Origin of the sequence: Leifsonia sp. ZF2019 (assembly GCF_019924635.1) — a bacterium.
Classification (GTDB): Bacteria; Actinomycetota; Actinomycetes; order Actinomycetales; family Microbacteriaceae; genus Leifsonia.
On record NZ_CP065037.1, the window covers coordinates 2144222 to 2200932 of the forward strand.

The window sequence follows — 56711 nt, forward strand, 5'->3', positions numbered from 1 at the left end:
GCCGCAGGGAGGCTCAAGCCGTCCGCCGTGGGGGAGAAGACCATCCAGCGTCATCTCTACCTGCCCGACATGCCGGATGTCGACCTGTTCGTGCGGAGCTCGGGGGAGCAGCGCACGAGCAACTTCCTCCTCTGGCAGAGCGCGTACGCCGAGATGGTGTTCCTCGATACGCTGTGGCCGGACTTCAGCCGCACCGATCTCTGGGAGGCCGTCGGACTCTACGCGGGACGCAACCGGCGGTTCGGCGGAGCGATCGACACGCCCACCGCCGGGGCCGCCGATGGCGCGCGTTCCTCCGCCTCGGCGGGTTCGGAATAGCTGCAGCCGTGCGGGATGTTGGAACCAGTGTGAGCGAACCCATCAAGATCGACATCTGGTCCGACATCGCGTGCCCGTGGTGCTATATCGGCAAGCGCAAGTTCGAAGCGGGCAGCGGCCTCTTCGCCGGCGCGGGAGACGGACGCGACGTGGAGGTCGAGTACCACTCCTTCGAGCTTTCGCCGGACACCCCCGTCGACTTCGACGGCAGCGAGGTCGACTTCCTCTCCGGGCACAAGGGCCTTCCCGCCGATCAGGTCGAGCAGATGCTCGAGCGCGTCACAGGCATCGCCTCGTCCGTCGGACTCGACTACGACTTCGAGCACCTCAAGCACACCAACACGGTCAAGGCGCATGAGCTCCTCCACTTCGCCAAGGCCCACGGCAAGCAGCTCGAGCTCGCAGAGCGCCTGTTCCAGGCCTATTTCGTCGAGGGCGGCCACGTGGGCCGCATCGAGGACCTGGCCGATCTCGCCGCCTCCGTCGGTCTCGACCGCGCCGAGGCCATCACCGCCCTCGAGTCGGAGCAGTACCTCCCGGCCGTCCGTGAGGACCAGCGCACCGCCGGTGAGTTCGGTATCAACGGCGTGCCATTCTTCGTCATAGACGGCAAATACGGCGTCTCCGGCGCGCAGGACGCCGCCACCTTCGCCCAGGTGCTGGAGCAGGTCTGGAACGAGCGCGCGGCGGTGACCGCGTGACCGGCGCTGCTGATTCGGCCGCGGTCGCCGCGGCCGCGACGCCGCCGGTCACCCTCATCCCCCTCGGCGACGCCTCCGCCGCCTCCTGCGACGGCGACTCCTGCGCCCTCCCCGGCTGAGGTCCACTCCCGCCTGAGCAGCGGGGTCGCATGCTGTCGGACTGGCGCGTCCATCACGGCAGTACGCGACCCCGCTGTTGCGCGAGAACGCGACGCACGCGGTCGACGGCCGGCCGGGAGCCGCGCGCGACATGGGAGCGATTGATGCGAACCACGCGCCATCCGGCCTGCTCGAGCGCCCAGAGGCGATCGACGTCCCGCTCGTACTGCACCGGATCGGTGCGGTGATGGTCGCCGTCGTACTCGACGACCACCCGCTCGACCGGATAGACGAGATCGCCGTGCAGCACGAGGCCGCCGGCGGTGAAGACGGGCAGATTGACCGCGGGCTCGGGGAGCCCGGCGTCGACGAGCATGAGACGCAGCAGGGACTCCATCGGCGAATCCGTCCCCGGCCGCAGTAGCTCGACGGCCTGACGCAACCGGCGGACTCCCGGCCGGGTCCTGGCATCCTCGACCGCGCCACGCAACGCATCGACCGAGCTGAGGGGCGAACGCCTGCGAAGGCACGCGTCGCCCGCCAGCACGAGCTCGGTCACCGACAGCTCCGCCGCGAGCTCCACCCAGGTCTCCTCGACGGAGGGCACGCGCAGGCCGTGGACCAGGGTCACCTCATCCGCGGTGATCCGCAGTTTGTGCCCGACGATCCCGACGCCGCGCGGCGCGCGGCCTCCACGGAGCGTCGCGACGTGCAGCGGCCCACCCGCCCGGAGCCGACCGGGCAGCGACAGGCCGTGCAGAGCCGCAGCGGTGGAGTGACTGAAGCACTGCGTGGCCGGCATGGCCGCGCGGTACGCTCGGCAGGCACCCTCGAGACTCCCGTCACGGTCGGCGTGCGGCACGCGTACGCCGTGGTGCGGCCGGGCAAGGTCGCCGCGTCGGAGTCGACCGTCGTTCACCCCGGCGGAGCGGGCGGTCGCGGTCGAGAAGGCCGGGGAGCGGAGGATCGGGGGCAACGGTTCTGGTCTGCGCATGCCCACACGCTGTCACCCCGACGCTGGCCGTTCGGGGTTATCCACAGGCGCCCGGATCACGGGGGTCTCGAACTGCCGGAAAGCGGAGCGCGAAGCGGCTGTTTGGGACCCCTGTGTCATGCGCCGGTGTCAGTCGCCGGGGTCTGGCGGGCTACTCGGGGTCGGTGATGTCGGCGACGGTGGCGGAATAGGCGCGGATCACCTCGTCGGCGTCGACGAAGAGGGAGAGGCCGTGCTCACCGGCGCCCATGGAGACACGGCGGCCGACGATGCAGGCGTCGGCGATGACGGGCCACGCGGTGGTGCTGCCGAAGGGCGTGATGGTTCCCCGCTCGTAGCCGGTCGCGGCGAGGGCGACGGAGGCGTCGGGGAGCTGAAGCTTGTTGACCTGCAGGAGGCCGCGCAGCTTGGGCCACGAGATCTTGCGGCCGCCGGGGACGAGCGCGAAGACGAAGGTGTCGTCGCTGCGCTTGACCACGAGAGTCTTGACGATGTCGCCGGGGCCGATCCCGAGGAGGGTCGCCGCCTCCTCGAGGCTGCGTGCCGCGGGGCGCTCGACGATGTCGATGGGGACACCGCGGGCCGCCGCGTCGGCCTCCACGCGGGCGCGACCGCCATCCACAGGCGCGCCGGACGCGCTGTTCTCCACTGTTTCCGGGCTCTCGGCCATGGTTCAGCACGCTTTCTGGGAGAATCGGATCAGATGTCTACCACTGCCACCCTAAGCCACGCGCCCCAGCTGACCATCGGTCCGCTGGCCCTCGACGTCCCCGTCGTGCTCGCGCCGATGGCCGGGATCACGAACACCGCCTTCCGTCGCCTCTGCCGCGAGTACGGAGCCGGTCTCTACGTGAGCGAGATGATCACGTCCCGCGCGCTCGTCGAGCGCACCCCGGAATCGCTGCGCCTCATCACCCACCACGAGTCGGAGACCCCGCGATCCATCCAGCTCTACGGCGTGGATCCGAAGACCGTCCGTGAAGCGGTCACCATGCTCGTCGCGGAAGACCGTGCCGATCACATCGACCTGAACTTCGGCTGCCCGGTTCCCAAAGTCACCCGCAAAGGGGGCGGCGCTGCGCTGCCGTGGAAGCTGGGGCTGTTTCGCGAGATCGTCGAGGGTGCGGTGAAGGCCGCCGGCGACATCCCGCTCACCGTCAAGATGCGCAAGGGCATCGACAGCGACCACCTGACGTATCTCGAGGCGGGGCGGGCGGCGGAGGGTGCCGGCGTCGCGTCGATCGCGCTGCACGCCCGCACGGCTGCGGAGTTCTACTCGGGCCATGCCGACTGGTCGGCCATCGCGACGCTCAAGCAGACCATCACGTCGACTCCGGTGCTCGGCAACGGCGACATCTGGGCGGCCGCCGACGCCATCCGCATGGTCGACGAGACCGGCTGCGACGGCGTCGTGGTCGGTCGGGGCTGTCTGGGCCGCCCCTGGCTGTTCGGCGACCTCGCGGCCGCCTTCCACGCGAAGGCAGGACGGATCTCGGCCGCTGAGGCCGAGCGGGCGCTCGCGCACCCGACGCTGGGCGAGGTGGCCGCGGCGTTCCGGCGGCACGCCGAGCTGCTCGTCGAGTTCTTCGACAGCGAGGAGCGCGGCTGCCGCGACATCCGCAAGCACGTGGCGTGGTACTTCAAGGGGTACCCGGTGGGAGGCGACCTGCGCGCGAGCCTCGCCACCGTCGACACGCTCGCGCACCTGGACGACCTGCTCGCGACCCTCGACGGCGAACAGGAATACCCGGGCGAGGCGGCGGAGGGCCAGCGCGGCCGCGCCGGATCGCCCAAACGTCCGGCCCTGCCGGAGCGCTGGCTCGAGAGCCGCGAGGTGGACGGCGCCCAGCGCGCGGAGGTCGCCGAGGCGGAGGTGCACAACAGTGGTGGATAGCGTGATCACGTCGGCGCCACACGGGGGAGCCCCGGCGGACGAGCTGGGCTACACCGACCGCGACCGCGACCGATGGCTGCCCGAGCACCACTCGAATCGCCGCAGCGACTTCGCCCGTGACCGCGCCCGCCTCCTGCACTCCAGCGCGCTGCGACGGCTCGCGGCGAAGACCCAGGTGCTGAGCCCGACCGCCGGCCTCGACTTCGCCCGCAACCGGCTGACGCACTCCCTGGAGGTGGCGCAGGTTGGCCGCGAGTTGGCGGCCAGTCTCGGTCTCGACCCCGATGTCGTCGACACGGCCTGTCTCGCCCACGACATCGGCCACCCGCCCTTCGGCCACAATGGCGAGCGTGCGCTGAGCGCATGGTCGGCGGATATCGGCGGCTTCGAGGGAAACGCCCAGACCCTCCGCCTGCTGTCGCGCCTCGAGCCGAAGGTGTTCGGGCGCGACGGACGGCCGTACGGGCTCAACCTCACGCGCGCGAGCCTCGACGCCAGCTGCAAGTACCCGTGGCCGTCGACCTCGTCGGTGGCGGATCCGAGCGGGCGCGCGAAATTCGGCTTCTACGCCGACGACGAGCCGGTCTTCGCCTGGCTGCGGGAGGGGGCTCCCGAACGGCAGCAGTGCATCGAAGCGCAGGTGATGGACCTCTCCGACGACATCGCGTACTCCGTCCACGACTTCGAGGACGCGATCGTCAACGGCTACATCGACGTCGCCGCCCTCGGCAGCCGCGTCGATCACGACGACCTGGTCACCTCGATGCACGAGTGGGTGGGAGGCGAGATCGGACACGACGACCTCATCGCCGCGTTCGACCGGCTCGACGGCCTCGACATCTGGCTGGAGAGCTGGGACGGGAGCCGGCGCGCGCAGGCCCACCTCAAGAACCTGACCAGCCAGCTCATCGGCCGGTTCGCCCACGCGGCGGTCCACGCGACCAAGGCGGCCTCCGGCAGCACCGGGCTCATCCGCTTCGGCGCCGACGTCGTCGTCCCCGACGAGATCCGAGCGGAGATCGCGGTGCTGAAGGGGATCGTCGCGACCTTCGTGATGTCCCGCAACACCCGGCAGCCCATCTACGCGCAGCAGCGCGAGATCCTCACCTCGCTCGCCGACACGCTGTACGAGCGCGGCCCGGCGGCTCTCGACCCGGGATTCGCGGAGGACTGGAGGCTTGCGGGCGGCGACGCGGAGCGCAAGCGCGTGATCGTCGATCAGGTCGCCAGCCTGACCGACCAGTCGGCGCTCAGCTGGTTCGAACGACTCGTTCAGCACTGACACGGCGCGCGGGCTTGAATACCCGCCGTACGTGCAGAATGCTGGAGGTCACGCCATCGGAAGGACACCCATGAGCACGCCACAGCCCCCGTCGGACGACGACCGGACGGACGCGGCCGCGCCGGTGGAGCCGTCGACGGAGAGCCGCGCGACGGGCGAGGGTGCCCCCGCTGGGTCCGCGGACACTGCCGCCGACACGCCCGCGAAGAAGGTCCCGGCCCGCAAGCCCGCCGTTCGCAAGCCCGCGGCCCGCAAGACGAGCAAGAGCGCGGCCGGAACGTCGTCGACGCCGCGCAAGCGCGTGCCGAAGCCTCCCGCGCCCTCGCCGGTCGGCGAGGCGCCGGACATCATGGACGCCACCCTCGGGACCTCGACGCCGCTGGCGGGCGCGGACGTGGGGGGCACGGAGTCCGAGACGCCGGCCGCACCCGCCGAACCCACACTGCCCTCGGCGACCGAGATCTTCGCGTCGGTGAAGCCTGTCCGCGGTGCGACAGCGCGTACGCGGGAGAGCACGACCGCCGCGTCCTCCTCCACGCCGACGGCGGACCCTGCACAGCCGACCGGGACGACCGAGCCGGCCGCCTCGTCGGGGGCCTCAGCGGCGACCGAGGTCCTCACGCCCGCGGCGTCGGCCGAGCCGGCGTCGGTCCCTCCTGCGGCGTCCGTCGCACCGTCCCCATCCGCCGCGGCACCGGAGACCGGCGCACCGGGAGAGGACGCAGCACCGGCAGGGCACGCACGCGCGGCCGGACCCGCGGATCCCGGCGAGCCCGTCGACTCCGGCCTGCCCGCCCCGGACGGCGCGGATCAGCCCGACCCCGCCGACCCCACCGCGACCGACGCCCGCGGCCGTCGCAGCGTTGTCGAGCTCGCCGACCGCCTCGACGATTCCCGGTTCTTCTCCGCGCTGTTCGACTTCACGTTCACGAGCTATGTGACGCGGCGGCTCGCCGGCCCGGTCTACGTGGTCGGCCTGGTGCTGATCGCGCTCGGCATCCTCGTCGGGTTCTCGCAGAGTCTGGCGATCGCGGTGTCGACACAGTCTCCGGCCGGCGCGTTCGCGTTCCTGCTCGGCGTGCTGGTGACGCTCGTGGCCGCGATCCTGGCGGTGCTGCTGCTGCGGGTCGGCATCGAGGTGTTCGTGGCGATCATCGAGATCGCGCAGAACACGCGCGGCCGGCGGCGCCCTCCGCGCGACTGAGCGCACCGGTCCGCGACCCGCTCGTCGGTGCGGCTCACTAGAATCGAAGCATGGCAGGCCGGATTCGACAGAGCGACATCGATGAGGTCAAGTCCCGAACCAACATCGCCGACATCATCGGCGACTACGTCAGCCTCAAGACCGGCGGTGTCGGAGCCCTCAAGGGCCTCTGCCCGTTCCACGACGAGAAGAGCCCCAGCTTCTACGTGCGCCCCGGTGTCGGTCGCTACCACTGCTTCGGCTGCGGCGAAGGCGGCGATGTCTACGAGTTCCTGCTCAAGATGGACCACGTCTCGTTCACCGATGCCGTCGAGCGTCTCGCAGGCCGCATCGGCTACCAGCTGCACTACGAGGAAGGCGGCGGCCCGACCGAGGGTTCGGGCGCCAACCGCGCCCGCCTGCTCGCCGCCAACAGTGCCGCGGAGGAGTTCTTCCGCGACCGCCTGACGGCACCGGACGCCGAACCCGGTCGCCGGTTCCTCGGGGAGCGGGGGTTCGGCGCCGAGGCCGCCGCGCAGTTCGGCGTCGGGTTTGCGCCGAAGAGCTGGGACGAGCTCACCACCCACCTGCGTGGGAAGGGGTTCACGCAGGACGAGCTGGTGGCGGCGGGTCTCGTCTCCCAGGGCGACCGCGGCGTGTACGACCGCTTCCGCGGGCGGCTGGTGTGGCCGATCCGGGATGTGACGGGTCAGACGATCGGCTTCGGCGCGCGGCGGCTGCTCGACGACGACAAGGGACCCAAGTACCTCAACACCCCGGAGACCGCCGTCTACAAGAAAGCTCAGGTGCTCTACGGCCTCGACCTCGCGAAGCGCGACATCTCGCGCAACGACCAGGTCGTCGTCGTGGAGGGGTACACCGACGTGATGGCGTGCCACCTCGCGGGGATCACCACGGCGGTCGCGACCTGTGGGACATCGTTCGGCGTCGACCACATCAAGGTGATCCGGCGGGTGATGGGGGACGACACGAGCCAGGGCTCGGTGATCTTCACGTTCGACCCCGACGCCGCCGGTCAGAAGGCCGCCGCGCGCGCTTTCGGCGAGGAGCAGCGGTTCTCGGCGCAGACGTACGTGGCGGTCGGTCCGGACGGACTCGACCCGTGCGATCTGCGCCTGGCGAGAGGCGATGACGCCGTCCGCCGCATGATCGACGCCAAGAAGCCGATGTTCGAGTTCATGATCCGCCAGGTCGTGGAGCGGTTCGACCTCGACAGCGTGGAGGGACGTGCGGGTGCTCTGCGCGCCGGCGCCCCGATCGTGGCGACGATCCGCGATCCCGCCTCGCAGAACGGCTACACGCGCGAGCTCGCCCGCCTCTCCGGCGCCGACCTGCAGGATGCCCTGCGTGCGGTCCGCTCCGCACAGCACGGCTCACGCGGCTCCCGCAGCGACGACGGGCGCGGCGGACCCTCCGGTCGGTCCGCCGACGGCGGCCGGTCCGAAGGCCCGGCCACCGAGGGGGCGGTCGCGCCCATCCGAGCCGCGGACCTCACCGATCCGACGCAGCGGACCGAGCGCGAATGCCTGATGGTGCTCCTCCAGCTGCCCGAGGAGGTCGGCGCCGAGCGGGCGGCCCGCGCCGTGCAGGTCCCGTTCCAGAACCCGACCCACGCGGTGGTCCGCGACGCCATCGCCACCCAGCTGGCCACGATGACGGCGCCCGGTTGGGTGGACCGGGTGCTCGCCGAGGTCCCCGCGGCGTACGCGCCCACCGTCAACGGTCTCGCGGTCGCGACGCTGCCGCAGGCGGCCGGGGGAGACGCCGGACGCTACGCCCGCTCCATCCTCGACGGCCTGATCGACCGTGACCTCCTGCGTGAGAAGGCGGAGCTCACGTCGAGGCTCGCCCGCACCGACGCGCAGGAGGCCGAGCTGCGCCGGTCGCTGCAGCTCGCCCTCAGCTCGATCGACCAGGAGCGGATGCGCCTCCGGGCCGAGTAGCGCATCCCCGACCGCCTGGATGGATTTCGTCCCCGCATGCGCGGATGAGCGGCGGTTTGTTGCGTGCACGTAAAGAATTCGACGCGTTCCGCCTTCTGATGCGGTCGGCACGACGGATCCGTGCTAGGAAATGGGTACGCGATTCGGCATCGGGGCTCTCGTGTGCCTCGCCGTGTCGGCTATCCCACACCAGGAAGAGGTATTCGGATATGACATCCGCACACATCCGCGGTCGGCGCGTCCTCGCCGTCTCCGCCGCTTTCGCGGCGACCGCGCTCGTGCTCGTCGGCTGCTCCGGGAGCAACAGCAGCTCCGGCGGCGGCGGCACGTTGACCATCGGAACGACCGACAAGATCACGTCGATCGACCCGGCCGGCTCGTACGACAACGGCTCGTTCGCCGTCATGAACCAGGTCTACCCGTTCCTCCTGAACACCCCGTACGGCAGCCCCGACGTCAAGCCGGACATCGCCACGAGCGCCGACTTCACATCGCCGAACGAATACACCGTGAAGCTCAAGAAGGGCCTCAAGTTCGCCAACGGGCACGACCTCACCTCGTCGGACGTGAAGTTCACCTTCGAGCGCCAGCTGAAGATCAACGACCCCAACGGTCCGGCCTCGCTGCTCGCGAACCTCGACAGCGTCTCCACTCCGGACGACACGACGGTCGTCTTCAAGCTGAAGGTCGCCAACGATCAGACCTTCCCGCAGGTGCTCTCGAGCCCGGCCGGCCCGATCGTGGACGAGCAGGTCTTCTCGGCCGACAAGGTCACGCCGGACGCGGACATCGTCAAGGGCCACGCCTTCGCCGGCCAGTACGACATCACCAGCTATGACTTCAACAACCTGATCGCGTACAAGGCGAACCCCAACTACGAAGGCCTGCTCGGCAAGCCGGCGACGGAGAAGGTCAACGTCAAGTACTACGCCGACTCGTCCAATCTGAAGCTCGACATCCAGAAGAACTCGATCGACGTCGCGTTCCGCAGCCTGTCGGCCACCGACATCGAGAGCCTCGGCAGCGACAAGAACGTCAAGGTCGTGAAGGGCCCGGGCGGCGAGATCCGCTACATCGTGTTCAACTTCAACACGCAGCCGTACGGCGCGACCACGCCGGAGGCCGACGCGGCCAAGGCGCTGGCCGTCCGCCAGGCGGCGGCCGACCTCGTCGACCGCTCCGCGATCGCGAAGCAGGTCTACAAGGACACCTACACCCCGCTCTACTCGTTCGTGCCCGAGGGGCTGACCGGTGCCACCACGGTGCTGAAGGACCTCTACGGCGACGGCAACGGCGGCCCGAGCCTCGAGAAGGCGAAGCAGACCCTGGAGGCCGCCGGGGTCACCACTCCGGTCGCGCTGAGCCTGCAGTACAACCCCGACCACTACGGCCCGTCCTCCGGCGACGAGTACGCGCTGGTCAAGGAGCAGCTCGAGAAGGGCGGCCTGTTCACGGTCAACCTGCAGTCGACCGAGTGGGTGCAGTACTCCAAGGACCGCACCGCCGACGTCTACCCGGCGTACCAGCTCGGCTGGTTCCCGGACTACTCCGACGCCGACAACTACCTGTCGCCGTTCTTCATCAAGGACAACTTCCTGGCGAACCACTACGACAACCCCCAGGTCCAGTCCCTGATCGAGCAGCAGCTCGGCACCACCGACAAGGACGCCCGCACCAAGCTGATCGAGGAGATCCAGGCCAAGGTGGGCGCCGACCTCAGCACGCTGCCGCTGCTGCAGGGTGCGCAGGTCGCCGTGGTCGGCAAGACGGTGACGGGCGCCGACAAGACGCTCGACCCGTCGTTCAAGTTCCGCTACGCGGCCCTCGCCAAGGGCTGAGCCGCACAGCCGGCAACCGGGGGCGGTCCGTCGCGTGCGGGCCGCCCCCTCCCACGAACCACCACGATTGGCTTCCATGACCGCGACAGTCAGCACTCCGGCGCCCGGAGCGGCCCCCGGCCCCGTACGCACGACGGCGAAGCGACGATCGGGGGGCGGCCTCGGCCGGTACCTGATCATCCGCGCGCTGCTCATCATCCCCACGATCTTCATCCTCGTCACCGTCGTCTTCTTCTTGATGCGCTCGACGGGCGACCCGATCACGGCCGCGCTCGGCGGCAAGCTGCCGCCCGCCCAGCTGCAGGCGCGCATCCACGAGGCGGGATACGACCGGCCGCTCATCGTCCAGTACTTCGACTACCTGGGCATGATCCTGCGCGGAGACTTCGGCACGACGTTCACGGACAACCAGCCCGTGACGCAGGTGCTCATCACCTACGGCGCCGCGACCCTCGAGCTCGCGTTCTACGCGCTCATCGTCGCCTTCATCGTCGGCATCCCGCTCGGGATGGTCGCGGCCTACTTCCGCGACAAGGGGCAGGACGCGGTGCTGCGGGTCTTCGCGATCATCTGCTACGCCACGCCCGTCTTCTTCGCGGGAATGCTGCTGAAACTCGTCTTCGCCGTCTGGCTGAACTGGCTGCCGGTCGCGGGCCGTGCCTCCACCGGCTCGGAGATCGAGATGCAGACGCTCGACACCAAGACCGGCATCTACCTGATCGACTCGATCCAGACCGGGGACCCGGCTGTGGTGGGGGATGTGCTCTCGCACGCGATCCTCCCCGGCATCGCGCTCGGCCTCCTCACCGCAGGGGTCTTCCTCCGGCTCGTGCGCACCAATGTGATCGGGACGCTGTCGACCGATTATGTGGACGCGGCGCGGTCGCGCGGCGTCCGCGAGAGCAGGCTCGTCCGCAAGCACGCCTACCGTCCGGCGCTCATCCCGATCATCACCGTCATCGGCCTGCAGATCGCTCTGCTGCTGGGCGGTGCGATCCTCACCGAGAAGACGTTCGAGTGGAAGGGACTGGGCTTCCAGCTGTTCCACTACCTCTCGGCACGCGACTTCGTCGCCGTGCAGGGGCTCGTCGCGCTCCTCGCGGTGATCGTCGCGCTGACGAACTTCATCGTCGACGTGATCGCGGCGCTCATCGACCCGAGAGTGAGGTACTGACGATGACGCAGCACATCGACACGTCGGCTCGGCCTCGACCAGCCGCCAGGCGCTCCCTCTGGTCCCGCCTTCCCGTCGTCCACCAGCTCCGGCAGAGCGTCGGGCTGCAGCGCGGGATGCTGATCGCGGGTCTCGCCATCACGGGCCTGTTCATCCTCATCGCGATCTTCGCGCCGATCGTCGCCCCGTACGGCTATTCGCAGCTGAGTGGTCCGGGCGGACAGTTCGGCTCGCAGCAGCCGCCGAGCGGCGCGCACATCTGGGGCACCACGGTCGGCGGGTACGACGTGTTCTCCCGCACGATCTGGGGTGCGCAGACGGCACTCCTGGTCATCATCGTCGCGGTGGTCCTGTCGATCTTCGCCGGCGTCGTGCTGGGGCTCGTGTCCGGGTACTTCGGCGGCTGGCTCGACCGGGTGCTCGTCGTCATCTGCGATGCGATCTACGCGTTCCCGTCCCTGCTGCTCGCGATCATCGTCGCCATCGTCGTCAGCGGAGGGCAGTCGAGCCTCTGGGGCGGCATCCTCGCGGCGGCGATCTCGATCACCGTCGTGTTCATCCCGCAGTATTTCCGCGTGATCCGCGCCGAGGCCGTGCGCATCAAGGCGGAGGCGTACGTGGAGTCGGCGAAGGTGGTGGGGGCGAGCAACACCCGCATCATGTTCCGGCACGTGCTGCGCAACTCCACGCGAACTCTGCCGCTGATCTTCACGCTGAACTCCTCCGAGGCGATCCTGACGCTGGCGGGGCTGGGATTCCTCGGCTTCGGCATCGAGCCGACCGCGGCGGCCGAGTGGGGCTACGACCTCAACAAGGCGCTCTCGGACGTGACGAGCGGGATCTGGTGGACCGCGGTGTTCCCCGGTGCGGCGATCGTGCTGGTGGTGCTCGGCATCACCCTCGTCGGCGAGAGCCTCAACGACCTGGCCGACCCGCGTCTGCGCGGGCGGCGCCGGGCCGCTGCGGCGTCGGGCCTGGTCGCGGAGACCTCGGTGATCCCCGGCGGCCCGCTCGAAGCGGGACCGGCGGGGTTGGATGGACTGGAGGGCGGCGAGTCCTTCGACGAGCACGGAATCGAGGTCAAGCCGTGAGCGACGCGAAGACGTTGGACACCGTGGTGCAGATCGACGATCTGTCGGTGACGTTCGCCACCGACGCCGGGGCGGTCAAGGCCGTCGACGATGTGACGCTGAGCGTGGCGCCGGGGGAGGTCCTGGCGATCGTCGGCGAGTCGGGTTCGGGCAAGACGGTCACCGCGAAGACCATCCTCGGGCTGCTGCCCGAGACGGCCACCGCCTCGGGCGCCGTGGTGCTGCGCAGCAAGGACGGCGGGAGCGAGGCGGACATCGTCACGCTGAGCAAGCGCCAGCTGCGCGCGGTGCGCGGCACCGACGTCGCGATGGTCTTCCAGGAGCCGTCGACGGCGCTGAACCCGGTCTACCCGGTGGGCTGGCAGATCGCGGAGGGCCTCCGGGCCCACGGGAAGCTCTCCAGGAAGGAGGCGCGGGCTCGCGCCGTGGAGATCCTCGAGCGGGTGGGGATCCCGGAGCCGGAGAAGCGGGTGAAGTACTACCCGCACCAGTTCTCCGGCGGGCAGAAGCAGCGGATCGTCATCGCGATGGCGCTGGTCCTCAATCCCGGGCTCATCGTCGCCGACGAGCCGACCACCGCGCTCGACGTGACGGTCCAGGCCGAGATCCTCGACCTCCTGCGCCGCTGCCGCGACGAGTTCGGCGCCGCGATCGTGCTCATCACCCACAACATGGGCGTCGTCGCCGACCTCGCCGACCGGGTGGCGGTCATGTACCAGGGCAGACTGGTCGAGCAGGCGGATGTGCGGACGCTGTTCGCCTCGCCGCAGGCCGACTACACCAAGAAGCTGCTGGCGGCCGTTCCCAAGATCGGGCAGGGGACGGTGCAGACCCGCGAGCGCGCCGCAGCGCGGCAGTCGGCGGCCGACCACGCCCCCGTCGTCGCGGCCCGAGACCTGCGCATCCAGTACCCCGGCCGGTTGGGACGCCCCGGCTTCGTGGCGGTCGACGGCGTCGATTTCGAGATCCGGCCGCGGGAGGTGCTCGGCCTGGTGGGCGAGTCCGGTTCGGGCAAGACGACCATCGGCCGTGCGATCGCCGGGCTGAACCGGGTGACGGGCGGTTCGCTGAACGTGCTCGGGATCGAGATGAACGGCGTCCGGGAGAGGGAGTTCCGCCCCGTGCGGAGCGAGATCGGGTTCGTGTTCCAGGACCCGGCATCGAGCTTCAACCCGCTGCTCACCATCGCCGACTGCGTCGCCGAGCCGCTCGTGGTGCACGGTCGTGCCGATTCGCCCGCCGACGCCCGGGTCCGCGTGGACGAACTGCTCGAGGCCGTTCAGCTGCCCCGCAGCTACGGCGACCGGTTCCCGCACGAGCTCTCGGGAGGTCAGCGACAGCGAGCGAGCCTCGCCCGAGCGCTCGCGCTCGAGCCGTCGCTCCTGATCGCGGATGAGCCGACGTCCGCGCTCGACGTCTCCGTGCAGGCGCGTGTGCTGGAGCTCTTCGCCGAGCTGCAGCGCGAGTTCGGCTTCGCCTCGCTGTTCATCAGCCACGACCTGGCCGTCGTCGACCTGCTGGCGGACCGGATCGCGGTGCTGCACCACGGCAGGCTGGTGGAGGAGGGCACCGGTGAGCAGGTGCTGGTCGACCCGCAGGAGCCGTACACACAGCGGCTGCTCGCGTCTCTCCCGGTGCCGGATCCGGTGGAACAGGCCGAGCGGCGCGAGGCGCTCCGCGCCCTGAGGGAGCAGAGCGCCTAGGGTCGTCATGTGAGTTCCGATCCCGCCATCGTCGTCAGCGACCTGTCCGTCGAATACCCTGCGCGGGGCGTCAGCCCGTCGTGCGTCGCCCTGCGCGGGGTGAGCTTCCGGCTGGAGACGGGGAAGATCCTCGGTGTGCTCGGCGAGACCGGGTCGGGCAAGAGCACGCTGGCGGAGGTGCTCGCCGGGCACGTGCTGCCGCCCCGGTCGGCCGACCCCGGCCCACGGATCAGCGGGGGTCAGGCGACGGTTCTCGGGCACCAGCTCCGCAAGGCGCGCCGGCGCGATCTCGCCGAGGTGACCTTCCACGTCGGGTACCTGCCGCAGGACGCGGCGAGCACCCTGGAGCCGTCGCTGACGGTGCAAGACAACGTGACGCTGCCGATTTTCGAGCGCGACCAGCACTATTCGCGCCGAGCCGCGGGAGCGCGGGCGGCCACCATCCTGGACACCGTGCACCTGCCGCTGAGCGTGCTGACGAAGTACCCGTACGAGCTCAGCTCCGGTCAGCGGCAGCGCGTGGCGCTGGCCCGGGCGCTCGTGCTCGGACCGAGCGTGCTCGTCGCCGACGAGCCGACAGCCGGGATCGACGCGACCGTCCGCGATGCGGTGATCGACCTCCTGGCTCAGCTGCGGGGGCACGACGACTTCTCGGCCGTGATCGTGAGCCACGATCCTTCGGTGCTGCGGCGTGCCACCGACGCGTGCCTGGTGTTGCAGGCCGGCCGCACCGTCGGATACGGCCCCATCGAGGACGTGCTCGCCGACCCGACGCACCCGTTCGTCGCCGGGCTGGCGAAGGCGCTGGGCACCTCCTCCCGTCGCACCGAGCGCCGACCGCAGCGCGCCGCCGAGTGAGGATCGCCGAGTGAACAGGGAGCACCCCATGTCGTCGTCCACCGCATCCGGTGCGGGCCAGCATCGCGCCGTCCTCGCCGGAGAAGTCCGGCCGCTTCCGGCCGATCGACGGCCCGAGCCGGGCCCGATCGCCATCCTGCCCCGCGCCGAGCAGACCTTCGTCGACGCGGTCCGGGCAGGGGGAGGGACGGTCGAGCCCCTCTCGGAAAGCACCCGAGGGCTCGTGTGGCTGGACTACAGGGACCCGGACGGCTTCGCCGCGGCCATGGACGCGCACCCGTCGATCACCTGGGTCCAGCTGCCGTTCGCGGGCGTCGACGCGTTCTCCCCGACGATCGCGGCGCACGCGCGTCCCGGTCTCGTGTGGACGAGCGCCAAGGGCGCCTACGCGCAGCCGGTCGCGGAGCACGCCCTCACCCTCACCCTCTCGCTGCTGCGGGTCATCCCGAAGCGGGTGCGCGCCCGCAGCTGGGCGACAGAGCCCGAAGGTCGTTCCCTGTACGGGATGGACGTCGTGCTCATCGGAGCAGGCGGCATCGCGCTCGAGCTGATGCGGCTGCTGGAGCCGTTCGGCACACGCATCACGGTGGTGCGGCGCTCGGCAGAGCCGGTCCCGGGGGCCGCGCGGACGCTCACGACCGACCGTCTGGCGGAGGCGCTGCCGACGGCCGACATCGTCGTGGTCGCGGCTGCGCTCACCGGCGGCACACGGGAGCTGATCGGTGCGCCGGAGGTCGCGGCCATGAAGCCGACCGCCCTCCTCGTCAACATCGCCCGTGGCGGACTCGTCGACACGGACGCGCTGCTCGCCGCCCTCCGGGACGGCGGGATCGCCGGCGCCGGCCTCGACGTGACCGACCCGGAGCCGCTCCCGGACGGTCATCCGCTCTGGGACGAGCCGAGCTGTCTCATCACCCCGCACCAGGCGGACACCCCGGAGATGGTGGCGCCGTTGCTCGCCGAGCGCGTGCGACTCAACGTGTCGGCCTTCCTCGGCGACGGCCGGTTCGTCGGTCTGGTGGACCCCGAAGCGGGCTACTGAGCGCGCCCCGGCGCGACGCGCGCGAGATGCAGTGCCGATTTCATAACCCGGTCGAATCCTTGCTAGAGTAGCTTCGCTGAACAAGCATTCCTCGATAGCTCAATTGGCAGAGCAGCCGGCTGTTAACCGGCAGGTTCTTGGTTCGAGTCCAAGTCGGGGAGCCACCGGATCCCGGTCGATGAGCCCAATGCGTCAGAGCACAGGGCGAGTCGACCGGGATCTTTTTTCATGCCCGATGCGGAATACATCCGTCGTTCATGCGCCCGGTCTCCCTTCGAGCCACGAATGATGATGACCGCGTGCCGGGATGAGCGCGGCGCGAAGGCGACGTCGAGCACGATCCGCGCGCCGACTGTGCGCGAACCGCGTACTCCCGGGGGAGTAGCCGGGAGTATCCGCATCACGCCCCCGGGCGCACGTCGGCGTTGCGGCGCGTGATTAGCATGGGGAGATGGCCTGGTCCTCCCGCATCGATCCGCTCGCGGGTGGGCGCGTGCCCGGCTGGGCGGCGCCGGAGCGACCCCGCGGATCGCGCTGGTTCCCGGTCGTCGTCGCGGCGCTGATCCAGGTGCCGGGCGTGCTGATCGCACTCGGTGACAGCGCGGCGCACCCCCTTACGGCGGCAGCGGTCGCCGTGGCGTTCCTTTCCTCCGCGCTCCTGGCGTTCGGTCGCGCGCATCCCGGCTCCGTGCTGGTCGCCGTGGCCGTGCTCTGCGCTCCCGCGATCGCGCTCACGGCGGGGCCGCCGTTCGCCGCCGTCCCGCTCGCGTTCGCCGTCATCGGAGCCGTGGTCCGGGGCGCCCGGGTCTGGGCGTGGTGGACGCTCGCCGGCTTCGCCGTCGCGGCTCCTCTCGCTGCGTTCCTCCTCACCGAGCGGCCCACGGCGATGATCCGTCCGCTGATCCTGGCGCTCATCCTCTGCCTGCTCGTCGGCGTCGGGGAGGCGGTGCGCAACCGGCGCGAGCGGTATCGGGAGATCTCCCGGGCGATCGCGGCGCGACGCGAGGCCGCGGCGGAGGCGGAGCGGCTGCGGATCGCGCGCGAGCTCCACGACGTCCTCGCGCACTCGCTGTCACAGATCAGCGTGCAGGCCGGTGTCGGTCTGCACCTCTTCGACTCCCGGCCCGACAAGGCGCGCGAGAGCCTGGAAGCCATCAAGACGACCAGCGGTCAGGCGCTCGAGGAGGTGCGCGGCGTCCTCGGCTTCCTCCGTTCGGACGGCTACGCCGAGCGCAGTCCCGAGCCGGACCTGTCCCGCATCCCCGTGTTGGTCGAGACGTATCGGCGCGCGGGGCTCGACGTGACGTTCGAGAACGCGCTGGGGGAGGGCGCGTCCGCCGCGACCGGGCACGCCCTGTACCGGATCGCGCAGGAGTCCCTCACCAACGCCGGCAGGCACGCGCAGGCGCACACCGTCCGCATCCGCCTCGCCGAGGAGGGTGGCTGGTACGTGCTCACCATCGCCGACGACGGCCGCAATCGTGCGGGCGAACCGCTCATCGAGGGCAAGGGGATGCTCGGGATGCGCGAGCGCGCAGAGCTCCTCGGCGGCCGCTTCGCCACGCGGGAGACGCCCGGCGGCGGCCTGACCGTCGAGGCGCGTCTTCCCGCCCGTCCGGCGGAGGCCGCGTGATCCGCGTGCTCCTGGCGGACGACCAGCATCTCGTCCGCGCCGGGTTCCGGGCGCTCCTCGAGGCCGAGGACGGCATCGAGGTCGTGGGCGAGGCTCCGACCGGGCGTGAGACCGTCGCCGCGGTGCGACGGACCCGCCCGGACATCGTCCTCATGGACATCCGCATGCCCGACGGCGACGGGCTGTGGGCGACCGCGGAGATCGTGGCCGACCCGGCGCTCGCGGGGACCCGCGTCGTGGTCGTCACGACCTTCGAGCTCGACGAGTACGTCGCGCAGGCCATCCTGGCGGGCGCGAGCGGATTCCTCGTGAAGGACACCGAGCCGGTCGAGCTGCTGCGCGCGATCCGCGTCGTCGCCGAGGGGGACGCCCCGCTGTCGCCCGGCGCGACCCGCCGGCTGATCGCCCGGGTCGCGGGCGGCCTCGGCCCGGCTCCCGACCTGGAGCGCCTCTCGGCGCTCACCGATCGGGAGCGGGAGGTCCTCGCCCTCGTCGGCCACGGCCTCACCAACGCGGAGATCGCCGAGCGGCTCTATCTGAGCCCGTTGACGGCGAAGACCCACGTGTCGCGCATCATCGCCAAGCTGGGCGCCCGCGACCGCGTGCACCTCGTGGTGCTCGCCTACGAGACTGGACTCGTCCGCCCCGGGCGGAGCTGACCGACTCGGCCGTGCACCCGGGGGAGTAGGCCAGGTCACTCCCGACGGCGGATTCGCGGCGGGGGCCCCGGACGGAGGCTGGATGCATCGTCCGCGAGAGCCGCGGACGGACATCGACCGATTGGACGCACCATGTTCAGCTCCTCCGTCGCGACGGCACTCGCCGCCGCCCCCTGCACCGTCTGGGCCGGACCCGTGTTCGGCTGGTGGTGGATCTTCATCCCGATCTTCTGGGTAGCGGTCTTCGTGCTCCTCTTCGGGCTCGCCGGTCGCCGCTGGCGTCGGGCGGCCGCGATGCGCGGCGGGTACGGCCCGGGCGGGTTCGGCCCCGGCGCGGGCTGGGGTCCGCATTCGGCCACCCGCTCGGCGGAGCAGACGCTCGCGCAGCGCTACGCCAACGGCGATATCGACGAGGCCGAGTACCGCGCCCGGCTCGAAGTGCTGCGGGCGAACCGCACGGACGGCGCCTGAGCGCTTCGGCCCCACCCCTCGCGCAGCCCGGGATAGGATCGTCCGGGCCGCGCGAGGCGGCCGAGGAGGAGACACCGTGATGACCCCGCTCGCCCTGACCGTCGGCGCCGTGCTGCTCGCCGCCGCCGCCGCGGCGTTCCTCGCGCTGTGGCTCCTGGAGCTCCGCAGGCACCGGCGGCTGCGCGGCTCCCGCGAGGAGTCGGAGTGGGACCGCATCGACCGCGAGCTCGAGCTCGCCGAACAGGCCGGTCGGTTCCGCATCGCCGGCGAGCTCGGCGACATCGCGGTCCAGACGGTCAATCGGCTGGTCGCCCACGCGGAGGGCATCCGCTACGCCGCCACCACCGACCCGGAGGCGGCGGCGCGCGCCACACCTGCGCTGGAGACGACCGCGCGCGAGGCGCTCGGCGATCTGCGCCGCCTGCAGAACGTCGTCCGCGAAGGCCAGGACGCCGCGCAACCGCAGCCGCGCCTCCACTCGGCCCGCGACCTCTTCCGTGTCATGCGCGACGCCGGGATCGAGGTCGCGTTCACCGAGACCGGCGAATCCTTCGCGCTCCGGCAGGGAGCCGAGCTCGCGGTCTTCCGCATCCTCCAGACCGCCCTCGAGAACGCTCTCACCCACGGCGGCTCCGGCACGCGGGTGACCGTGGCGTTCAGCTGGACGCAGGACGGCCTCCAGGTCAGCGTCGATGACGACGGCATCCGCGCCGCGGCACGCCGCCAGGGCCTCGACCGCGAGGGCGTCGACCAGGCCACCACGTACACGATCGAAGAGGACCTGCGCGCCGTCACCGAGTACATCGACGGTGTGCGCCTCAACGAGCTCCGCGACCGGGCGGCGCTGTTCGGCGGCGTCCTCACCGCCAAGACGGTCCCCGGCGTCGGATTCTCGCTCTCGGTCGTGTTCCCCGCACTGCGGCACCACAACGGAGTGCACGGAGTGGAGCTGCGCCGCTAGCCTGCGGCAGCTCGCTCAGTCCTCCAGGTGGTCGCGCCCGGGCAGCCAGCTCAGACCGGGGACGCCCCAGCTGTTCTTGCGCTGCGCCTTCAGCGCGGCCTTGGCGTAGGGGTGCGCGAGGCGGTCGACATAGAGCACACCGTCGAGGTGGTCGTACTCGTGCTGGAAGATGCGGGCCAGCCAGCCGTCCGCCTCGATCTCGAAAGGCTCGCCCTCGAGGTCGACCGCGCGGAGCACGACGCGCTGAGCCCGGCGGAGCGGGAACCGCTCACCCGGGAACGACAGGCAGCCCTCCGACTCCTCGTCCTCGTCGAGCTCGCCGGTCGCGAGCGGGCTCTGCCACAGCTCGGGATTGATGGCCACGCCGCGGTGGAGGACGTCGTCGTCGTCCGTCCAGCCGAAGACGAAAAGCCGCAGAGCCACGCCGACCTGGGGGCCGGCGAGACCGACACCGGGCGCTTCGTCCATCGTCTCGAACATGTCCGCCACGAGCCGGCGCAGGTCGTCGTCGAAGTCGACCACGGGCGAAGCGGGGGAGTGCAGGACGGGGTCTCCGGTGATCCGGATGGGGAGGACGGCCATTCGGCAAGACTATCGGCTGCATGTCGGTTAGGGTCGTGGGGTGGGTACGGAACTGATGGACGCGCTCGAGCTGTCGTATCAGCCGAGTCAGCTCCTCGGCATCCCCATCGCGCTCGTGGGCGCCTGCTTCCTCTCGATCGGCGCGCAGCTGCAGCACCACGGCGTCGCCAAGGTGGAGGCGCAGACGACCGAGGCGTCGTCCGGCCTGAACCTCCGTCAGCTCGGGCTGCTGCTCGCCCGGCCGTCCTGGGTCATCGGGACGCTGCTGCTAGGGCTCGCGATCGTCTTCCAGCTCGTCAGCCTCAAGCTCTCGCCGATCATCCTCGTGCAGCCGCTCGGCGTGGTCGGGCTCGTGATCACCAGCATCCTGAACGCGCGCGTGAGCGGCGTGCGGCTCAACCGGCGGTCGATCGTGGCCGTGAGTCTCTGCGTCGGCGGCGTGGGCGCCTTCGTGCTGATCGCCGCGGTGTTCGCCCGCGACGTGCCGGTGACGAGCCGCTCGCTGATCGTCATCCTCATCATCCTCGCCGTCGTCCTGCTCGTGTTCGGGGGACTCTTCCTGTTCCTGCGCCACCGGTTCAAGGCGATCATGTACATCGTCGGCGCCGGCGTGCTCTACGGCTTCGTCGCGACGCTCGCGAAGGTCGTGATCGACCGCGTCTCGAACAACGAGTGGGACTGGCTCCTCGTCGGCGCCATCGTCGCGCTGCTCGCGGCGGCGGGACTCGGCGCCTACTTCGTGCAGAACGCGTACTCCTCCGGGCCGCCGGACCTCGTCATCGCCGGGCTCACCGTCATCGACCCGCTGGTCGCCGTGACCATCGGCATCGTCGTCCTCGACGAGGCGGCCGGCGCGCCGTGGTGGGCGATGCTCGGCTTCGCGCTGACCGGCGCGGTCGCGATGTACGGCGTGTTCCAACTCGCGAAGCACCACCCCCAAGCCGCACCGGAGGCGCCGATCGCCGCGCGCGTCGCGGAGGACTCCGGGAAATCCGGCCTAGACTAGGCCGGTGAATCGGCCGGGACGGACCACCGCCCGGCGAGCCGAAACCGTCGCCGGGCCATCGACCCGGCCCACGACAGTAGGGACCATCCACGTGCCAGATCCGAGCGGAACGACAAGTACCCCGCCCGCCCCGGCTCGCAAGCCACTGACCATCCTGATGGGCTGCGACACCTTCCCGCCCGACGTGAACGGCGCCGCGCGCTTCGCCGAACGCCTCGCCGCCGGTCTCGTCGAGCGCGGCCACGACCTGCACATCATCGCCCCCGCCGCCAGCCGCACGCACGGCACCTGGGTGGAGGAGCACGAGGGCCAGAAGATGACCGCGCATCGGCTCCGCAGCTGGCGTTGGTACCCGCACGACTGGCTGCGCTTCGCCCTGCCCTGGATGAGTAAGGCCAACGCGCGCCGCGTGCTCGACGAGGTGCAGCCCGACGTGGTCCACTTCCAGTCGCACATCGTGGTCGGCCGCGGTCTCGCCTACGAGGCGCAGAAGCGCGGCATCCGCATCGTCGCGACGAACCACGTCATGCCCGAGAACATCATGGAGTTCACGGTCATCCCGAAGTTCCTCCAGAAGGCCCTCATCGCCGTGGAGTGGCGGGATGCCCGCAAGAGCTTCGACCGAGCGGAGGCCGTGACCACCCCGACGCGCAAGGCCGCGGACTTCCTCGAGAAGGCCACCGGCCTCCGCGGCGTCCACGCGATCTCGTGCGGCATCGACGCACAGAACTACACGCCCGACTTCACCCCGCGGACCGCCAACCGCATCCTGTTCGTCGGACGCGTGACGGGAGAGAAGCACATCGACGTGCTGCTCAACGCGGTCAAGCTGCTGCCCGCGTCCCTCGACGCCCAGCTGGAGATCGTCGGCGGCGGCGATCAGCTCAAGAACCTCCAGGCGCTCGCGCAGAGCCTCGGCATCGCCGACCGGGTGAACTTCCTCGGCTACGTCACGGACGAAGAGCTCCGCGCCGCGTACACCCGCGCCACCGTCTTCGCCATGCCGTCGATCGCCGAGCTGCAGTCGATCGCCACCATGGAGGCCATGGCCTCCGCGCTCCCCGTCGTCGCCGCCGACGCCATGGCGCTGCCGCACCTCGTGCACGACGGCGAGAACGGGCACCTCTTCCGCCCCGGCGACGCGCAGGATCTCGCGGACAAGCTCGAGAGAGTGCTGACGCTGCCGCAGGCCGAGCTCGACGTGCTCAAGAACGCCTCCCTCCGGATCGTCGCCTCGCACGACATCCAGCGCACGATCTCGACATTCGAGAGCCTGTATCGTGGGGAGCCGGTGGCGGACCCGGTGACGGACGCGGCCGACAGCGTGCCCGCCCCGGAGTGACGGGACGCGCACACGACCGGGGCGGTAGCTCAGCTGGTTAGAGCATCGGACTCATAATCCGCCGGTCACGGGTTCAAGTCCCGTCCGCCCTACTGGAGCCCTCGCCCGCGTGGAAGTACGCCCCGGGCGTCGTGCCCGAGACGCGGTGGAACGCTGCGATGAAGGCGCTCGGGGTGCTGTAGCCGACGCGGTACGCCACGCGGGAGACCGGCTCGCCCTCGGCGAGGAGCGCGACCGACGCCTGGATGCGCGCGTGCGTCCGCCAGGTGCCGAAGCTCATGCCGGTCTCCGACTGGAACAGGCGGAGCAGTGTGCGCGAGCTGGCGCCCACGTCGCGTCCGAACTCGTCCAGACTGCGGGCGTCCGCCGGGTCGTCGAGGAGGAGACGGGCGACGTCGCGGGCACGGGGATCAGCAGGGACGGGCACCGCGATCGCGCGCCGCCCCACGGGCTCCAGCGTGTCGAGGAGGACGCGCTCGGCGCGTTGGCGCTCCTCGGCGCCGAGATCGCGGGCGAGGTAGGAGACCAGCTGGCGGCTGAGCGGGCCCATCTGCAGGACGGTCGGCTCGGTCCAGTCGACCGGAGTGCGTGCGGGGTCGAAGTAGAGGCCCTCCATCACCGACTCGCGCACGGCCAGCGGGGCATGGACGATGCCCGCGGGCATCCACAGTCCGAGTGTGGTCGGCAGCACCCAGTAGCGGGCGCCGACCTCGACGGTCAGGACGCCCGCGGACGCCCAGATCAGCTGGTGGTCGTCGTGGGCGTGAGCGTCGAATCCCTCGCCGCGGTCGAGCGGGAAGCGGTGCAGCACGATGACGTCGGCGCCCACGGCCCTCCTCTCGACGGTTAGCTTCGTTCCACGCGCTGCGACGCAGGCCTTGGCGAACGAGCGACATCGATTGTCAGCATAGCGCTCAGCCGTCATGCGTCGCCGCCGTAGGTTCGAGGACGTGCCCCGAACGACTCCCCGCCCCGCACCGGCCACGGGCGGTGCCGTCCTGCGGCGCGCTCTGCTCGACCGGTGGAGCGGGCTCGCGCGCGCGTCGGTGCTGTTCAGCGGCCACCAGGTGGGAGAGGCGCTCGTGCCCGTGGTGATCGGGGCGACGGTCAGCTCGGCGATCGCGGAAGGTGGGCCGGAGGTCCTCGTGCTCTGGCTCGCGGTGCTGGGCGCCGACTTCGCGGTGCTCTCGCTCTCCTACCGGTTCGGGGCCCGGGCGAGCGCCCGCGCCGAACAGCTCGCCGCGCACGGCGTTCGGATGCGGGTCGTCGATGCCGTCGTACGCGAGCAGCAGGCTCGCGGCCGCGCGTGGACGCCGGGCGAGCTGCTCGTCCGCGCATCGAGTGACGCCGACCGTGTGGGAGCGTTCGCCGGAACGGTCGCGTCGGCGTCGGCCGCGCTCGTCGCGCTGGTGGTCGCGGTCGTCGCCCTGCTGCTGGCGTCGCCGCTGCTCGGCGCCGTCATCATGGTGGGGACCGTCGCCGTGCTGCTGGTCAATGCCGCCATCGCACGCGGGGTCGCCCGGCGCAGCGCCGCGGAGCAGGAGGCCGCGGGCGATGCGGCCGGGCTCGCGGAAGACCTCGTGCGGGGCCTGCGCGTCCTGGCGGGACTCAGTGCGGGGGCGGCGGCGGTCCGTCGTTTCCGGACGGCGAGCGGGCGGGCGACCAGGCAGGCCGCGCGCGCCGTCGACGCACAAGCCGTCCGCAGCGGTGCAACGACCGCGACGACGGGCGCCTACCTGCTTCTCGTCGTCGGGGTGGGAGGCTGGCTCGCCCTCGCCGGTGTGCTTCCGCTCGGCGGGCTCGTCGCGGCATTGGGGCTCGCCCGGTTCCTGGCGGGGCCGCTGCAGACTCTCGCGGCGCTGCCCGCGGCTGCGGCGCGCGCCCACGCCTCGGCGGTGCGCGTCGCCGAGCTCCCGCTGCCTGCCCGCGACGTCGCGGACAGAGGGGGATCTGCGCGAGGTGCTCTCACGCCCGAGGCGGCTCCACCGGTGTTCGATGCGGTCGGCCGCTTCGGGACCTTGCGGGCCGAGCCGGGAACGATGGTCGGTGTCGCGGGGCTCGACGGACGCGGCGCCCGCGCGCTTCTCGCCACCCTGGCCGCCCGCGAAGGCGTGCTCCGTTTCGACGGCGCGGTGCCCGACGCGCGTGCGCGCGCATCCCTCCTGCTGATCGCGCCGCATGAGAGCCACCTCTTCGCGGGGACGCCGGAGGAGAACATCGCAGCCGGACGTGCGCGCGCCACGGAGCCGGCCGCTCGCGCCGCCTTCGCCGATGAGATCGCCGCGCGCGAGGTGGGGGAGGCCGGGATCCGCCTCTCGGGAGGCCAGCGACAGCGGATCGCCCTCGCCCGCGCTCTCGCCGCAGACGCCCCCGTCCTGGTGCTGCACGACCCGACGACCGCGATCGACGCCGTGACGGAGGACGTCATCGCGGAGCGCGTCCGCGCTCTGCGGGCGGGACGCACGACGATCGTGCTCACCTCCTCACCCGCCGTGCTGAGCCGATGCGATGTCGTGGTCGAGTTCGCCCCCGAGGTGGCGCGATGAGCGCTCCAGCGCGGCCGCCGGGTCGACAGGAGGAGGAGCGGAATGTGCTCCCGGTCGCCCGCGGCCGGACGATCCGCGCGGTACTCCGTCGTTCTCTCCGCGGGGCCTGGGCCGCCCTGCTGGCAGGCGCGGCCCTGCTCGTCGTGGGCGCCGGAGCCGGGCTCGGCGTCCCCGCCGCGATCGGCTGGATCGCGCAACTGGTCACGGAGCGCGCCGTCGCCTCGGCGTTGTTCCCGCCGCTCGCCCTGCTCGCGGGGTGCGCGGTGGTCGGAGGGGCCGCGGCCGCGGGGGCGGGCGTGCTGCTCGGCCGGGCAGTTCTGCCCGCGCTCGGCCGGATCCGCGAGGAGGTGGTCGACGCCGCCGTGCGGCTGCCCGTCGACATCGCGGAGTCGTCGTCCGGGGATCTCGTCGCGCGGGTGACCGACGATGTGGAGCAGGTGGCGGAGGTCGCGCAGGGAGCGTTCGCCCGCCTGCTCGGCGCGGCGATAACGATCCTCGTGACCCTCGTCGGGCTCGCGGGACTCGACTATCGGTTCGCGCTGGCGGCGCTCGTGGCCGTTCCCGTGCAGGCCTGGACCCTGCGCTGGTACCTGCGCAGCTCGACACGGACATATGCGCGGAGCCGGCGTGCCGTCGGCACCCGAGCGGCGACACTGCTGGAGACGTTCGCAGCCCTCCCGACCGTCCGGGCGTACGACCTCGGGGCGGATCGATCGCTGCGTGCCCGCGCCGCCTCGGAGCAGGCGGTCGCTGCCGAGCTCGACGCGACCCGGACGATGACGCGCTTCTACGGGCGGCTCAACCTCGCGGAGCTCCTCGGGCTCGGCGCGATCCTGGTCGTCGCGTTCGTCCTCGTCCGCGCCGGCGGGGCCGACGTGGGCCAGGCGACGGCGGCCGCGCTCTTCTTCGCGGCCCTCTTCGACCCGGTCAACGTCGCACTCGGGACGGCTGACGACGTGCAGCGTGCGGGTGCCGGGCTGGGGAGGCTCGCCGGTGTGATCGATGCGGCGTCGGCCCCGGCGCCGCGGGAGCCGGCCCCGCGCGGGCGCGACATCGTCGTGCGAGGCGCCGTCTTCGGCTATGACGGGACCCCCGTGCTGCACGAGCTCGATCTGCGCATCCCGGCGGGTCAGCGGGTCGCGATCGTCGGCACGACGGGAAGCGGCAAGAGCACCCTGGCCTCGCTCATCGCCGGCGTCCGTCGCCCCGATGCCGGAACGGTGCTGATCGGCGGAACACCGATCGCCGACGTCGACGCGGCGGTCCGGTCGTCCGTGGTCGCTCTCGTCGCACAGGAGCCGCACGTCTTCGCCGGATCGATCGCCGACGGGCTGCGGCTCGGGGCCGACGGCGCGGGGGAGGGGCGGGTGCGCCGCGCGCTCGTCGCCGCGGGCGCGGCGGAGTGGGTCGACCTGCTGCCGGACGGGATGGACACCCGGGTGGGGGCGGGCGGGCTCGCGCTCGCACCGCACCATGCGCAGCACCTGGCACTGGCGCGCGTGCTCCTGATGAACCCCGGCGTCGTCGTGCTCGATGAGGCGACCGCGGAGGCGGGGAGCGATTCGGCGCGAACGCTCGACGCGGCCGCGCGCCGCGTCGTTGCGGGCCGCACGGCCGTGATCGTCGCCCATCGCCTCGACCACGCCAGGGAAGCCGACCGCGTCGTGGTCCTGGAGGGCGGACGCATCGTCGAGGACGGCGCCCCGCAGCGGCTCATCGCCGCCGGCGGAGCCTTCGCACGGCTCGTCGCGGTGGCGGATGCGCGACACGAGATGTCCGATCGCCGGTAAGCCGGGGTCGCTGCGTCGTCTACGCTGATCAACGGCCCACTTTGGTTAGCCTTACCTAACCGCCCAGAGGTCGCCCCTCCCGACGACGTCCCCAGAGAGTCCCCGTGCCCCCTCACGCCCCCACCCCCGCCGCGATCGTCCCGCTCCCGGCCGCGGGCTCCAGGCGGCGGATGCGCCCGCTCGCCTGGCGGCTGAGCTGGCTCGTCGTCGGCGTCGCACTCCTCGTCCTCCTGCTCGGCGCGAGCCTCGCCGTCGGCGCGAAGTCCATCCCGCTCGGGCAGGTGCTCCCCGCCGTGCTCCACCCGACGGGGTCGGAGGACGACCTCGTGATCACCGGGCTCCGGGTTCCGCGCACGCTCCTCGGGCTCGTGGCCGGTGCGGCACTGGGCGTCGCCGGCGGCGTGATCCAGGCGTTCACCCGCAACCCGCTCGCAGATCCCGGCATCCTCGGCGTCAACGCCGGCGCCGCGCTCGCGGTCGCCGTGGGGGTCGCCCTGCTCGGGATGCGGGACATCTCGCAGTACCTCGGCCTCGCCCTGGTCGGCGCCATCGCCGCGACCGTCGTGGTCGCCCTCATCGGCGCGGGGCGTCGGGGAGGCTCCTCCGCCCTCCGGATGACGCTCGCGGGCGTCGGGGTGGCCGCCGTCCTGGGCGGAATCACGTCGGCCATCCAGCTCTCCGCACCGAGCGCGTTCCAGCGACTCCTGGGCTGGTCGGCCGGCAGCCTGGTGGCGCAACCCCTCTCCGCGGTCGCCCTGGTGACTCCGGTCGTCGTGGTCGGCCTCGTGCTGGCGGCGATCGCGACGCGCGGCCTCAACGCCCTCGCGCTGGGCGAGGACCTCGCAGCATCCCTCGGGAGCCGTGCCGCCGTGACACGCACGCTCGCGGTCGTGTCGGTGACGCTGCTCGCGGGCGCGGCGACCGCGGCCGTCGGGCCCATCGCGTTCGTCGGGCTCATGATTCCGCACGCGGCCCGCGCGATCGTCGGTCCGGACCAGCGCTGGATCCTCGCCTTCGCCGTCGTGCTGGGGCCGTGTCTGCTGCTGTCGGCCGACATCCTCGGCCGCATCGTGATGAACCCGGCGGAACTGCCGGTCGGGTTGGTGACGGCGTTCGTCGGAGCTCCTGTCCTGATCGCGCTCGCCCGTCGCGGCCGGGGAGCGGCGCTGTGACCCGCGGCGCTCCGCCGGAGCAGGGCGCGGTGTTCGCGTTCGACCGCCCGCAGGTCGTCCTCCGCGGCCGAGGGCTCTCGGTCCGGCTCTCGCGGCGGGTCGTCATCACCGTCGCGGTGCTGACGGCGCTCGCGGTCATCGTCGCGGTGCTCTCACTCGGAACCGGATCCTACGCGCTCAGCCCGGCCCAGGTGGTGGAGGCGCTCATCGGGCGCGCCTCCGGCATCGCGCACACCATCGTCGTCGACTGGCGTCTGCCGCGCGTCCTGGTCGCCGCGCTCTTCGGGATCGCCCTCGGCCTCGCCGGGTCGATCTTCCAGTCGCTCACGCGCAACCCGCTCGGGAGCCCGGACGTGATCGGATTCGACACCGGCGCGTACACCGGCGCCCTGGTCGTCATGCTCGCGCTGCACGGATCGTCCCTCGGAGTGACGGCCGGCGCCATCACCGGAGGCCTGGCGACGGCGACGGTGGTGTACCTGCTGGCCCATCGCCGAGGCATGCACGGGTTCCGCCTGATCGTGGTCGGCATCGGAACGACGGCGATGCTCACCTCTGTGAACACCTGGATGCTCCTCACCGCGGACACGCAGGAGGCCGTCAGCGCGGCGTTCTGGGGCGCAGGATCGCTCGACACCGCTGGCTACCCGCAGCTGGCTCTCGGCGCAGTCGTCTTCGTCGTGCTCTTCCCGCTCGCGGCTGCCGTGTCCCGTGGCCTGGGCCGACTCGAGCTGGGCGACGACGCGGGCGCGCAACTCGGCGTCGCCGTCGAGCGGACCAGGATCACGGCGACCGTCGTCGGTGTCGCGCTCAGCGCCACGGTCACGGCGCTGGCGGGCCCGATCGCCTTCGTCGCCCTGAGCGCCCCGCAGATCGCGCGCCGGCTCGCGGGAACGGCGGGACCGACGCTCGGCGTCTCCGCCGCCACCGGCGGCGTGCTCCTGATGTCGGCCGACTGGATCGCCCAGCACGGCCTCCCCACCCCCGTCCCGGTCGGGCTCGTCACCGTCGTGCTCGGCGGCGGCTACTTCGTCTGGCTCCTGATCGCAGAAGGGCGGCGCCGATGACCGGGCCCGCACAGCGTCCGTCGACACGTCCCGCGCCGCTCGAGGTCGACGGCGCCACTCTCGGGTACGACGGCCGGGTGATCGCGGAGGACCTCTCGGTGCGCATCCCCGACGGCTCGTTCACCGTCATCGTCGGGCCGAACGCCTGCGGCAAGTCGACGCTGCTGCGCGGTCTGGCACGACTGCTGCGGCCCTCCGCCGGACAGGTCCTGCTCGACGGACGCGACATCCACGCCTACCGGACGAGGGAGGTTGCACGCCGCCTGGGCCTGCTGCCGCAGTCCTCGATCGCGCCGGACGGCATCACGGTCGCCGACCTGGTCGCCCGCGGTCGGCACCCGCACCAGAGCGCCTTCCGCACCTGGAGCAGGGCCGACGAAGACGCCGTGGCCGCCGCCCTCGACGCGACGGGGGTCTCGGCGCTCTCGGCGCGGCGGGTTGACGAGCTCAGCGGCGGACAACGGCAGCGCGTCTGGGTGGCGCTGGCACTGGCGCAGGAGACGGGGATCCTGCTGCTGGACGAGCCGACGACCTTCCTCGACATCGCGCACCAGTACGAGCTGATGGAGCTGTTCCGCCGGCTGAACCACGACGGCCGCACGCTGGTCGCCGTGCTGCACGACCTCAATCAGGCCAGCCGCTACGCCACGCACATCGTCGCCCTCAGCGACGGTCGCGTGGTCGCGCAGGGCGCGCCGGACGACGTGGTCACCGCCGACCTCGTGCACGACGTGTTCGGCCTCCCCGCCCACGTCGTGCCCGACCCCGTGTCGGGAACGCCGCTCGTCGTCCCGTCGGGTGTCCCCGGCCGCGTCTTCGAGTCCACCCGCCCGCTCAGCACCACCGAATGAACGAAGGATCCATGACACAGCACCCCCGCCTGCGCCGCACCGTCCTCGCGTTGGGAGCCGCCGCCCTGGCGGTCGCCCTCGCCGCCTGCAGCTCGACCGCCTCCGGAGAGTCGACCGCCTCCGCCGGCACGCGCACCGTGTCGACCGCCGAAGGCGAGGTGACCGTCCCGGCGCACCCCCAGCGGATCGTCTCCGTGCACGCGTGGACGACCGAGTCCCTGCTCGACATGGACGTCACCCCGGTCGGGGTGGAGAACAGCGGCGAGCAGTACGTTCCCACCCGCTATGTGCCCGCGTGGAAGAAGATCGACAAGATCGCCGAGGGCGGCACCGTCGACCTGGAGAAGATCGCCGCGCTGAAACCGGACCTCATCGTGGGCGTCGACGTCCCGTATCTCAAGGACGTCTACGCGAAGCTCTCCACGATCGCCCCGACCGCCTTCGCGCCGTTCAGCGAGAGCGCCACGTTCCAGGACTATCCGAAGTACACCGCCGCGTTCGCAGACACCGGAGCCGCCTACGAGGCGCTGAAGAAGAAGTACGACGACCGGATCGCCGAGCTGAGGTCGACGTACGCATCGCAGCTGGCGACGGTGAAGTGGGATGTCATCCAGGGCGGCTTCGATGCGGGCAACTTCTGGATCTACAGCACCGGCTCGCCCGTCGGAGGGGTGCTGGAGTCGCTGGGCGCGACGTTCGCGTCCGCCACGGCGGGCACGAAGTCGGGAGACACGCAGTCCGTCTCGTACGAGCGGACCGACCTCCTGACGGACGCCGACGCCATCATCTACTACGTGAACAACGACGGCACTCCGGCCAACAACATCGACAAGCTGTTCGCGCTCCCGGGTTACCAGTCGCTCCCCGCGGTCACCGGGGGTCACGCCGTCGGCACACCGGACTTCCTTCCCGGCTCGTACTCCGACGGCCTCGGACTGCTCGACTCCATCGAGAAGGCACTCAAGACCTTCTCCTGATCGTCCGCTGAGCGATCGCGCGCGTGGCCTAAGCTGGAAACCGATCTGTTTCCTACCCATGAGGCGGTACCCATGCGCGCGATCGTGCAGCACCAGTTCGGCGACCCGGCGAAGGTCTTGACGGTGGAGGAGCGTCCGCTCCCGGAGCCGGGACCCGGCCAGGTCCGCGTGCGGACGCTGTACTCGCCGATCCACAACCACGACCTGTGGACCGCGCGCGGAACCTACGGCTTCAAACCCGAGCTCCCGGCCCGCGCGGGGACGGAGGCCGTCGGCGTGGTCGAGGCGCTCGGCGAGGGCGTCGAGTCGCCGGCGGTCGGCCAGCGGGTCGTCACCGGCGGGACCTTCGGGGTGTGGGCCGAGGCGTTCGTCGCGTCCGCTTCCGGTCTGATCCCGGTGCCGGACGGCCTCTCCGACGAGACGGCGTCGCAGCTCGTGGCAATGCCTTTCAGCGCGCTGAGCCTGCTCGACTTCCTCGATGTGGAGCCGGGCGATTGGATTCTGCAGAACGCCGCGAACGGCGCCGTCGGTCGCCTGCTCGCGCAGTTCGCCGCCACGCGCGGTGTCAACGTCGTCGGGCTGGTGCGGCGGGAGGCCGACGTCGCCGAGCTGGCAGACGCCGGGATCCGCCACGTCGTCGCGACCGCGCACGACGACTGGCGCCGTGCGGTGACGGAGCTGACCGGAGGCGCGCCGTTCGTCGCCGCCGTCGACTCGGTCGGCGGCGAGTCCAGCGGGGACCTCCTCCATCTCCTCGGGGAGGGCGGGACGCTGGTGTCGTTCGGCGCCATGGGCTCCGACGCGATGACCGTCTCCTCGGGCGACCTCATCTTCAAGCAGGCGACGCTCAAGGGCTTCTGGGGCAGCAAAGTGAGCGCGGCGATGCCCGCCGACAAGCGCGGGGCCCTTTTCGGCGAGCTCATCCAGGCCGCGCTGAGCGGCGCGATCACGCTGCCCGTGTCGGGCGTGTATCTGTTCGACGACATCGCCGACGCGGTGCACGCGAGCGGACGCCCGGGGCGGGTCGGCAAGGTGCTGCTGCGCCCGTAGGCGGCGCGCACCCGTCTGCCGTCACGCCGTGAGCGATGGCAGACGGGTTCCACGCAGCCAGGCGTCGAAGAACGCGTCGAGCGGTTCGTCCGCGTAGCGCGCGGCCAGATCCTCGAAGTCGGAGGACTCGACCGTGCCGAAGCGGTGCTCGGCGCACCAGGCGCGCAGCAGGTCGTAGAAGCGGTCGTCGCCGAGGCGGAGCCGGAGTGCGTGGAGAGTGCACGCGCCGCGCTTGTAGACGCGGTCGTCGAACATCGCGTCCGGGCCCGGGTCGGCCAGGACGAGGTCGTGCGCCGTGACCCTCAGCAGCGCATGGTGGGTCCGGGCGAGCGCGTTCGCCGATGGACCTCCCGACGCCTCCGACCAGATCCACTCGGCGTAGCAGGCGAAACCCTCGTTGAGCCAGATGTCGTGCCAGGCCGCCAGCCCGACGCTGTTGCCGAACCACTGGTGGGCGAGCTCGTGGGCGATCAGACGCTCGGACCCGCCGCGGCCGTCGACGTGCGACGCACCGAAGGTGGCCATCGCCTGCGCCTCCAGGGGGATCTCGAGGGGATCCTCCGTGACGACGACGGTGTACGACGGAAAGGGATATGGTCCGAAGCGATCCTGGAAGCACTCCAGCATGCGCGCGAGAGGGGCGAAGTCGGCGAGCACGCGGCGCGCGAGCGCCGGCGGGTAGGCGAGAACGACCTCCACGCCGCCGGTGCGGCGCGGCTCGAGCGTATACCGGCCGATCTGCACGGCGGCGAGGTAGGTGGCCGTGGGCTCCTCCCGCTCGAACACCCAGGTGCCGCGCCCGGCGCTGACACTGTGCTCGACGAGCTCCCCGGTTGCGAGCACGGTGTACGCCTGCTCCGTCGTGACGCGGATGCGGTACGCGGCCTTGTCGGAGGGGCGGTCGTTGCAGGGGAACCACGACGGTGCCCCGGAGGGCTGGGATGCCGTGATGACGCCGTCGCTGAGCTCCTCCCAGCCGAGAGCGCCCCAGCGGGTGCGGCGAGGAACGGGCGAGCCGTCGTAGGCGATCTCGACCACGAACTCCGCGCCCTCGGGGATGGCAGCCGCCGGGGTGATGCGCAGGTGCGTCTGGTTCTGCGTGTGCTTCGTGCGCTTCTCGCCGGAGAGCCTCACCTTCTTGGCCCGCAGGTGCACCAGGTCGAGCACGATCGCCGTGAGCCGGGTCCGGGCCCGGCCGGTGATGACCGCGGTGGCGTCGAGACGGTTGGTGGCGACGCGGTAGTCCAGGGCGAGGTCATAGGAGACCACCGCATAGTCGTCGGTGCCGGAGCGGGGGAGGTAGGCGTGCGGGGCCGGAGCGGGGGAGGAGCCGCTCATCGAGCCGCCCGCTTCTGGTACTGCCGCACCACGACCTCACGCCAGGGGCCGATCGGGTTGCCGCTCCACCGGCTCCCCGTGGGCACGCTCTCGCCGCGCATGACCAGCGAGGCCGGGCCGACGGTGGCCTCCGCCCCGATCTCCGCGGCCGGGAGGATGACGCTGTGCGGGCCCAGCGTGCCGCCGCGCTCGATGATGACCTCGTCCATGCTCATGATTCGATCATGGAACAGGTGCGTCTGCACGACGCAACCCCGGTTGACCGTCGCTGCGTCGCCGAGGGTGACCAGATCGGCCTCCGGAAGCCAGTAGCTGTCGATCCAGACGCCGTGTCCGATACGCGCGCCGAGGCTGCGCAGCCACCAGACCAGCGCGGGCGTCCCGGCGGCCGACCAGGCGAACCAGGGGGCTGCCACCATCTCGGTGAAGGTGTCCGACACCTCGCTGCGCCACACGAACGACGACCAGAGCGGATGCTCGCCCGAACGCAGACGTCCGAGCAGCGCCCATTTGGCGAGCGAGCTGACGGCGGCGGCCGCCGCACCGGCGGCGAGCAGCACGGGTCCGCTGAGGAGCACGGCCCACCAGAGCCCCCAGGTCTCCACCAGGGCGCCGAGACCGAGGAGCACGCCCAGGCCGATCCCGCAGGTGACGAACACGGGGACGACACGGAGCAGCTCCCACGTGGCGCGCGCCACCCGGAGCACCGCAGAGGGCGCGTACGTGCGCGAGAGGTCCGCGTCCTGCGGCTGGCGCCGCAGCTTGACCGGAGGCGATCCGAGCCAGGACGTCCCGGCCTTCGCTTTGCGGGGCGCCGCCGAGAGCACCGCCACCAGTCCGTCGCGCGGCACCCTGTTGCCGCCGCCGGCCATCCCGGAGTTGCCGAGGAACGCGCGCTCACCGATCTCGACCGGAGCGACGCGGACGTACCCTCCGCCGAGCTCGTACGAGGCGACCAACGTGTCGTCCGCGAGGAACGCGCCGTCGCGGATGTGCGTCATCGACGGCAGCAGGAGGACGGTCGACGCCTCGACGTCCGTGCCGACTCGCGCCCCGAGCATCCGGAGCCAGAGCGGGGTGAAGAGGCTCGAGTAGAGCGGGAACAGCACGGTGCGCGCCATGTCGAGCAGGCGCTCCGTCGACCACACCTGCCACCCGATTCGGCTGCGCACCGGATGCACGCCCTCCGCGACGCCGGATCCGAGCAGGCGGACAAGGAGTACGACGGCCCCCGCGAGCACGAGCCCCGTCACCAGCGTCGCGGGGATCAGCGCCGCGAGCGCCCGGACGGACGTCTCGGCGATGTCCGCGGCGCCGTGCACGGCCGCCGCGAGCACGAGTCCCCCGACCGCGAACGCGCTCACGGGCACGAGAGAGACCACGAGCGAAGCCGCGGCGTAGGCCAGCACCCATCTGGTGCGGCGCGGAGGACGCTCCTGCGGCCACCACTCGCGCGAACGTCCCACGCGCACAGCGGGGGAGCCGGCCCAGGTCTGCCCGGCGGGCACGCGCCCGAAGACGGCGGACCCCGGGGCGACGGTGGCGCCACGCCCGATCTTCGCGCCCGGCATCAGCGAGCTGCGTGCGCCGACCGAGCTGCCCGCACCGATGCGCACCTCGCCGATGCGCACCAGGTCGCCGTCGATCCAGTAGCCTGCGAGGTCGACCTCCGGCTCGATCGAGGCTCCCGCGCCGATCCGCAGCATGCCGGTGACGGGAGGGAGGGTGTGGAGGTCCACGCCGGGCCCGATCGTCGCCCCGAGCGCCCGTGCGTAGTAGCTGATCCACGGCGCACCGGCGAGGCTGGCCGCGCCGATCTGGTGCGCGACCTGCTCAGCCAGCCAGAGCCGCAGGTGCACACCGCCGCCACGCGGATAGTCGCCGGGTCGGACGCCGGCGAGCAGGAGCCGCGCCGCTCCCACGGAGATCGCCATGCGTCCCCAGGGCGTCACGAACACGACGAGACCGACGACGAGCCACGGGACGCTGACCTCGGGCACGGCGTCGAAACCGCCGAAGGGGCGAAGGACGGCCGCGGCCGTCAGGAGGTAGAGCAGCCAGCGCACGCCGCTCAGGATGAACAGCGGCAGGCCGAGCACCGTCTGCAGGACCTGCATGCGGCGCGGGGTCCGCGGCACCACGTGGGTCGAGGCCGCCGACGCGGAGGCCGAGCTCTCCTCGAGCGCGCGGGCCATCGCGGCGAAGCGGGGGTGGGCGTAGACGTCCGCGACGCTGATGTCGGGGTGACGACGGCGCACCAGCGAGACGAGCTGCGCCGCGGCGAGCGAACCGCCGCCCAGATCGAAGAAGTTGTCATCGGGACCGGAGACGGGCAGGCCGAGGACGCTCCGCCAGTCGGCGGCGAGGAGCTCTGCCACGGGGTCGTCCCCGACGACGGACGGACCGTCCCCGTCGTCCTCCAGCGGCCACGGGAGGGCCGCGCGATCCACTTTGCCGGAGGTGCGCACCGGGAGGTCGTCGACGACGGCCAGGAGGGGCACCAGCGCCGCGGGCAGCTCCTCCCGCAGCTGTGCCAGAGCCCCGGTGCGGTCGAAGGCGTCCCGCTCGGGGACGGCCAGGTAGCCGACGAGGATGTCATTGCCCGCGGAACTCCGGCGCACGGCGGCCGCGGCGCCCGAGACGCCGGGCAGCGCCTGCAGCGCAGCCTCCACCTCGCCCAGCTCGATGCGGCGCCCGCCGACCTTCACCTGGTCATCGGCGCGCCCGAGGTAGAACAGGCCGTCGGGATCGAAGCGGACGAGGTCGCCGCTGCGGTAGGCGCGCTCCCAGCCGAGCGTGGGCATCGGCGCGTACTTCTCGGCGTCCTTCACCGGGTCCAGGTACCGGGCGAGCCCGACACCGCCGATCACGAGCTCGCCCGCCTCGCCATCGCCGACGGGCCGTCCGTCGGCGTCCACGACCGCGAGGTCCCACCCGTCGAGAGGCAGCCCGATGCGCACCGGCTCGCCGGCCGTGAGCGCAGTGCCGCATGCGACGACGGTCGCCTCGGTGGGGCCGTACGTGTTCCAGACTTCGCGGCCCTCGACCGCGAGGCGGTTCACCAGCTCCGGAGGGCAGGACTCCCCGCCGAAGATCAGGAGCCGCACGCTGTCCAGCGCCTCCGGCGGCCACAGCGCGGCGAGCGTCGGCACCGTGGAGACCACCGTGATCCGATGCGCCTCCAGCCACGGCCCGAGATCCATGCCGGTACGCACGAGCGAGCGCGGCGCCGGGACGAGGCAAGCGCCGTGTCCCCACGCCAGCCACATCTCCTCGCACGAGGCGTCGAAGGCGACCGAGAGACCGGCGAGCACGCGATCCTGCGGGCCGATGGGCTCGTCCTGCAGGAAGATCCGGGCCTCGGCGTCCACGAACGCGGCGGCCGACCGATGCCGCACCGACACGCCCTTCGGGGTCCCGGTCGAACCCGACGTGAAGATGATCCAGGCGTCATCGTCCGGGACCGGCGGGTCGACCAGCGGTACGGCGGACGTGCTGGGGTGCGGGGCGGCGACGTCGAAGAGCGTGACGGGATCGGGGGCCGCGTCCACCTCCGCCGACCGGTAGCCGGAGTCGCTGATCACCCCGCGTACTGCGGCCTCCCCGAAGACCAGGTCGGCGCGCTCCTGAGGGTCGTCCGCGTCGACCGGCACGTAGGCGGCACGAGCGGCGAGGGTGGCGAGGATCGCCAGGTACAGCTCCCGCGTGCCGGAGGTCATGCGCACGCCCACCCGGTCGCCCGGCCGCACTCCCGCCGATCGAAGCCGCCCGGCGGCCGACAGGACGATCGCGAGCAGCTCGCGGTAGGACAGCGCACCACGGGCATCCTCGATCGCCGACGCCTCCGGATCGGCTGCCACCGATGTGCGCAGGATGTCGATCAGGGTGCGCGGTGCAGGAGCGAGGGCGGACCTCAGCAGCAGCCCGGGCGCGGCGGTTCCGTCGGGGTCAGTCACGGGCGTTCACGCTAGGGCCGCACGGTTACCGGCCGGTGAACAGGTCAGCCTTCGCCGAGGGCGTGGAGCAGCTGCGCCTTGTTCATCCGGGAGTAGCCCTGGATGCCCTGCGCCTTCGCACGGTCGCGGAGGCTGTGAAAGGTGGGGATGCCCGACGAGGGGCTCGCGGCGACAGCCGGTCCGGCGATGGCGTCGGCCTGCTCCTTCGCGGCGCGGGCTGTCTGCTCGCTGCGTCGCACCGCCTTTCTGGCGTCCTTGGCCGCTTGCTCCAGCCGGGCGGTCAGCTCCTCCGCCGCCTTTCGCGAGCGCTTGTCGAGCTTCTTCACCGCCCGCTCCGCCTCGTCGACCGCCGCACGGGCCGCGACCAGGGCACGCTCGGCCTCCTTCTCCACCTTTTTCGCGCTCACGGCTCCTCCTCGACGTCCCGGGGTCCTGGACGGCCTCCTCGCGCTCACCATACGACCGAACGGGGGTCATGCGCCCTCCCCAGTCGCGAGAACCGCGCGCAGCGCCTCCAGAATGGGCCGCTGCCCCTTCGCGAGCTTCGTCACCGCTTCGTCCAGCGCGAACCAGCCGGCGGCGTCGATCTCCGGGAACGCCTGCGTGCGCCCGGAGCGGGGCGGCCACTCGAGCTCGAACGTGTTGCTGCGCACCTCGGCGAGTTCGAAGTCCGGGGTCTCCGCCGCCCAGACGACGAACACCTTGCCGGAGGCGCGGAACTCGCCGAGGGCGACGTAGGCGGCGTCGGGCGCGGGGACGCCCATCTCCTCGGCGAACTCGCGCAGTGCCGCGGCCAGCTCATCGCGGTCCGCGTCCTCGACGATCCCCTTCGGGAGCGACCAGGCTCCCTCGTTCTTGCGCGCCCAGAACGGACCGCCCATGTGCGCGATCCACACCTCGGTGTCCTGCGCACCCGGACGATGGAGGAGCACGGCGGCGCTGCGGACGGTCATAGTCCGACCCTACGTCCGCACCCGCGGTCGCGGGCGGCTAACGTGGAACCGTGAACTCGGGTGACGCGTGGGTCGAAGGTCCGCAGGGCGAGCGCTTCTGGGGCCGCTACGGCGCGGCCGGGCTGCTCGTGCACGACCTCCGCCGCGGCATCCTGCTGCAGCATCGCGCCGACTGGAGCCACTTCGGCGGAACCTGGGGCCTGCCGGGCGGAGCGCGGCACGAGGGCGAGACCGCCGTCGAGGGAGCACTGCGCGAGGCCGGCGAGGAGGCCGCGGTGCCCGCCGATGCCGTGCACGTCCTCTTCGAGAGCGTGCTCGACCTTGGCTTCTGGTCGTACACGACGGTCGTCGCCCAGGCCGTGCGCCCCTTCGAGCCGCGCATGGCCGATATCGAGAGCATCGAGCTGCGCTGGGTGCCGCTCACCGAGGTCACCGACCTTCCGCTGCATCCGGGCTTCGGTGCCGCCTGGCCCGCGCTGCGTGCGCGCCTCACCGGCCTCGGCGACTGAGACGCCACGGACGCTGCCGGGATAGCTCCCCGGCGATGTCTGCGGCACGGCGGAGAATGGGGGAGTGCACATCGTCCTCGAACGCGTCGGACGCGACGCGGTCCGCGCCGTCCCCCTCGAGGGCGGTGCGGCGGGCGAACCGCGGGACTTCCCGGCATCGCAGCTGCCCGCGTACGTCACGCGTCTCGAGAGCGCTCCGGCCGCCGATGACCGGCCGCGCTGGGTGTGGAGCGACACCCGCTCCTGGTACCCGGAACTGCTCCGCGCCGGGGTGCGCGTCGAGCGATGCGTCGACCTGACGCTCTCGCACGCCATTCTGCGCGCCTCCACGCTGAGCGCGATGTCGCCGCTGGCGACGGGACCGGCGACGGCCTGGGACGCCGCGACCGCGGTGGAGGACGCACCCCCGCCCAGCCACTCCGCCCTCTTCGATTTCGACGCCGACCTCTCCGGAGGGGCGGCCGAGGCGTCGTCCCTGGCCGAGTTCACGGCGCAGCAGGAGGCCGTGGCGGGCAGCGCCGACCCCGGCCGTCTCCGGCTGCTGCTGGCGGCGGAGTCCGCCGGCGCGCTCATCGCCGTCGAGATGCGGCAGTGCGGGCTGCCTTACAGCGCCGCACGGCACGACGAGCTGCTCACGACCCTCCTGGGAGCGCGCCCCGCCTTCGGCCGGCCCGCCGTGCTGGAGCACCTCGCACAGCAGGTGCGCGCGGAGCTCGACGCGCCCGACCTCAACCCGGACAGCCCGCCCTCGCTGCTGAAGGCGCTGCGGCGAGCGGGAATCCTCGTCGACTCCACCGGCTCGTGGGAGCTGCGGGAGGTGGAGCACCCCGTGATCGAGCCCCTGCTGCGGTACAAGAAGCTGTCCCGCCTGCTCTCCGCCAACGGCTGGGCCTGGCTCGAGAGCTGGGTGCACGACGGCCGCTTCCGCCCGGACTACGTCCCGGGAGGCGTCGTGACGGGAAGGTGGGCCACACGGGGCGGAGGCGCGCTGCAGCTGCCGAAGCAGGTGCGCGGCGCGGTGGTGGCCGATCCCGGCTGGAAGCTCGTGGTCGCGGATGCGGCGCAGCTGGAGCCGCGCATCCTGACCGGACTCTCTGCCGACACCGCGATGGCGGACGCCGGGCGCGGCAAAGACCTCTACGCGGGCATCGTCGCATCGGGGGCGGTCGACGAGCGGGCGCACGCGAAGGTCGCCATGCTCGGCGCCATGTACGGTGCGACCACGGGGGAGAGCGGGCGACTGATGCCGCGGCTCACCCGCGCGTTCCCGCGCGCCGTGCGCCTGGTCGAGGAGGCGGCGCGAGCCGGGGAGCGCGGTGCGGTCGTGACCTCCCGCCTGGGCCGCAGCTCGCCGCCGCCGAGCGCGGCCTGGCGCACGGCGCAGTCCGCCGCCTCCGCCGCGGACTCGACCGCCGCCGACGAGAGACGCGCCCGCGCGCAGGCCCGCGACTGGGGCCGCTTCACGCGCAACTTCGTGGTGCAGGCCACCGCGGCGGAATGGGCGCTGTGCTGGATGGCGGAGCTCCGGAACCGGCTCACGGCCCTCGCACCCGGGCGCCCGCTCGCGGAGTCGCCGCACCTCGTGTACTTCCTCCACGACGAGGTGATCGTGCACACGCCCGCCGCCCTGGCCGAGGAGGCGGCCGCCGCGGTCGAGGAGTCCGCTGCCCGCGCGGGCCGGCTGCTGTTCGGCGCGTTCCCCGTCGACTTCCCGGTGACGGCCGCGATCGTCGACACCTATGCCGAGGCGAAGTGAGCGTCGCGTGGAATTCCGGGGTGTCGGACTTGGTTGTCACCCACGACCTGACCGAGGATGGAGACCATGACTGACACCGCTGCCGCCCCCACCGACCCCAACGCCGTCCTGGCCCGGTACCGGCAGCGCCGCGAGCAGGCGGTGACCGCCCCGCAGGGCAATCTCGCGCTCGTGAACACCCAGTGGTTCACCGGCGACCCCGAGGGACCCGCGCAGCCGGTCTGGGGCGTGCCCGGACTGTGGTCGCCCCTGCCCGCGGGCGAGTCCGGACTGAAGGTCACGGCGAGTGCGACCGACGACATCTTCGTCGACGAGGTGCTGGTCGACGGCTCCGCCATCGTCCGCGGCAAGGACGACCCGAACCCCGGCGCGATCCGGTTCAGCGGGACGCAGACGGGATTCGTGATCGCCAGCGAGGAGGGCGACTACGCGCTGCGGGTGTGGGACGCCGAGTCGGAGGCCATTCAGCAGTTCGGCTCCATCGACGCCTTCCCCTTCAACCGCGACTGGATCATCCAGGCGACCTTCACCCCGATCGAGGGCGGCAAGACCGTCGGCTTCGAGCACCTGAAGGATGACGGCAAGACCCGAGACATGGTCGTCCCGGGCGAGATCACGTTCAGCAAGGACGGCGTCGACTACAACCTCGCCGCCTTCAAGTCGGGGCGCGCCCTGCAGCTGGTCTTCGCCGACACCACCAACGGCGACAGCACGTACTCGGTCGGCCGCTTCCTCTTCGTCGTCCCCAACGAGGACGGCACGGTCACGCTCGACTTCAACCTCGCCGTGCTTCCGCCCTGCGCGTTCAGCTACAACTTCAATTGCCCGCTGCCGCCCGCGCAGAACCGGTTCGCGGTGCCGATCGAGGCCGGCGAGAAGAACGTGCTGAACAAGGAGGGCGCCCTCCTCTCACTGAGCCCGTCGGCTCACTGAGCCCGTCGGCTCACTGAGCCCGTCCGCTCAGGCCGAGTCGGCTGCCGGGCGGCGCCCACGCCGGGGACGCTCGGGGGAGCGGGGCCGCAGCAGCACCTCCGGGTGGGTGCCGAGCGCGGCGGCGACCTCGTCGAGCCACTCGATGGCGGCCGTGGCACCCAGCTCGGCCGCGCGGTTGGCGACGAGCAGCGCCTTCGAGTCGGCATCGTGGGTGAGCTCCCGGATCCGCTCGGCGAACGCTGCGCGATAGTCCGCGACGATCGCGGGCGCGTCCGCCCCGGCGATCGAGGCGGCGAGCAGCACCTGGTCCTGCATCTCATCCCAATCGGGCTCCGTCGCGCGCGGGCCTGTCGTGAGCCACACCCGGGCGGCGCCGGCCCCCGCGGCGGTGAGCGCGTACTGCGGGAGACCGTCCTCCGTCGTCCCCGCGGATTCGATGAGACCCTGATCGGTCATCCGGTCGAGTGTGGAGTAGACCTGGCCCGCGTTGAGCTGACGGCGGTGGGCGGCACGCGTCAGGAACTCGTTCTGCAGCTGGGAACCGTACGCCGCGCCCTGCGTCAGGATGGCGAGGAAACCGTTCTGAACCGACATACTCGGTATGCTATTCTGCCCGACACGCCGTGGCACGCGAGAAACGCCGAATCACAATCTTGTAACTCCGGCGCGTTGTCCGGCATAATCATCCGCAGTGGCGCGCTCGCGTGCCCGGAGAACTTCATACGCGGCAGGGGACATCCGCTCGTTGGTCGTTGGGGAAGACGCACCAAGCGAACGGAGGAGAACCATGTCGGCTCACGCAGCTCGAGGAGTGCTTTACGTACACTCCTCTCCCGGCGCGCTCTGCCCCCACATCGAGTGGGCGGCGGGTCGCGCCCTCGGTCGTGCCGTCAACTTCACGTGGGAAGCGCAACCGGTGCTCAAGGGATCCCAGCGCACCGAGTTCTTCTGGGACGGCCCGCGAGGGACAGGCGCCCGCCTGGCGTCCGCGCTCCGCGGCTGGGAGCACCTCCGCTACGAGGTGACGGAGGACGCCGGCCTCGGAACCGACGGCGGCCGGTGGATGCACACCCCCGACCTCGGCATCTTCTTCGCCCAGACCGACACGGCGGGCAACATGGTCGTGCCGGAGGAGCGCGTACGGTACGCCATGGAGATCGCCGGCTCCAGCGCCCTCGAGCTTCACCGCGAGCTGCGCCTCGCACTCGGCCAGGCCTGGGACGATGAGCTGGAGCCCTTCCGGCACGCCCACGACGACACATCGGTGATCTGGCTGCACAAGGTCGGCTGAACGGACTCCCGCGGTGGGCCCGGCTCCGGCCGCCCGCGCGCGGTGACGGAAAGCGAGAGGCCCCGGTCGCGTCGACCGGGGCCTCTCGCTTTCGGGGAGGGCTCAGACGGAGCGGAACGCGACGACCGCGTTGTGGCCGCCGAACCCGAAGGAGTTGCTGATGCCGAGCTGCGGTCCGTCGCCGAGAGGCTGCGGGGTACCGGAGACCTGCAGCGGGATCGCCGGGTCCTGCTCGGTCAGGTTGATCGTCGGCGGGGCGACGCGATCGCGGAGCGCGAAGATCGTGAACACGGCCTCCAGCGCTCCGGTCCCGCCGAGGAGGTGGCCGGTGGACGCCTTCGTCGCCGACACGGGGATGCCGTGGACGCGGTCGCCGAAGACCTCGCGCAGCGCGACGTACTCCGCCGGGTCGCCCACGGGCGTGCTGGTGGCGTGCGCGTTGATGTGCGTGACCTCGTCCGGCGACGCGCCGGCCTGCTCCAGTGCCATCCGCACCGCCCGGCTGGCGCCGCGACCCTCGGGGTCGTTGGCCGTGATGTGGTACGAGTCGGCGGTCACGCCGCCGCCCACGACCTCGGCGTAGACCTTCGCGCCGCGGGCGAGCGCGTGCTCCTCGGTCTCCAGGACGAGCGCGCCGGCCCCCTCGCCCATGACGAAGCCGTCGCGGTCGACGCTGTAGGGGCGCGAGGCGGTCGCGGGGGAGTCGTTGCGGCGCGAGAGGGCCTGCATCGACGAGAAGGAAGCGATGGTGATCGGGTGGATCGCCGATTCGCTCCCGCCAGCGATGACGATGTCGGCGAGGCCGGCCTGCAGGTGCTCATAGGCGTTGACGAGCGACTCGGTGCTCGACGCGCAGGCGGAGGCGACAGTGCGTGCGAACGCACGGGCCTCGAAGTGCATGGAGATGGCGGCCGATGCGGCGTTGGGCATCAGCATCGGCACCGTCATCGGGAGGACGCGACGGGGTCCGCGCTCGCGCAGGGTGTCCCAGGCGTCGAGCAGGGTCCACACGCCACCGATGCCGGTCGCATAGTCGACGCCCAGGCGCTCCGGCACGACCTCGGGGGAGCCTGCGTCGGCCCAGGCCTCCATGGCGGAGACGAGGGCGAGCTGGCTCGACGGGTCGAGGCGCTTGGCGACGGGGCGCTCGAGCACGGTGTCCGGGCGGACCTTCGCCTCAGCGGCGAAGGTGACCGGCAGTTCGTACTTCTCGACCCACTCGTGCTCGAGGGAACGGGCTCCGGACTCGCCGGCGAGCAGTGCCTGCCAGCTCTCCGGGGCGGTGCCACCGAGCGGCGACGATGCACCCACGCCGGTGACGACGATTTTCTTGGTCATGACGACAACTCTCCGTAGTTCGGTCCGTGAGGCTCGCGGGATGGCGCGAGCGCTCGCGCGGGCGGCGGCCGATCGGCGCGCCGCCCGCGCGGAGAACGTTTCTTGCGGGGCCTAGGCGTCCTGCGCCTTGACGATGAACTCGACCGCGTCGCCGACCGTCTTGAGGTTCTTGACCTCCTCGTCGGGGATCTTGACGTCGAACTTGTCCTCGGCGTTGACCACGATGGTCATCATCGAGATGGAGTCGATGTCGAGGTCGTCGGTGAACGACTTGTCCAGCTCAACCGTGTCGGTCGCGATGCCGGTCTCGTCGTTGATGAGCTCGGCCAGGCCGGCGAGAACTTCTTCGGTGGACAATGCCATGGTGTTTTCTCCTTGAGGGGGTGTCGTTTTGACCGTTGTTCAGTCTAGGGCAGGGCCTACGGGAGCACGACGACCTGCGCGCCGTACACGAGACCGGCGCCGAAGCCGATCTGGAGCGCCAGGCCGCCCGAGAGCTCCGGGTGCTCCTGGAGGAGGCGGTGGGTCGCGAGCGGGATCGATGCGGCGGAGGTGTTGCCGGTCGTCTCGATGTCGCGGGCGATCGCGACGGTGTCGGGCAGCTTGAGCTGCTTGGCGAACTCGTCCACGATGCGCATGTTCGCCTGGTGCGGGATGAAGGCGGCGAGCTGGTCGGGCGTGACGCCGGCGGCATCGAGGGCTTCCTTGGCGACCTTCGCCATCTCCCACACCGCCCAGCGGAAGACCGTCTGGCCCTCCTGCCGGAGGGTCGGCCACGGGCTCTCCCCGTCGCGGAACTCGGTGAGCGTGCTCGACATCCCGACCGCGTCGGCCTTCGAGCCGTCGGAGCCCCAGATCGTGCGGGAGATTCCGGGATACTCGCTCGGGCCCACCACGACGGCGCCCGCGCCGTCGCCCAGCAGGAACGAGATGGTCCGGTCGGTCGGATCGACCACGTCGGAGAGCTTCTCGGCGCCGACGACGAGCGCGTAGTGCGCGACGCCCGTGCGGATCAGGGCGTCCGCCTGGGCGATGCCGTAGGCGTAGCCGGCGCACGCCGCGTTCATGTCGTAGGCAGCGGCCGGGTTCGCGCCCACGCGGTCGGCCAGCACGGCGGCCAGTGACGGGGTCTGCTGCGAGTTGGAGATCGTCGCCACGATCACGGCGTCGATGAGCGCGGGGTCGACGCCCGACTTCGCGATGGCCTCTCGCGACGCCTCCGTCGCCAGGTCGACGGCGAGGACGTCGTGGCTGGCGCGAGTGCGGGTGACGATCCCCGTGCGCTGGCGGATCCACTCGTCCGACGAATTGATCGGGCCGACGAGGTCGTCGTTCGGGACGACGAGGTCGCCGCGGGCGGCGCCGATGGAGAGGATGCGGGTGTACTGCGGTCCGTGGGACTGCTGCAGGGTGGGGTGGGTCATCCGGTCCTCCTAGGCGGCCTGGTCGATGAGGTCGAACGCGGCGGGCAGGTCCTCCGGCGTCTTGATGGCGACGCTCGGGACGCCCTTGAGCCCGCGCTTGGCGAGGCCGACGAGCGCGCCGGCCGGGGCCAACTCGATGATGCCGGTGACTCCGGCCTCCTGGAACGACTGCATGGTGAGGTCCCAGCGCACGGGCGACGAGACCTGGCCGACGAGGAGGCGCAGGAACGCGGCGCCATCGGTGACGCGCGATCCGTCCTTGTTCGTCCAGAGCGGCAGGGTCGGGTCCTGCGTGGTGAGCGTCTCCGCGAAGGTCGACAGCACCGGGACGGCGGGCGCCATGTACCGTGTGTGGAACGCGCCGGCGACCTGCAGCGGGATGACGCGGGCGCGGGCCGGCGGGTTCTCGCCCAGGGCCGCGAGGGCGTCGAGTGCTCCGGCCACCACGATCTGACCGCCGCCGTTGTAGTTGGCGGGGGAGAGACCGAGCGCGTCCAGCTGAGCGAGCAGCTCGGCCTCGTCGGCGCCGATCACGGCGCTCATGCCGGTCGGCGTCTCCGCGGCGGCGCGGGCCATGGCGGCGCCGCGCTCGCGCACGAAGGCGACGGCGTCCGTCTCGCTCAGCACGCCCGCGCCGGCGGCCGCGGTGAGCTCGCCGACCGAGTGGCCGGCGATGCCGCCGATCCTGTCCCGGCGGCCGTCCGCGAAGAGCGCCGACAGCGTCAGCAGCCCCGCGGACACGATCAGCGGCTGCGCCACCGCCGTGTCGCGGATGGTGTCCGCGTCGCTGACCGTGCCGTGCGCGACGAGGTCGATGCCGACCGCGTCGGAGATGCCGGTGAGCTGGTCGCGGAACGACGTCTCGGTCAGCCAGGGGTCGAGGAAGCCGGGGGTCTGGGAACCTTGGCCCGGGCACACGATCACAATCACTTGACTCAGTCTGCCAATCTTCCGCCGTGCGGATGTGTCGAATGGGTACGAAGTTTTTCCGAAAGCTTTGTGGAGGTCTACAACGCTAGCCGCGCCGGGAGGGCTCCGGCTCGTTGATCGAACCCACGATGAGAGCCGCCTGCAGGATCAACGCCTCCCGGGCGCCGGTCGCATCCCAGCCGATCACCTCCGAGACGCGCTTCAAGCGGTAACGCACCGTGTTCGGGTGCACGAACAGCTCGCGCGCCGTGGCCTCCAACGAGCGGCCGTTGTCGAGATAGCACCACAGTGTGGTCAGCAGCTCGCTGGAGTACGCCTGCAGCGGCTTGTAGATGCGGGTGATCAGCGTCGCGCGCGCGAGCCCGTCGCCCGCGAGAGCGCGCTCGGGCAGGAGGTCGTCCGCGTGCACGGGGCGTGGGCAGTTGCGCCACGCCTTCGCCACGGCGAAACCGGCCAGCGCGGCCTTCGCGCTCTTGGAGGCGTCGACAAGGCTCGCCACCTCGTGACCGAGCACGAGATGACCGGCGCCGAACTCCGGCTCCAGCTGCTGGGCGATCTCCAGGAAGCTGACCGCGGGGGCCGTCCCGATGGACTCCTCCGCGGTGCCGTCGTTGGGGACGGCACGGCCGATCACCAGCACCAGCCGGCTGCCCTGCACGCCGATGAGCACGTCGGCGGACATGTGGCGTGCGGTGCGGCGCAACTGGTCGACATCGAGGATCCGCGGGGCCGTGCCGACGAGTACGCTCACCTCTCCGTGGCCGTGCCAGCCGAGGGCGGCGATCCGGCTCGGGAGCTCGTCGTCGTACTCACCCGTGAGGATGCTGTCGACGACCAACGCCTCCAGGCGCGCGTCCCACAAGCCCCGCGCCTCCGCGGCGCGGGCGTAGACGTCCGCCGCCGCGAAGGCGATCTCGCGCGAATAGAGAAGGATGGCCTCCCGCAGCGCTTCCCCGCCGCCGACCTTCACCCGCTCCTCGACCACCTCGACGGTGATCTTGATGAGCTGGAGGGTCTGCTGGAGGCTGACGCTCCGGAGCAGCTCACGAGGAGCCGCCCCGAAGACGTCGGCCGCGATCCACGGGGTCGAGCGGGGGTCGTCGAACCATGAGATGAACGACGATATGCCGGCCTGTGCGACCAGCCCGACCGCACTGCGGCGGCCGGGCGGCATGTCGCGGTACCAGGGGAGAGTGTCCTCGAGCCGCTTGAGCGTGGTCGTGGCGAGCTCGCCCGAGATCTTGCGCAGCCACGCAAGGGTCTCGGCCTTGGTCCTCTCGACTTGCTTCGGCACGGGGGTCGTCAGGACTCGCCGCCCGCGGAGCCGGTGGTCCCGGCGTTCACGTCGTGCAGCAGGTACTTCTCGATCGCCCAGGCCGGCGCGTTCGGGTCGACCTGCCCCCGGGCCGCAAGCAGCTCCAGGGTGCGGACGACGAGCGACGGGCCGTCGATCTTGAAGAACCGGCGCGCGGCGGCGCGGGTGTCCGAGAAGCCGAAGCCGTCGGCGCCGAGGGTTGCGTACTCACCGGGCACGAACTGACGGATCTGGTCCGGCACGGCGTGCATGTAGTCGGTGACGGCGACGAACGGGCCCTCGGAATCCTGGAGCTTGCGGGTGACGTACGGCACCTGCTTCTCCTGCTGGGGGTAGAGGAAGTTGTGCTCCTCCGCCGCCAGGCCGTCGCGGCGCAGCTCGCCCCACGAGGTGACGCTCCACACGTCGGCCGACACACCCCAGTCCTGAGCGAGCAGGTGCTGGGCCTCCAGCGCCCACGGCACCGAGACGCCCGATGCGAGCAGCTGGGCCTTCGGGCCCTGCTGCTGTCCGGCGGCCAGCTTGTAGATGCCGCGGACGATGCCGTCCGCATCCACGCCCTCCGGCTCGGCCGGCTGCACGATCGGCTCGTTGTACACCGTGAGGTAGAACATGACGTTCGGGTCGGGGTGGTTGCCGCCGTACATGCGCTCGAGTCCGGCGCGGACGATGTGGCCGATCTCGTAGCCGTACGCCGGGTCGTACGAGACGACCGCGGGGTTCGTGTTGGAGAGCACCAGGGAGTGGCCGTCGGCGTGCTGCAGGCCCTCGCCGGTCAGCGTGGTGCGGCCGGCGGTGGCGCCGATCATGAAGCCGCGCGCCATCTGGTCGCCGGCCGCCCAGATCGCGTCGCCGGTGCGCTGGAACCCGAACATCGAGTAGAAGACGTAGACCGGGATGAGCGGCTCGCCCTGCGTCGCGTACGAGGTGCCCACGTTGGTGAACGCCGCGAGGGCGCCCGCCTCGTTGATGCCGACGTGGATGATCTGGCCCTGAGGGCTCTCCTTGTAGGCCAGGAGCAGCTCGCGGTCGACCGAGGTGTAGTGCTGGCCGTTCGGGTTGTAGATCTTCGCGTTCGGGAAGAACGCGTCCATACCGAAGGTCCGCGCCTCGTCCGGGATGATCGGCACGATGCGGTGCCCGAAGTCCTTCGAGCGCAGCAGATCCTTCAGCAGCCGGACGAACGCCATCGTGGTGGCGATCTCCTGCGTGCCGGAGCCCTTCTTCGCGATCGCGTACGCCGAGTCCTCCGGCAGGTTCAGCGGCGTGTACTTCGTGCGCCGCTCGGGAAGGTATCCGCCCAGCGCGCGGCGGCGGTCGTGCAGGTACTGGATGGCCTCGTCCTGCGGTCCCGGGTTGTAGTACGGCGGCAGGTAGGGGTTCTCCTCGAGCTGCGCGTCCGTGATCGGAATACGCATGGCGTCGCGGAACGTCTTGAGGTTGTCCAGCGTCATCTTCTTCATCTGGTGGGTCGCGTTGCGGCCCTCGAACGACGGACCGAGGCCGTAGCCCTTGATGGTCTTCGCGATGATGACGGTGGGCTGACCCTTGTGCTCCACGGCCGCCTTGAACGCCGCGTAGACCTTGCGGTAGTCGTGGCCGCCGCGCTTGAGACCCCAGACCTGATCGTCGCTGTAGTCCTCGACGAGCTTCAGGGTGCGCGGGTCGCGACCGAAGAAGTTCTCGCGCACATAGGCGCCGTTCTCGGTCTTGTACGTCTGGTAGTCGCCGTCGGGCGTCTGGTTCATCAGGTTGACGAGCGCGCCGTCGGTGTCGCGGGCGAGCAGGTCGTCCCACTCGCGGCCCCAGATCACCTTGATGACGTTCCAGCCCGCGCCGCGGAAGTAGCTCTCCAGCTCCTGGATGATCTTGCCGTTGCCGCGCACCGGGCCGTCGAGGCGCTGGAGGTTCGCGTTGATGACGAAGGTCAGGTTGTCGAGCTTCTCGTTGGCCGCGACCTGCAGCTGACCGCGCGACTCCACCTCGTCCATCTCGCCGTCGCCCAGGAACGCCCAGACGTGCTGGTCGGAGGCGTCCTTGATGCCGCGGTTGGTGAGGTACTTGTTGAGCTGCGCCTGGTAGATCGCGTTGATCGGGCCGAGACCCATCGACACGGTCGGGAACTGCCAGAACTCCGGCATCAGGCGCGGGTGCGGGTACGACGACAGGCCGCCGCCGGCGTGCGACTTCTCCTGGCGGAATCCGTCGAGCTGGTCGGCGCTCAGCCGGCCCTCGAGGAACGCGCGGGCGTAGGTGCCGGGGGAGGCGTGGCCCTGGATGAAGATCTGGTCCCCGCCGCCCGGGTGGTCCTGGCCGCGGAAGAAGTGGTTGAAGCCGACCTCATAGAGCGCCGCGCTCGAGGCATACGTCGAGATGTGGCCGCCGACGGCGATGCCGGGACGCTGCGCGCGGTGCACGAGGATGGCCGCGTTCCAGCGGATCCACGCCCGGTAGCGGCGCTCGACCTCTTCGTCGCCGGGGAACTCCGGCTCGTTCTCGGGCGAGATGGTGTTGATGTAGTCCGTTGTCGGGACCATCGGAACACCGAGGTGCAGTTCTTTGGAGCGCTTGAGCAGGCTCAGCATGATTTCACGAGCACGCTCGTGGCCGTGAGCCGCAACCAGTGCGTCGAGGGATTCCTGCCATTCGGCGGTCTCCTCCGGGTCCGAGTCGATGTTGTTCACCGAGTACGGGTCCTGGTCGTTTACAGTCACCCTCGACCTCTTTCTTGTGTCGGATGGATCGTGGACGGCTCGCACCGCTGTCGGTTCACGACAAACGAGCGGGCACCATCGATCAGCCTAGCCTCACTCCGCCCCTCCCTGTGACCGCGTCCTTGGCACGCGGAGCTGGTCGGTCTATGCTGTCTCCTCGTGCGCCTGCGCGAGCCTCCTGGTCCCGTGAGGCGACGCGGGCGACGAAAGGACGACTCACACCTCATGGCTCTGGAGAACGACACCCAGGCTCCCGACTTCGAGCTGCTCAACCAGCACGGCCAGCCCGTGCGCCTCTCCGACTTCCGTGGCCGCAAGGCGGTCGCGCTCGTCTTCTTCCCGCTCGCCTACTCGGGCACCTGCACCGGCGAGCTCTGCGCCCTCCGGGACAACCTCGCCCTCTTCGACGACCACCGCGTCGAACTGCTCGCGATCTCCGTCGACTCGAAGTTCACCCTGCGCGCCTGGGCCGAACAGGAGGGCTACGACTTCAGCCTCCTCGCCGACTTCTGGCCGCACGGCGAGATCGCCAAGGAGTACGGTGTCTTCCTCCCCGAGAAGGGCTTCGCCAACCGCGCGACCTTCCTCATCGACGAGTCCGGCATCATCCGCGCCTCCTTCATCACCGCCCCCGGCGAGGCCCGCTCCCTCGACGCCTACCGCGCCGCCCTCGAGCAGCTCCCCGTCCACGTCGGCTGACCGGCTGCGCCCCCGCTAGGCTGGGGGCACCAGGGCCTTTAGCTCAGCTGGTAGAGCGCCACGTTTACACCGTGGATGTCGTCGGTTCGATCCCGGCAGGGCCCACTCTTCCGACCGCCATTTGGACCAAATGTGGCGAAAGCGGCTCGTTCTCCCCACATTCGGTCCAAATCGTGCCGCCTGAGTAGACTCGCGTCATGCCCGAGGGAGCGTACCGCTGGTTCGTCTACGCCGAGTTGGCGCTCGCGGCCGTCACCTTCGTCGCCCTGTGCTTCATCGTGGCGCCGTACGGCGGACGGCACGGGCGCAGCGGGTGGGGACCCACCGTCCCGGCCCGCATCGGCTGGATCGTGATGGAGAGCCCCGCGTCGATCCTGTTCCTGGTCTTCTACCTGCTGGGGGCCCATCGGGGCGAGCTCGTGCCGTTGCTCTTCCTGCTCCTGTGGCAGGCGCACTATGTGCAGCGCGCGTTCGTCTACCCGCTCCTGATGCGCTCGGGATCGCGGATGCCGGTCGCGGTGATGCTGCTGGCCATCCTGTTCAACCTGCTCAACGCGTGGGTCAACGCGCGATGGATCTCGGAGTACGGCTCGTATCCGACCGCGTGGCTGGCGGATCCGCGGTTCTGGATCGGCGTGGTGCTGTTCAGCGCGGGCTACGCGCTGAACGTCTCGTCCGACCGTGTTCTGCGCAGGCTGCGGGGCGACGGGCGCGGCGGCTACCGCATCCCGCACGGCGGCGGCTTCCGCTTCGTCTCCAGCCCGAACTACCTCGGCGAGATGGTGGAGTGGACGGGGTGGGCGATCGCGACGTGGTCGCTGGCGGGTGCGTCGTTCGCCCTCTACACGATCGCGAACCTCGCGCCGCGGGCGCTGGCGAACCATCGCTGGTACCGGGAGACGTTCCCCGATTATCCCGCCGGCCGCCGAGCACTGCTGCCCTACGTGCTGTGACGGTGGTCGCGCATAGGGTGACGGCGTGCCGGAGAACGTCGAGCAGTGGTGGGCCCGCCGCCAGTGGTCCAAAGGAGTCGCCGTGCCCTACTCCGTCGGCCGCTATCGCGGTGACTGGGAGCGCTACCCCACACTCATCCGCCAGTACCATCCCGACCTCAACCACGGCATCGTCCTGACCCAGGTTCCGCCTGCGGCGGACGTCTATCTGCTCTGGGAGTGCGACTCCGGGCACCGGTTCATCGCCACACCCGCCGAACAGCGCGCCCGGCCGAGCGGCACACGCCGCCGTTCGGCCTGGTGCCCGTTCTGTGCAGAGGCCGCCGTGCCGCGCCGCGTGCGTCCGGCCGCGGATCCGACGGCCACGCCGCACCAGTGCGGACACGCACGGGATCCGCGCCGGCTCGAGAGCGACCCGGATGACGACCGCTGCTGGCTCTGCCGCCGGCTCGACCGCACGCGCATGACGCGGGAGGAGCTGGTGACCCTGGCGGCGCCGGGCTCGCGTGCGGCGGTGTCGGCCGAGAACAGCTCCGCGGCGACGCACTCGTGGCAGTGCGCCGAGGGGCACCCGGCGTTCCGGGCCAGCATCGAGCGCATCATCGACGGGCGCCGCTGCCCGGTCTGCCGCCACGCCCGCGAGGGTGCGGGCCGCCGCGCCGTGGGGGAGGCGTTCCACAGCCGTTACGCACCGGCACCCGCGTCGGCGGCCGAGCCGGCCCTGAAGCAGCGCCTCGCCGACCGGCTGGCCGTGGATCTCGACTGCAACGCCGTGCGGGTCGCGCGTCCGTTCCACTCCCACCTGGAGGTCTGGCCCGACATCGTCATCCCGGAGCTCCGGATCGCGATCGAGTACGACACCACGGGGCGGGGCGGCCTCGAGCACGTCGGCCCGCGCGAGGCGTCGGATCGGAGGAAGGACCGCCTGCTGCGCGCCGCCGGGTGGGAGGTCGTGCGCGTGCGCTGCAGCCCGTTGCGGCCGATCGGCCCCTTCGACATCGTGGCGGGAGCAGTGTCGGCGACCGTGGTCGAGCGCCTCCTGGAGCGCTTCGGCGAGATCCGCGGCGACCTGCTGGTGGCCGCCTACCTGCGCTGAACTCCGCCCTCGTGCGACCCGCCGGCACTGGGTACGCTGAGGAAGGAATCGTCCGGACGAAGGAGACCCGATGTCGACGCTCAACCCATACCTCAACTTCCGCGGCCAGGCCCGGGAGGCCATGGACTTCTACGCGTCGGTCTTCGGCGGAGACGTCACCCGCAGCACCTTCGCCGAGTTCCAGGTGAGCCAGGAGCCGTCGGAGGCCGAGTGGATCATGCACTCGCAGCTGGTGACGCCCGCCGGCTTCACGCTGATGGCCGCCGATGTCCCCTCTCATATGGAGCTCGCGAACGGCTCGAGCATCTCGGTCTCGCTCAGCGGGGACGATGAGGCCGAGCTCACCGGCTACTACGAGAAGCTCATCGAGGGCGGCACGGTCGTCGAGCCGCTGTCGAAGGCGCCGTGGGGTGACAGCTTCGGCATGGCGATCGACCGGTTCGGTACCCAGTGGCTCGTCAACATCGCCGGAGCCCCGGCGCAGAGCTGACCTCCGGCGCAGAGCTCGCCTCCGGCCCTGTCTGGGCGCCCCGGCTCCGCCGGGCATTCCCGCGGACCCGGTCACGGGACTAGGGTGGCGCCGATCCGTCCGGAGGTGTGCGCATGTGCCGTTGGCTCGCTTACTCGGGAGAGCCGCTCAGGCCCTCCGTCCTCGTCCTGGACGCGCAGCACTCGCTCGTCGCCCAGTCGCTCAACTCGCCGTTGGGCGCCGAGACGGTGAACGGCGACGGCTTCGGTTTCGGCTGGTATCCGGAGGGGTCGACCGCCGGCAGCGTTCCCGCCCTGTTCCACAGCATCGAACCCGCCTGGCACGACGAGAACCTCCGGGAGCTGACCGAGTCGATCACCAGCCCGCTGTTCTTCGGGCATGTGCGCGCCGCCAGCGGGCCGCCCATCCAGCGCACGAACTGCCATCCGTTCCGGCACGCCAACTGGATGTTCATGCACAACGGCTTCCTCGACGGCTTCACGAGCATCAAGCGCGACCTGACGTTCTCGGTCGACGAGTCGCTCTACCCGTCGATCCGCGGTACCACGGACTCCGAGGTGCTCTTCTACCTGGCATTGACGCTGGGCCTGCAGGAGGATCCGGTGGGGGCGATGGGGCGCGCCATCCGGCGGGTCGAGGACCTGGGGAAGGCGAAGGGGATCGCGTTCCCCGTGCAGGGCACCATCGCGCTGTCGGACGGCGCGACGCTCTGGGCGTTCCGCTACTCGACCTCGCATCGGAGCCGGACGCTGTTCCACTCCGTGGCGATCCCGGCACTGCGGGAGATGTACCCGGAGGCCGACCGGCTCCACCAGTTCGGTGACACGGCGAAGGTGGTCGTCTCCGAGCCGCTCAACGATCTCCCGGGGGCGTTCGTGGAAGTGCCGGAGTCGACCGTCGCCATCCTGGACGACTCCGGCTTCCACCACGAACGTTTCCTGGACGACGGGGAGTGACCGCCCGCCCCGTGCCGGCGGCGGCTCAGCCCTCGCCGAGCACCCGCCGCACGAACGCGTCGACGCGCTCGCGCAGGGTGTCGACGCGCTGCTGACGCGCCGCCTCGACATCGAACCCGATGTAGGCGGTCGCCGGCCGCTTGCGCGCATTCACCGAGCACTCGAACGCGGAGCAGACCAGGGTGCCGAGCGTGTTGCCGTCGCGACCCGCTTTGCCCGCGCGCTTGGCGACGTAGAAGACCACCTCGTTGGGAAGGTGGACGTCTTCGCACCAGGAACACTGCGGCCGGGCGCGGACGGAGCCTTCGGCGCGCCGCAGCAGCACGCCGACGGGCTCGCCGTCGACGATGGCCACGACGTAGCCGACGTTCGGGAGCTTGCGGTCCCGCCAGGCGAGGAAGTCGATGTCGTCCCACGCGACCGCGTCGAGGTCCGGGAGGGAGAGCTCCTTGCGCTCGCGCAGGGAGGTGTTGACGAAGGAGGCGCGGATGCGCGCGTCCGTGAGTGTGTGCATGAGGATGCCTAACGTGTCGAGAAGTCTGTCCTGAGAGAAGGGCGCGCACGACGGCACGCCCGGTGTCACCGAGCGGGGGACAGGGCTATCTCACGCCGGCGCGCAGGGCGCCGACGACCTCCAGACGCCCGGAGGGCCGAGGGGAGCAGAGAGAAGACACGAGACGGGAGTCTACGCCTCCACTGCGGCAGCGTCGACCGCGCGTCCGTCCCGGCACAGCGCGAGCGCGGCGATTCCGGTGACGAGGCCGAGCGGCGCGGGCGCACGCACCCGTCAATGACCGTGCTGCCACGGAACCCGGCACCGTGATCCGCGCAGACCCGGCGTATGGTCGAGCGGTGGACGACGAAGACGACAGCAGGGCGCGCGATGTCGCGCCCGAACACCGTTGGCCCGCGGTGATCGCGACGCTCGTCGCCCTCGCCTGCTACGCACTGCTCCCGAGCGTCGTGCCCGCGCTGGAGCGGTACCTCGTGGTCGGCGTCTGCCTGCTGATGCTCGTCGCCCTGATCATCTACAACCCCCACCGGCTCAGCCGGGAGTCGCGCTGGTCGCGCTGGGCGGAGTTCGCCCTGGCGATGCTGATACTCGTCGTGAACCAGGTGGCGTTCGTCGAGACGATCGTGCGGCTGCTCAACCGCCACGGCGACGGGGCGGACATCCTGCTGGCCTCCCTGCAGGTCTGGGTGACGAACGTGATCGCCTTCGCGCTGGTGTTCTGGACGATGGACCGCGGCGGACCGGTGGTGCGCGTGACGCGACCGCGCCACGAGATCCCGCTGGCCGACTTCCGGTTCCCGCAGGACGAGGACCAGGACACCGTCGAGGAGGTCGCGCGCGGGTCGAGCAGGAGCCTGGATTGGGTCCCGAACTACATCGACTACTTCTACTCGTCGCTGTCGAACTCCATGGCCTTCAGTGCGACCGACGCGATGCCGCTCACTCACCGGGCCAAGCTGCTGATGGCGCTGGAGTCGTTCTCCGGGTTCGTTCTGCTGGCGCTCGTTATCGCACGCGCCGTGTCCCTGATCGGCTGACCGGCTCACGCGCGGGCCGGCTGAGCGCCCGTCAGCCGCCCAGCCCGCGCGCGAGCATGCTCTCGCCCGCCGCGGTCACGGCCTCCTGCCAGCTCCGTGGTCGGACCCCGAGGATCCGCCGGGCCTTCTCGCCAGAGACCTTCTTGCGGTAGCCGAGCTCGGCGGCCAGCGGGCGCAGACCGGGGTCGGCCTGTGCCGCGGCACGGACGGCCTCGGAGGGCAGGGAGGCGGTCGGCACCCTCGGGGCGCGGTCGCCGAGGG

53 protein-coding genes and 3 tRNA genes (2 of these 56 running past the window's edge) are annotated in these 56711 nt (G+C 71.3%); 39 read left to right on the forward strand and 17 right to left on the reverse strand.

Annotation, left to right across the window (positions count from 1 at the left end):
• The 3 genes in view from IT072_RS10535 to IT072_RS21270 are tightly spaced (at most 29 nt apart) and all read left to right on the forward strand, a layout consistent with a single transcriptional unit that may run on beyond the window.
• Positions 1-318, forward strand: the end of a protein-coding gene (locus IT072_RS10535; RefSeq protein ID WP_223356241.1) for an isoprenyl transferase. The gene continues 531 nt to the left of window position 1, outside the view; 318 of the gene's 849 nt are visible here — the last part of the coding sequence; its start codon lies off the left edge, out of view; the stop codon is at positions 316-318.
• A gap of 29 nt (positions 319-347) precedes the next feature.
• Positions 348-1019 carry a DsbA family oxidoreductase gene (locus tag IT072_RS10540; protein ID WP_223356242.1) on the forward strand — a complete coding sequence of 224 codons (672 nt, stop codon included), beginning with the start codon at positions 348-350 and terminating at the stop codon, positions 1017-1019.
• Entirely contained in the window at positions 1016-1138 is a 123-nt protein-coding gene (locus IT072_RS21270; protein ID WP_263282043.1) for a hypothetical protein, read from the forward strand. The genes IT072_RS10540 and IT072_RS21270 overlap by 4 nt, the downstream gene beginning before the upstream one ends.
• Positions 1139-1191: 53 nt before the next feature.
• On the opposite strand, the gene IT072_RS10545 is transcribed toward IT072_RS21270, so the two are convergent.
• Together IT072_RS10545 and IT072_RS10550 are read right to left on the reverse strand one after the other, a co-directional pair.
• Positions 1192-2112, reverse strand: a complete 921-nt coding sequence (locus IT072_RS10545; RefSeq protein ID WP_223356243.1) for a DUF559 domain-containing protein — start codon at positions 2110-2112, stop codon at positions 1192-1194.
• Between the two features lie 151 nt (positions 2113-2263).
• The gene (locus IT072_RS10550) at positions 2264-2782 is read right to left on the reverse strand and encodes an aminoacyl-tRNA deacylase (protein WP_223356244.1); all 519 of its coding nucleotides are present in this window, start codon (positions 2780-2782) and stop codon (positions 2264-2266) included.
• 33 nt (positions 2783-2815) lie between these two features.
• Between IT072_RS10550 and dusB the strand changes: the two genes are divergently transcribed.
• From dusB to IT072_RS10625, 15 genes are all read left to right on the forward strand, one after another.
• A complete protein-coding gene (gene dusB / locus IT072_RS10555; protein WP_223356245.1) occupies positions 2816-4006 on the forward strand; it encodes a tRNA dihydrouridine synthase DusB in 1191 nt (396 codons plus the stop codon).
• Between the two features lies 1 nt (position 4007).
• Positions 4008-5288, forward strand: a complete 1281-nt coding sequence (locus IT072_RS10560) for a deoxyguanosinetriphosphate triphosphohydrolase (protein WP_442786805.1) — start codon at positions 4008-4010, stop codon at positions 5286-5288.
• Positions 5289-5358: 70 nt separating this feature from the next.
• Positions 5359-6492, forward strand: a complete 1134-nt coding sequence (locus IT072_RS10565) for a DUF4282 domain-containing protein (RefSeq protein WP_223356246.1) — start codon at positions 5359-5361, stop codon at positions 6490-6492.
• Positions 6493-6542: 50 nt separating this feature from the next.
• The gene (gene dnaG, locus IT072_RS10570; RefSeq protein ID WP_223356248.1) at positions 6543-8435 is read left to right on the forward strand and encodes a DNA primase; all 1893 of its coding nucleotides are present in this window, start codon (positions 6543-6545) and stop codon (positions 8433-8435) included.
• Positions 8436-8644: 209 nt separating this feature from the next.
• Positions 8645-10273: an ABC transporter substrate-binding protein gene (locus IT072_RS10575; RefSeq protein ID WP_223356257.1), complete on the forward strand. Its 1629-nt coding sequence runs from the start codon at positions 8645-8647 to the stop codon at positions 10271-10273.
• Between the two features lie 76 nt (positions 10274-10349).
• Positions 10350-11447 (forward strand): ABC transporter permease, encoded by a 1098-nt coding sequence (locus IT072_RS10580; protein WP_223356259.1) that lies wholly within the window; start codon positions 10350-10352, stop codon positions 11445-11447.
• A 2-nt stretch (positions 11448-11449) separates the two neighbouring features.
• Positions 11450-12538, forward strand: coding sequence for an ABC transporter permease (locus IT072_RS10585; RefSeq protein ID WP_223356261.1), 1089 nt, complete (start codon positions 11450-11452; stop codon positions 12536-12538).
• Positions 12539-12552: 14 nt separating this feature from the next.
• Positions 12553-14241 carry an ABC transporter ATP-binding protein gene (locus IT072_RS10590; protein WP_223360950.1) on the forward strand — a complete coding sequence of 563 codons (1689 nt, stop codon included), beginning with the start codon at positions 12553-12555 and terminating at the stop codon, positions 14239-14241.
• A 9-nt stretch (positions 14242-14250) separates the two neighbouring features.
• The gene (locus IT072_RS10595; RefSeq protein WP_223356263.1) at positions 14251-15099 is read left to right on the forward strand and encodes an ATP-binding cassette domain-containing protein; all 849 of its coding nucleotides are present in this window, start codon (positions 14251-14253) and stop codon (positions 15097-15099) included.
• Between the two features lie 28 nt (positions 15100-15127).
• Positions 15128-16141: a D-isomer specific 2-hydroxyacid dehydrogenase family protein gene (locus IT072_RS10600; protein ID WP_223356265.1), complete on the forward strand. Its 1014-nt coding sequence runs from the start codon at positions 15128-15130 to the stop codon at positions 16139-16141.
• An 88-nt stretch (positions 16142-16229) separates the two neighbouring features.
• Positions 16230-16305 (forward strand) — tRNA-Asn (locus IT072_RS10605).
• Positions 16306-16592: 287 nt separating this feature from the next.
• Positions 16593-17774 (forward strand): sensor histidine kinase, encoded by a 1182-nt coding sequence (locus IT072_RS10610; RefSeq protein ID WP_223356267.1) that lies wholly within the window; start codon positions 16593-16595, stop codon positions 17772-17774.
• The gene (locus IT072_RS10615) at positions 17771-18433 is read left to right on the forward strand and encodes a response regulator transcription factor (protein WP_223356268.1); all 663 of its coding nucleotides are present in this window, start codon (positions 17771-17773) and stop codon (positions 18431-18433) included. Before IT072_RS10610 ends, IT072_RS10615 begins: the two co-directional genes overlap by 4 nt.
• Positions 18434-18565: 132 nt before the next feature.
• On the forward strand, positions 18566-18904 hold the full coding sequence (locus tag IT072_RS10620) for an SHOCT domain-containing protein (protein WP_223356271.1): 339 nt from the start codon (positions 18566-18568) through the stop codon (positions 18902-18904).
• 79 nt (positions 18905-18983) lie between these two features.
• Positions 18984-19865 carry a sensor histidine kinase gene (locus tag IT072_RS10625; RefSeq protein ID WP_223356273.1) on the forward strand — a complete coding sequence of 294 codons (882 nt, stop codon included), beginning with the start codon at positions 18984-18986 and terminating at the stop codon, positions 19863-19865.
• A gap of 15 nt (positions 19866-19880) precedes the next feature.
• Here IT072_RS10625 and def read toward each other — a convergent pair whose 3' ends face one another.
• Positions 19881-20447 carry a peptide deformylase gene (gene def / locus IT072_RS10630; protein WP_223356275.1) on the reverse strand — a complete coding sequence of 189 codons (567 nt, stop codon included), beginning with the start codon at positions 20445-20447 and terminating at the stop codon, positions 19881-19883.
• A gap of 40 nt (positions 20448-20487) precedes the next feature.
• Between def and IT072_RS10635 the strand changes: the two genes are divergently transcribed.
• The 3 genes from IT072_RS10635 to IT072_RS10645 all read left to right on the forward strand — a co-directional run bounded on the left by IT072_RS10635 (position 20488) and on the right by IT072_RS10645 (position 22887).
• Positions 20488-21453, forward strand: a complete 966-nt coding sequence (locus IT072_RS10635; protein ID WP_223356277.1) for a DMT family transporter — start codon at positions 20488-20490, stop codon at positions 21451-21453.
• 91 nt (positions 21454-21544) lie between these two features.
• Positions 21545-22795: a glycosyltransferase gene (locus IT072_RS10640; RefSeq protein ID WP_442786756.1), complete on the forward strand. Its 1251-nt coding sequence runs from the start codon at positions 21545-21547 to the stop codon at positions 22793-22795.
• Between the two features lie 18 nt (positions 22796-22813).
• Positions 22814-22887 (forward strand) — tRNA-Ile (locus tag IT072_RS10645).
• Here the strand turns inward: IT072_RS10645 and IT072_RS10650 are convergent.
• Complete coding sequence (locus IT072_RS10650) at positions 22869-23624, reverse strand: helix-turn-helix domain-containing protein (RefSeq protein ID WP_223356279.1); 756 nt, start codon at positions 23622-23624, stop codon at positions 22869-22871. The genes IT072_RS10645 and IT072_RS10650 overlap by 19 nt on opposite strands.
• A 121-nt stretch (positions 23625-23745) precedes the next feature.
• Between IT072_RS10650 and IT072_RS10655 the strand changes: the two genes are divergently transcribed.
• From IT072_RS10655 to IT072_RS10685, 7 genes are all read left to right on the forward strand, one after another.
• Positions 23746-25341, forward strand: coding sequence for an ABC transporter transmembrane domain-containing protein (locus IT072_RS10655; RefSeq protein WP_223356281.1), 1596 nt, complete (start codon positions 23746-23748; stop codon positions 25339-25341).
• Positions 25338-27131, forward strand: coding sequence for an ABC transporter ATP-binding protein (locus IT072_RS10660; RefSeq protein WP_223356283.1), 1794 nt, complete (start codon positions 25338-25340; stop codon positions 27129-27131). Before IT072_RS10655 ends, IT072_RS10660 begins: the two co-directional genes overlap by 4 nt.
• Positions 27132-27235: 104 nt before the next feature.
• Positions 27236-28303, forward strand: a complete 1068-nt coding sequence (locus IT072_RS10665; protein WP_223356285.1) for an iron chelate uptake ABC transporter family permease subunit — start codon at positions 27236-27238, stop codon at positions 28301-28303.
• Positions 28300-29370 (forward strand): FecCD family ABC transporter permease, encoded by a 1071-nt coding sequence (locus IT072_RS10670; protein ID WP_223356287.1) that lies wholly within the window; start codon positions 28300-28302, stop codon positions 29368-29370. Before IT072_RS10665 ends, IT072_RS10670 begins: the two co-directional genes overlap by 4 nt.
• A complete protein-coding gene (locus tag IT072_RS10675; protein WP_223356289.1) occupies positions 29367-30221 on the forward strand; it encodes an ABC transporter ATP-binding protein in 855 nt (284 codons plus the stop codon). Before IT072_RS10670 ends, IT072_RS10675 begins: the two co-directional genes overlap by 4 nt.
• An 11-nt stretch (positions 30222-30232) precedes the next feature.
• Complete coding sequence (locus IT072_RS10680; RefSeq protein WP_223356291.1) at positions 30233-31198, forward strand: ABC transporter substrate-binding protein; 966 nt, start codon at positions 30233-30235, stop codon at positions 31196-31198.
• A 72-nt stretch (positions 31199-31270) separates the two neighbouring features.
• Positions 31271-32248, forward strand: coding sequence for a zinc-binding dehydrogenase (locus tag IT072_RS10685; RefSeq protein ID WP_223356293.1), 978 nt, complete (start codon positions 31271-31273; stop codon positions 32246-32248).
• A 21-nt stretch (positions 32249-32269) separates the two neighbouring features.
• Here IT072_RS10685 and IT072_RS10690 read toward each other — a convergent pair whose 3' ends face one another.
• The 4 genes from IT072_RS10690 to IT072_RS10705 all read right to left on the reverse strand — a co-directional run bounded on the left by IT072_RS10690 (position 32270) and on the right by IT072_RS10705 (position 38495).
• Positions 32270-33586, reverse strand: coding sequence for a M1 family metallopeptidase (locus IT072_RS10690; RefSeq protein WP_223356295.1), 1317 nt, complete (start codon positions 33584-33586; stop codon positions 32270-32272).
• On the reverse strand, positions 33583-37542 hold the full coding sequence (locus IT072_RS10695; protein ID WP_223356297.1) for a Pls/PosA family non-ribosomal peptide synthetase: 3960 nt from the start codon (positions 37540-37542) through the stop codon (positions 33583-33585). The genes IT072_RS10690 and IT072_RS10695 overlap by 4 nt, the downstream gene beginning before the upstream one ends.
• Positions 37543-37586: 44 nt before the next feature.
• On the reverse strand, positions 37587-37949 hold the full coding sequence (locus IT072_RS10700) for a hypothetical protein (RefSeq protein ID WP_223356299.1): 363 nt from the start codon (positions 37947-37949) through the stop codon (positions 37587-37589).
• Positions 37950-38015: 66 nt separating this feature from the next.
• Positions 38016-38495, reverse strand: a complete 480-nt coding sequence (locus tag IT072_RS10705; protein ID WP_223356301.1) for an NUDIX domain-containing protein — start codon at positions 38493-38495, stop codon at positions 38016-38018.
• A gap of 50 nt (positions 38496-38545) precedes the next feature.
• On the opposite strand from IT072_RS10705, the gene IT072_RS10710 reads away from it, so the two are divergent.
• The 3 genes from IT072_RS10710 to IT072_RS10720 all read left to right on the forward strand — a co-directional run bounded on the left by IT072_RS10710 (position 38546) and on the right by IT072_RS10720 (position 41693).
• A complete protein-coding gene (locus IT072_RS10710; RefSeq protein WP_223356303.1) occupies positions 38546-39004 on the forward strand; it encodes an NUDIX domain-containing protein in 459 nt (152 codons plus the stop codon).
• Positions 39005-39068: 64 nt separating this feature from the next.
• Complete coding sequence (locus tag IT072_RS10715) at positions 39069-40760, forward strand: bifunctional 3'-5' exonuclease/DNA polymerase (RefSeq protein ID WP_223356305.1); 1692 nt, start codon at positions 39069-39071, stop codon at positions 40758-40760.
• Positions 40761-40826: 66 nt separating this feature from the next.
• On the forward strand, positions 40827-41693 hold the full coding sequence (locus tag IT072_RS10720) for a DUF1684 domain-containing protein (protein ID WP_223356306.1): 867 nt from the start codon (positions 40827-40829) through the stop codon (positions 41691-41693).
• A 27-nt stretch (positions 41694-41720) separates the two neighbouring features.
• Here the strand turns inward: IT072_RS10720 and IT072_RS10725 are convergent, their stop codons facing one another.
• Positions 41721-42287, reverse strand: coding sequence for a PadR family transcriptional regulator (locus IT072_RS10725; RefSeq protein ID WP_223356309.1), 567 nt, complete (start codon positions 42285-42287; stop codon positions 41721-41723).
• A 193-nt stretch (positions 42288-42480) separates the two neighbouring features.
• Here IT072_RS10725 and IT072_RS10730 point away from each other — a divergent pair, with 193 nt between their 5' ends.
• Positions 42481-42984, forward strand: coding sequence for a DUF3145 domain-containing protein (locus IT072_RS10730; protein WP_223356311.1), 504 nt, complete (start codon positions 42481-42483; stop codon positions 42982-42984).
• Between the two features lie 102 nt (positions 42985-43086).
• Here the strand turns inward: IT072_RS10730 and IT072_RS10735 are convergent, their stop codons facing one another.
• The 6 genes from IT072_RS10735 to aceE all read right to left on the reverse strand — a co-directional run bounded on the left by IT072_RS10735 (position 43087) and on the right by aceE (position 50705).
• Positions 43087-44322: a beta-ketoacyl-[acyl-carrier-protein] synthase family protein gene (locus IT072_RS10735; protein WP_223356314.1), complete on the reverse strand. Its 1236-nt coding sequence runs from the start codon at positions 44320-44322 to the stop codon at positions 43087-43089.
• A gap of 111 nt (positions 44323-44433) precedes the next feature.
• Positions 44434-44685, reverse strand: a complete 252-nt coding sequence (locus IT072_RS10740; protein ID WP_021765217.1) for an acyl carrier protein — start codon at positions 44683-44685, stop codon at positions 44434-44436.
• 56 nt (positions 44686-44741) lie between these two features.
• Positions 44742-45746 carry a beta-ketoacyl-ACP synthase III gene (locus IT072_RS10745; protein ID WP_223356316.1) on the reverse strand — a complete coding sequence of 335 codons (1005 nt, stop codon included), beginning with the start codon at positions 45744-45746 and terminating at the stop codon, positions 44742-44744.
• A 9-nt stretch (positions 45747-45755) separates the two neighbouring features.
• On the reverse strand, positions 45756-46676 hold the full coding sequence (locus IT072_RS10750; RefSeq protein ID WP_223356319.1) for an ACP S-malonyltransferase: 921 nt from the start codon (positions 46674-46676) through the stop codon (positions 45756-45758).
• 85 nt (positions 46677-46761) lie between these two features.
• Positions 46762-47970: a PucR family transcriptional regulator gene (locus IT072_RS10755; protein WP_223356322.1), complete on the reverse strand. Its 1209-nt coding sequence runs from the start codon at positions 47968-47970 to the stop codon at positions 46762-46764.
• 8 nt (positions 47971-47978) lie between these two features.
• Entirely contained in the window at positions 47979-50705 is a 2727-nt protein-coding gene (aceE, locus tag IT072_RS10760) for a pyruvate dehydrogenase (acetyl-transferring), homodimeric type (protein WP_223356325.1), read from the reverse strand.
• Positions 50706-50930: 225 nt separating this feature from the next.
• Between aceE and IT072_RS10765 the strand changes: the two genes are divergently transcribed.
• From IT072_RS10765 to IT072_RS10790, 6 genes are all read left to right on the forward strand, one after another.
• A complete protein-coding gene (locus IT072_RS10765) occupies positions 50931-51404 on the forward strand; it encodes a peroxiredoxin (protein ID WP_223356328.1) in 474 nt (157 codons plus the stop codon).
• A gap of 32 nt (positions 51405-51436) precedes the next feature.
• A tRNA-Val gene (locus tag IT072_RS10770) sits at positions 51437-51509 on the forward strand.
• A gap of 92 nt (positions 51510-51601) precedes the next feature.
• A complete protein-coding gene (locus IT072_RS10775; RefSeq protein ID WP_223356331.1) occupies positions 51602-52357 on the forward strand; it encodes a methyltransferase in 756 nt (251 codons plus the stop codon).
• Positions 52358-52382: 25 nt separating this feature from the next.
• On the forward strand, positions 52383-53453 hold the full coding sequence (locus tag IT072_RS10780) for a zinc-ribbon domain-containing protein (protein ID WP_223356346.1): 1071 nt from the start codon (positions 52383-52385) through the stop codon (positions 53451-53453).
• 70 nt (positions 53454-53523) lie between these two features.
• A complete protein-coding gene (locus tag IT072_RS10785; RefSeq protein WP_223356349.1) occupies positions 53524-53943 on the forward strand; it encodes a VOC family protein in 420 nt (139 codons plus the stop codon).
• Between the two features lie 113 nt (positions 53944-54056).
• Complete coding sequence (locus IT072_RS10790; protein ID WP_223356352.1) at positions 54057-54899, forward strand: class II glutamine amidotransferase; 843 nt, start codon at positions 54057-54059, stop codon at positions 54897-54899.
• A 25-nt stretch (positions 54900-54924) separates the two neighbouring features.
• Here IT072_RS10790 and IT072_RS10795 read toward each other — a convergent pair whose 3' ends face one another.
• On the reverse strand, positions 54925-55413 hold the full coding sequence (locus IT072_RS10795) for an FBP domain-containing protein (RefSeq protein WP_223356364.1): 489 nt from the start codon (positions 55411-55413) through the stop codon (positions 54925-54927).
• Positions 55414-55751: 338 nt separating this feature from the next.
• Between IT072_RS10795 and IT072_RS10800 the strand changes: the two genes are divergently transcribed.
• A complete protein-coding gene (locus tag IT072_RS10800) occupies positions 55752-56450 on the forward strand; it encodes a hypothetical protein (RefSeq protein ID WP_223356366.1) in 699 nt (232 codons plus the stop codon).
• A 31-nt stretch (positions 56451-56481) separates the two neighbouring features.
• On the opposite strand, the gene IT072_RS10805 is transcribed toward IT072_RS10800, so the two are convergent.
• On the reverse strand, positions 56482-56711 hold the 3' portion of the coding sequence (locus IT072_RS10805; RefSeq protein ID WP_223356368.1) for an NAD-dependent epimerase/dehydratase family protein. 802 nt of this gene lie beyond the right edge of the window; only the last 230 of its 1032 coding nucleotides appear in the window; its start codon lies beyond the right edge, outside the window; it ends in the stop codon at positions 56482-56484.

Excerpts from the sequence above, each read along its gene's own strand:
- IT072_RS10545 (WP_223356243.1), bottom strand. The coding sequence starts at position 2,112 with ATGCGCAGACCAGAACCGTTGCCCCCGATCCTCCGCTCCCCGGCCTTC.
- IT072_RS10550 (WP_223356244.1), bottom strand. The coding sequence starts at position 2,782 with ATGGCCGAGAGCCCGGAAACAGTGGAGAACAGCGCGTCCGGCGCGCCT.
- dusB (WP_223356245.1), top strand. The coding sequence starts at position 2,816 with ATGTCTACCACTGCCACCCTAAGCCACGCGCCCCAGCTGACCATCGGT.
- IT072_RS10565 (WP_223356246.1), top strand. The coding sequence starts at position 5,359 with ATGAGCACGCCACAGCCCCCGTCGGACGACGACCGGACGGACGCGGCC.
- dnaG (WP_223356248.1), top strand. The coding sequence starts at position 6,543 with ATGGCAGGCCGGATTCGACAGAGCGACATCGATGAGGTCAAGTCCCGA.
- IT072_RS10575 (WP_223356257.1), top strand. The coding sequence starts at position 8,645 with ATGACATCCGCACACATCCGCGGTCGGCGCGTCCTCGCCGTCTCCGCC.
- IT072_RS10580 (WP_223356259.1), top strand. The coding sequence starts at position 10,350 with ATGACCGCGACAGTCAGCACTCCGGCGCCCGGAGCGGCCCCCGGCCCC.
- IT072_RS10585 (WP_223356261.1), top strand. The coding sequence starts at position 11,450 with ATGACGCAGCACATCGACACGTCGGCTCGGCCTCGACCAGCCGCCAGG.
- IT072_RS10600 (WP_223356265.1), top strand. The coding sequence starts at position 15,128 with ATGTCGTCGTCCACCGCATCCGGTGCGGGCCAGCATCGCGCCGTCCTC.
- IT072_RS10610 (WP_223356267.1), top strand. The coding sequence starts at position 16,593 with ATGGCCTGGTCCTCCCGCATCGATCCGCTCGCGGGTGGGCGCGTGCCC.
- IT072_RS10620 (WP_223356271.1), top strand. The coding sequence starts at position 18,566 with ATGTTCAGCTCCTCCGTCGCGACGGCACTCGCCGCCGCCCCCTGCACC.
- IT072_RS10625 (WP_223356273.1), top strand. The coding sequence starts at position 18,984 with ATGACCCCGCTCGCCCTGACCGTCGGCGCCGTGCTGCTCGCCGCCGCC.
- def (WP_223356275.1), bottom strand. The coding sequence starts at position 20,447 with ATGGCCGTCCTCCCCATCCGGATCACCGGAGACCCCGTCCTGCACTCC.
- IT072_RS10660 (WP_223356283.1), top strand. The coding sequence starts at position 25,338 with ATGAGCGCTCCAGCGCGGCCGCCGGGTCGACAGGAGGAGGAGCGGAAT.
- IT072_RS10675 (WP_223356289.1), top strand. The coding sequence starts at position 29,367 with ATGACCGGGCCCGCACAGCGTCCGTCGACACGTCCCGCGCCGCTCGAG.
- IT072_RS10680 (WP_223356291.1), top strand. The coding sequence starts at position 30,233 with ATGACACAGCACCCCCGCCTGCGCCGCACCGTCCTCGCGTTGGGAGCC.
- IT072_RS10685 (WP_223356293.1), top strand. The coding sequence starts at position 31,271 with ATGCGCGCGATCGTGCAGCACCAGTTCGGCGACCCGGCGAAGGTCTTG.
- IT072_RS10690 (WP_223356295.1), bottom strand. The coding sequence starts at position 33,586 with ATGAGCGGCTCCTCCCCCGCTCCGGCCCCGCACGCCTACCTCCCCCGC.
- IT072_RS10705 (WP_223356301.1), bottom strand. The coding sequence starts at position 38,495 with ATGACCGTCCGCAGCGCCGCCGTGCTCCTCCATCGTCCGGGTGCGCAG.
- IT072_RS10720 (WP_223356306.1), top strand. The coding sequence starts at position 40,827 with ATGACTGACACCGCTGCCGCCCCCACCGACCCCAACGCCGTCCTGGCC.
- IT072_RS10725 (WP_223356309.1), bottom strand. The coding sequence starts at position 42,287 with ATGTCGGTTCAGAACGGTTTCCTCGCCATCCTGACGCAGGGCGCGGCG.
- IT072_RS10730 (WP_223356311.1), top strand. The coding sequence starts at position 42,481 with ATGTCGGCTCACGCAGCTCGAGGAGTGCTTTACGTACACTCCTCTCCC.
- IT072_RS10735 (WP_223356314.1), bottom strand. The coding sequence starts at position 44,322 with ATGACCAAGAAAATCGTCGTCACCGGCGTGGGTGCATCGTCGCCGCTC.
- IT072_RS10740 (WP_021765217.1), bottom strand. The coding sequence starts at position 44,685 with ATGGCATTGTCCACCGAAGAAGTTCTCGCCGGCCTGGCCGAGCTCATC.
- IT072_RS10745 (WP_223356316.1), bottom strand. The coding sequence starts at position 45,746 with ATGACCCACCCCACCCTGCAGCAGTCCCACGGACCGCAGTACACCCGC.
- IT072_RS10765 (WP_223356328.1), top strand. The coding sequence starts at position 50,931 with ATGGCTCTGGAGAACGACACCCAGGCTCCCGACTTCGAGCTGCTCAAC.
- IT072_RS10775 (WP_223356331.1), top strand. The coding sequence starts at position 51,602 with ATGCCCGAGGGAGCGTACCGCTGGTTCGTCTACGCCGAGTTGGCGCTC.
- IT072_RS10785 (WP_223356349.1), top strand. The coding sequence starts at position 53,524 with ATGTCGACGCTCAACCCATACCTCAACTTCCGCGGCCAGGCCCGGGAG.
- IT072_RS10790 (WP_223356352.1), top strand. The coding sequence starts at position 54,057 with ATGTGCCGTTGGCTCGCTTACTCGGGAGAGCCGCTCAGGCCCTCCGTC.
- IT072_RS10795 (WP_223356364.1), bottom strand. The coding sequence starts at position 55,413 with ATGCACACACTCACGGACGCGCGCATCCGCGCCTCCTTCGTCAACACC.